Below are 54,334 nucleotides of genomic sequence, written 5' to 3' on the forward strand. Positions count from 1 at the left end.
ATCAAGCAGGGAGTGCGCTTGACGAAGAACTCGGCCATTTGCGCGCGCTTGAGTTGCTTCTTCAAGACGGTGTTGCCGCGTGCATCAACACCGTGGACTTGAAACACGTTCTTGGCCAAGTCCAGGCCGATCGTCGTAATCTCCATGTCGGACGCCCCTTCCGGTCAGTGGTTGAACATTGCCCTTCCACTCTGGCACATCGATGCCGTTCAAGGTGGGGGCGTCCATCCCATTAACCTACCGGGCTATCCAGGTAGAGTCCGCCCCACCGCTGCGATGCTGGAACCGATTCCACCCCGGCCGCAATGCGCCTTTCGCCATGAAATCAATGCATGCCTCCCTGGTGGCCACGGCCGTAGCGCTGGCCCTCTGCGCCGCCGCGCAGCCCCTGCTCGCCGCCGATGCCCAGCCCTGGACGGACAAGGCCAAGAGCGCCGCGCAGCGCACCGAGTTGCTGCTCAAGGCGATGACGCTGGATGAGAAGCTGCTGCTGGTGTTCGGCTACGCCTCGGGCGACCAGTTGGCGCAGGTGGACAGCGCCGTGATCTCCGGCGTCAACACCAAGGAGGTCATCGCCACGGTGATTCCGGGTTCGGCCGGCTACATCCCCGGCATCGAGCACTTGGGGCTACCGGCCCAGCACCAGGCCGACGCGTCCATCGGCGTGCGCAATCCCAACCTGGAGCGCACCTCACTGCCCTCGTCGCTGGCCACGGCCGCCAGTTGGGACCCGCGTGTGGCCGAGGCCGGCGGCAAGATGATCGGGCGGGAGGCCCGGCTGTCGGGCTTCAACGTCATGCTGGCGGGCGGCGTCAACCTCGCGCGCGAACCGCAGAACGGCCGCAACTTCGAATACACCGGCGAGGATCCGCTGCTCGCCGCCGACATGGCCGCCGGGCTGATCCGCGGCGTGCAGGCCAACCACATCATTTCGACGATCAAGCATTACCTGATCAACGCGCAGGAGACCGGCCGCAACATCGTCAGCGCGCAGATTGGCGAGTCCGCGCTGCGCATGAGCGACGCGCTGGCCTTCGAGCTCGCCATCGAGAAGTCCAGCCCCGGCTCCGTGATGTGCTCCTACAACCGCATCAACGATGTCTACGCCTGCCAGAACGCCTTCTGGCAGAACAAGGTGCTCAAGGGCGACTGGGGCTACCCGGGCTACGTGATGTCCGACTGGGGCGCCGTGCATTCGACCGTGCTCGCTGCCACCGCCGGGCTTGACCAGCAGTCCGGCTTCCCCTTCGACAAGGCCCCGTACTTTGCCAAGCCGCTGAAGGAGGCCGTCGAGGACGGCTCGGTGCCGCGGTCGCGCATCGACGACATGGCCCGGCGCATCCTCTGGGCGATGTTCGACAAGGGCGTGATGGACCACCCGCTCAAGCCAGGCCCCATCGACTTTGCCGCCCACGCGCAGGTCTCGCAGGCCGCTGCGGAGCAGTCGCTGGTGCTGCTGAAGAACGAGGCCGGCCTGCTGCCGCTGGGGGCGCCCAAGCGCGTGGCCCTCATCGGGTCATATGCCGACAAGGCCGTGCTCGCCGGTGGTGGCTCGGCGTCCGTCACGCCCATCGGCGGCACCGCCGTCACCGGCCTCGGCCCGGGCGGCTGGCTGACCCAGGTGTGGCAGCCCTCATCGCCGATGAAGGCGCTGCAGCGTCTGCGGCCGCAGACGGCATTCACCTTCGACGCGGGCACCAACGTCGAGTCCGCCGGCAAGGCCGCAGCCGCGGCGGACATGGCCATCGTCTTCGTCCACCAATGGACCGCCGAGTCGCTGGACGCGTCGCTGACGCTGGAAGGCAACCAGGACGCCATCGTCAGCGCGGTCGCCAAGGCGAACCCGAACACGGTAGTCGTCGTCGAGAGCGGCGGCGCCATCCTGATGCCCTGGGAGAAGGACGTGAAGGGCATCCTCGCGGCCTTCTACCCGGGCGCGGCCGGCGGCGAGGCCATCGCCCGCATCCTCACCGGCGAGGTGAACCCCTCCGGCCGCCTGCCCATCACCTTCCCTGCGAGCACGGATCAGCTGGTGCGCCGGCAGATCGGCGGCAAGTCGGACGGCCCGCTGTTCACGGTCCGCTACACCGAGGGCGCCGCCGTGGGCTACAAGTGGTTTGACCTGCACGGCCACAAGCCGCTGTACGCCTTCGGCCATGGCCTGTCTTACACGAGCTTCGAGCTGGGCGGCCTCAAGGCAGAACAAGCCCAGAAGGCCGGCGGGCAGGTGACCGTCAAGTTCACCGTCAAGAACGCCGGCAAGCGCGACGGTGCCTCGGTCGGCCAGGTCTACGTCCGTGCGCCGCAGAGCGCTCAATGGGAAGCGCCCCGCCGCCTCGTCGGCTTCGACAAGCTGGCGCTGAAGCCGGGTCAGACCGGCACGGGCGCGGTCACGGTCGACCCGCGGCTGCTGGCCACCTTTGACGAGTCGACCGGCAACTGGGTGATCGCCCCCGGAACCTATGAAGTGCAGCTCGGCGCGGGTTCGGACGACATCCGTGCCACCGCCCAGCTGGTGCTGGCGGGCCGCAGGTTCACGTCGGCGCAGCTTCGTCACAAGGCGCGATAGCGCATGGACTCCCGCTTGAAAGCTCCGCAGACCGCCGCCCAGTGTGCGGCCCAGGAAGCAGCACTCGTGCTCGAGCGCCTGACCGCGGCTGACGCCATGGGGATCGGGCAATCCATCCTTGCGCTGGCGCAGCAGTGGTTTGCGGCCCGGCCCGTGGCCATTCACCTGGAGACCGACGACCATCCCCTGTTCGTCTATTTCATGGATGGCACGGGCGCAGGCAACGCGGACTGGATCATCAGGAAGAAGAACGTCGTTCGCCGGTTTGGCCACAGTTCATGGCGGGTTCGGCTGGAGTTCCTCGAACGCCAGGCCAATTTCCATGCGGAAACCGGCCTCGACCCCACCCTCTTCCAGGCCGAAGGCGGCGCCCTGCCCCTGGCGGTGCACGGCAAGGGCCGAGTGGGGACCTTGATTGTTTCGGGCCTCGACGGGTGGGAAGACCATGCGCTTGCGGCAGGTGGACTGGCGCTTTGGAGCAGCCAGTAGGTAGTAACGACCTCGCAAGTTGCGGGTATGCGTTGGGATTCACTGCATTCGCCCTTTCCGACGGGCTCAAAGCCGAATAGCGCCGAATCGGGACATGACAATCCCCGTCCATGGAAATGCAGCGACCACCGGCTGAAATTCAGTGGCGACAGGCCATTGAGGCGGGTGAGCTTGGGGTGTGGGACCTCCGCCTTGAGCTTGAGACCGTTCACCATTCACCCCAGTGGAAACAGCAGCTCGGTTATCCCGAACCGTACAGCGCCGATAGCACCCACTTCTGGCGCTGCAGGGTCCATCCTGCCGACCTTGAAGGCATGCTTGCAGCCATGAGCGCACACGCCCGGGGCAGCCAGCCCAGCTACGAGGCCAGATTCCGCCTGCGCAGCAATGGCTCGGGGTATCGCGTCGTCCACTCGCGCGGCCGGGTCATCGAGCGCAACGCCGAGGGCCGGGCGGTGCGCATGGTCGGGACCATGATTGACCTGACCGAACGCCCATTCACGCCCCAGGGCGGGTTGGCAGACGGCCACCGCGGCTTGATGGAAGGTTTGCCGCTGGTGCTGCCGTTTCACCTGCTGCTGAGCGTCGACCGGTCGGGTATCGACAGCGCCGATGCTGAGCGCGCTGCGCTCGCGCTTGAGCGGGATCGGGTGCTCGGCATGGTTGAAGACCTGCTGCAGGCCTCCATGGCGCAACTTGAGAGCCTGCGCACCGTGTAAAGACGCGCCTGGCAAGGCCGCTCAGCGCAAGCGAGCATCCAGCCAGCTGAGCACGCGCAAGTCCTGGAAGTAGCTGCTGTGATGCGTCGTCGCGCTGTCGACGACGAGATCGTTGGGCTGGTCGAAGATCAGTTCGGCGCCGCAATCAGGCACCCATCGCCGTGGGTCACCCTCATCGCGACGACGAACGCACTCTTCGCGTTGGAAGGCGGACCGCGAAACCCCTCAGTTCTGAATCGACAACTGATCGCCCAGATAACCGATCACTCGCTCATCGCGGAAGTAGTTGGTGTGATGTGTGGTCGGGCCCACGCCGAGGGCTTCGAAAGTGATGTTGCCGCCCTCGCCCAGGCGAAACATCGAGTCCACGTCCACCACCAGGTCGTTGGGGCCGGGGAACACCATGTCGGCCGCACCGTACTTGACCTGGTCGCCGATGTGGCTGAAGCGCCGCCAGAACTTCCAGATCGGCTGAGCGCTCTCGTCGGGCTGGAAAGACGCGCCGATGCCGGACATCTGGGGGCTGCTGAGCCAGGGCGCGGCAAACAATTGCCGCACATCGTTGTTGTTCTTGACCAGCTGCTGCGTCGCGAGGCCCGGCACCAGGCCCACCGCCGCGTCGACGATGGGCGTGGTGCTGCCCAGATGCAGCACCTTGCCGAAGATCTTGGCCAGCAGCGAAACGCCCTCGGCAAAGGGCACGATGCCCGTCGCATGCTTGCTGAGCGTCGACACGGCATCGGCGTAGCTGGCGATCATGTCGAGGGCTGCACGCAGCTTGTCCGGCGCGGCCAGGCTGGTGCCCACCAGCGGCGACGCCACGAAGATCACCCGCTCCACCGGCACGGCGCGCAGCCGCATCAGCCAGCCCACGACCAGGCCGCCCCGGCTGTGGCAGACCACGTCGATGGGCGCGCTGACGTCCTGCAGGGCACTGTGCAGATCGAGGGCGTTGGACCACGCCGCCACGGACAGGGTGGCGTGGCCAAAGGCCAGGATGGCGCTGTACTTCTGCTGCCAGCCGGCGAGCAGCTTCTTGCCGGCGTCGGTGGCCTGCAGCTCGTCGAACCACATCTGCGACTTGCTGAAGGTGCCATGCACCAGCAGCAGCACACGGCCCTTGTCGATCTTGGGCTGGACGTCGTTCACCAGATGGCCGTCCTGCCAGCGCTGCATGCCCTTGTCGGGCGTCAGCCAGTCGTCGGCCGCGATCAGCTTGTCGGTGACCGCATTGGCCCCAAAGTCGTTGAAGCGAAAGCTCTGCACCACATCGTCGGGCGCCACGCGAATCGACCGGTAGGAGCGCCGCCCCGTGCCGCCGGGCGTGGTCGGCGGCGAATAGACCCAGCGCAGCAGGCCGTCCTCGTCACGCACCAGCTCGACCTTGGCGCGGCCATCGGCATCGCGCGCCGCGGCGCGCCGGCGGCGCTGGCCGATGGGCAGGGTGCTGACGGCGGTCGCCTCCTCTTCGAGCACCAGCCGGGCGCTCACGTCGGCCCAAAGCTTGTTACTGCTCATGGCCTCTCCTCCACGATGGGCAAGGGCGTGATGCCGTTCATGCGCGCCGTCACGACGTCCAGCACCGAATGGAAGTCTTCCGCTTCGGACAGCGCATCGATGCCCGCCTCCACCGCCTCCACGAAACCGCAGTGCTCGGTCAGCCTCACCGTCTCGATCGGCACCAGGCGCCGCGCGCGGATCAACTGCCTGACCTCGCGGTAGGGTGCATTGCCGATCGCCTGCCAGGCATAGCGCTGCAGGCTGGCGGAGGAGTTGCGATCCGCGGCGCCGGCCATGGCGCCATGCGCGCCATCGCCGCTGACCGCCAGATAGTCGGCCTGGAAGCTGTTGTGCCGCCAATAGCCGGGTAGCGCATGGCCGTTGAGCAGGAAGATGACCGGGTAGACGTCGATCAGCTCCAGGCAGGCGGCAAACAGCAGGGCCAGGTCGATGCAGGTGCCGGCCCGCGCACCGAGGATGGTGCTGGGCGTGCGCAGGCGCTGCGAATCGAGCTTGCCGCTGTACGACGGCGGCGGGTTGATATAGCCGAGCCGCCACTCATGCAGCAAGGCGGCCCAGATCGCCTGCACCTGCAGATCGACCTCGCGCAGCTGTTCTTCCTCGGTGCTGGGCGCGGCCTGATAGCCCTCGAAACCGGCGCTGGGGTTGTCGCGCAGGATGCGCACATAGCGCTGCGCCAGTTCCACCGCGCTGACGACGGCCGGATCGCGCGGCAGCACGAAGGAAGGCAGCCACTGGCCGTCCTTGTCGTTGTCGCGCCACTGGTCCACCGGCAGCAGGCGCAGGCGATGGCTGTCGCGCGTCAGCACCTTGTCGTTGTGGCTGAGCTGGACCATCAAGGTGCTGTTGACGGCTTCCTGCAGCGAACGCATCAGCGCCGCGGTCAGCGGCACATGCACCTCGTTGCTGAGGTCGAAGCGCGTCTCGCCGGCCACGAAGCGCTTGCGCCAGCGCGCCTGTTCGGGCCCGAGCTGCAGCTCCACGTCGACGCTCAAGCCGTCCTCGGGCCCGGCGTTGCCCCGCTCCACGACGATCTCGCTGAACAGGCGCCCGTTGTTGTGCAGTACCGCGTAGTTGAGTTCCTTCTCGGGCTTGGCCAGCAGGCGCGGCGGCGTGTCGGCGTCGCGCAGTTCAGCCGCGGCGGGTTCGCCCAGCGTGAATGCAGCCTCGTTCAGCGGCGCGCCCATCCACAGCGTGACGCCGGTGGCGCGCGTGGCTCTGGGCTCCTTGCGCGCGCGCAACCAGGCGCTCTCGAAGGCCAGCGGCAGGTTCCACACGGCCTGGTCGAGCTGGCCATAGACCAGCTCGAAGAAGAAGTCCGCCAGCTGGTCCTCTACCGCGTCCTGGAAGCCCACGGCCGACAGGGCCGCGCGCTCGGCCACGATGAGGGCCGCCGTGCGCGCCGCCGAGTTTTCGAGGCTGAGGGAGACGAAATAGGCGCAGTGCTCGCCCCCCGCCCCCAGCGCCTCGGCCAGCCGCTGCGCACCGACGACGGCCGCGCCGCCGCTCTCGCCGGCCAGCAGCATGCCGTCGGGCACGCTGGCCTCCTTGGCCAGCACGTCGTCCAGCTGCATCGGGCCGAATTCGGCCTCCACCACTTCGCCGTTCGGCACCAGGTCGCGCAAGGCCTTCAGGCCGGCCAGATTGTCGAAGCCACTCAGATGGATGAGGTCGGGCTGGTGCGCCTTCACGACGTCGTGCAGCTGTTGCCAGCTCGGGTCTTTCAACTCCATCAGCTGGATGTCGCCCAGCGCGCGTTTGAGCCGCTTGGTTTCCGCGCTGAAATCCCATGTCTGCCGCAAGCCGCCAGGTGCGCTCTGCACATAGAGCAGGCTGCGCTGCCCGGGTTTTTTCCACCGGGCCGGGGCCTTGGGCACCACTTCACGCATCACGGTGACGCGGTGGTTGTCCACATTGCGATAACGCCGCGTGGCCTTGGCCAGCAGATATTCCCAGGGAAAGATGCGGCCCTGCCAGCCCTCGCGTTCCGACGCGTAAGGCATGCGCACGACGACGCGCGGCGCGCGGGCAAGCGCCTCCAGGTCGGCGTCCTTCAGGCCAAAGCCCTTCAGCGTGCGGTTGGCCTGCTCCTCACGGCTGTTGCTGGCGTCACTCGAACTGAGCCAGCGTTCGCGTGCCCGCAGCACATAGGTCCAGCGCATGGCTTCGGTGTCGAGCCGGCACACGGGCACGCCCTCCTCGGGCTGGCCGCCCAAGGCGATCGTGCGGCCCGGAATGACCAAAGAGATCCGGGCCAGAACAGGATCAGTGCCTGCAGTCTTCGACATCACGCCTCCCAACATAGAGCCCCCAGACCTGTCACTACGCGACAGGCCCCCCAAGGGGGTCAAGCAAACTCGGGAGCGGCCCGTCGTTTGCTTGAGAGAGGCGTCATCCTATGTCGCCGGGCTGCGCCTCAGCGCCCTGATTTCTGGTTCAGACCAGCCCGAGGCTCTCTTCCAGACCCAGGTGGACGTTCATGCTCTGCACGGCCGCGCCGCTGGCGCCCTTGCCGAGGTTGTCCAGGCGGCTCATCAGCAGCACCTGGGTGTCGGAGGCGAATACGAAGAGGTCGACGCGATTGGTGTCGTTGCAGGCCTGCACGTCGAAGAAGCCGGCATCCAGCGCGGCCGCGTCGCGCAGCGGCTTCACGTTGATGAAACGCTCGCCCTGGTAGTGTGCGGCCAGCGCGGCATGGACCTGCTCAGGCGTCGTGCCGGCCTTGAGCTGGCTCAGGTGCAGCGGCACGCTGACGGCCAGGCCCTTGTAGAAGCTGCTGACGATGGGCTGGAAGACCGGCGGCGTCGCCAGCCCCGTGTGGGCAGCCATCTCCGGCAAATGCTTGTGCTTGAGACCCAGGCCATAGGGCCGCGGCGCCTGCAGATGGGCCGGCAAGGGCTGCTGCTCGTACTCGGCAATCATGCTCTTGCCGCCGCCCGAGTAGCCGGTGATGGACGTGGCGCTGATGGCGGCGTCCTTGGGCAACAGGCCGGCATCCACCAGCGGGCGCACCAACAGGATGAAGGCGCTGGAATGGCAGCCCGGGTTGGAGATGCGCTTGCTGGCCTGGATGGCGCCACGCTGGCCCCTGGCCAGCTCCGGCAGGCCGAAGGCCCAGCCGGGCGCCGTGCGGTGGGCAGTGCTGGCGTCGATGAGGCAGGTGTTGGGGTTGTTGACCATGAAGGCGGCCTCGCGCGAGGCTGCGTCGGGCAGGCACAAGAAGGCCACATCGGCGGCGTTCAGCAAACGCGAACGCTCGGCCGGGTCCTTGCGCTTGTCGGCGGCTATCTTCAGCACCTCGATGTCGCTGCGGGCCGCGAGGTACTCGTGAATCCGCAAACCCGTGGTGCCTTCCTGGCCATCCACAAACACCTTGAACGTCATCGCCGCTGCTCCAACCGCTGAAAATCGAACTGTGCAGGATAAGGGCAAACCATGAAATCTGAGCGTGTACTGCTTCTCCCGGGCTGGCAAAACTCGGGCCCGGACCACTGGCAAAGCCGCTGGGAGCGGCTGCATGGCGACGAGCGCGTCGAGCAGCACGACTGGGACTGGCCCCGCCGCGGCGACTGGATGGCGCGGCTGGACGAGGTGCTGCTGCAGGACGACGCGCCGGCCCTGCTGGTCGCCCATTCCCTGGGCTGCCAGCTCGTCACCGCCTGGGCCGAGCATTCCCAGCACGTCGGCCGCGTGAAAGGCGCGCTGCTCGTCGCCCCGCCGGACACCGAGCGCGCGGACATGCCGCCCCAGCTCCACAACTGGCGACCCATCCGCCGCCCGCGCCTGCCCTTCCCCAGCATCACCGTCATCAGCAGCGACGACCCCTTTGGCGCCGCCGAGCGCAGCACGCAGATGGCGGCCGACTGGGGCAGCAGTGTCGTCATCGCCGGGCCGCGGGGTCATCTGAACGCCGAATCGGGCCTGGGCGACTGGCCCGAGGGTCGCGAGCTGCTGGAAAGCCTCGGCAAGCGCTGGAGCGGCGACGGGCCGCTCCCGAGCCGCTCCGCACCCCCTCGGGGGGCCTGACGCAAAGCGGCAGGTTTGGGGGCGCCCATTCATCGACAATCCGCCCCCATGGTCACGAAGAAACCCAAAGGCCTCGGCCTCGGCCTGGAGGCCCTGCTCGGCCCCAAGGTCAGCGAAGCGCCCGCCACCGACTTGCCCTCCACGCTGAAGCTCGAACAGCTGCAGGCCGGCAAATACCAGCCGCGCACGCGCATGGACGAGGGCTCGCTGTACGAGCTGGCCGAATCGATCAAGGCGCAAGGGATCATGCAACCGATCCTCGTGCGCCCGATCTCACCGAACGGGAGCGCGACCTACGAGATCATTGCCGGCGAGCGGCGCTTCCGTGCGGCAAAACTTGCCGGCCTGCGCGAGGTGCCGGTGCTCGTCAAGGTGGTGCCCGACGAATCGGCCGCCGCGATGGCGCTGATCGAGAACATCCAGCGCGAAGACCTCAACCCGCTCGAGGAAGCGCAGGGCCTGAAACGACTCACCGACGAGTTCGGCCTGACACATGAGCAGGCGGCCCAGGCGGTCGGTCGTTCGCGGAGCGCGGCCAGCAATCTGCTGCGTCTGTTGAACCTTAGCGCGCCGGTGCAGAACATGCTGATGGCGGGCGACCTCGACATGGGCCACGCCCGCGCGCTGCTGCCGCTGGATGGCGCCACGCAGATCACCACGGCCAGCGAGATCGCGGCCAAGAAGCTCAGTGTGCGTGAGGCCGAAAAGCTGGTCGCCAGGCACCAGGGCGCCGGCCGCCAGGCGCCGCTGCTGCGCGTGAAGAGCGACAAGAGCCGCGACGTGCTGCGGCTGGAAGAAGAGCTGGCCGACGCTTTGGGCGCGACCGTCGAGGTGCGCGTGAAGAAGGCAACGAAGCGCGGCGGCCAGAGCGGCGAACTGGCCATCCATTTCGACTCGCTGGACGCCCTGTCCGGCATCCTCGACAAGCTGCGCGGCGCCTGAGCTCGCGTCGCCGCATTCGCGGTACCGGAGACATGTGCCTGCGGGCCGAGCGCCGGGCCGCTCCCTAGCCGGCCCGCTCCGGCGATGTGCTTGCCGGCCGAGCCGGCAAGCATCGCCGTCCCCTCGGGGGACCGACTAGGCAAGCCTGCGTTCAGCAAGGCGGGACTGGGCGAGGGGCTCCATCACTGCAATGCGGCGGCGTCTGACAAGACGCTGCCGGCAGGCGCTCAACACTAGGTGCGCAGTAACGATGCCCGCGTGGTCCAACAAGGATGGTGATGCATCCGTGACGCGCGCCACTCTCGCTACAGTTCTTCACCGACAGCTTTGTCTGCGGCCCGCCACAAGCCCCCCGGGTTCGTGTGGTTTGCCCGAAAAGTGCCAGGTCTTGCCCAAACTGCGGGCGTATGCTGGCCCGGCACCCTGTCAACGGAAAACTGCGTTGGTTTGTTGGTGGTCGTGTTGATGGGCAGATAGCGGCTTATTCTTGAGATTGACGAGCAGTCGGCGGCGCCAAGCTGCTGATCAAGCGAGTGGAGAGTTCTGATGACGCCTTGCAGTTGAGGCGCGATCAGAACCCCCCAGTCCCTCGGGCACGGATCGTGCCTGCGGCCCTGTGGAGTTCAAACCGCAGGAGGTCGGCATGGACGTCATCAGCCATTTCGCAGCGCGCTTCGAGCGCAGCAAGGTCGAGGAGCTCTCGCTGGAGGACTACCTCGCAGAGTGCAAGAAAAACCCACTGGCCTACGCCACGGCTGCCGAGCGCATGCTGCAGGCCATCGGCGAGCCGCAGATGCTCGACACGCGCAACGACCAGCGGCTGTCGCGCCTGTTCGCCAACAAGACCATCAAGATCTACCCGGCCTTCGCCGAGTTCTATGGCCTGGAAGAGGCCATCGAGCAGGTCGTCTCCTATTTCCGCCATGCCGCGCAAGGGCTGGAAGAGAAGAAGCAGATCCTCTACCTGCTCGGGCCCGTCGGCGGCGGCAAGAGTTCCATCGCCGAGCGGCTCAAGCAGTTGATGGAGCATGTGCCCTTCTACGCGCTGGCCGGCTCGCCGGTGAATGAGTCGCCCCTCGGCCTCTTCGACCTCATCGAGGACGGCCCGCTGCTGGAGCGCGACTACGGCATCCCGCGCCGCTACCTGAACCGTGTCCTCAGCCCCTGGGCCGTCAAGCGCCTGGACGAGTTCGGCGGCGACATCCGCAAGTTCAAGGTCGTCAAGCGTTTCCCCAGCGTGCTCAAGCAGCTCGGCGTGGCCAAGACAGAGCCGGGCGACGAGAACAACCAGGACATCAGCTCGCTGGTCGGCAAGGTCGACATCCGCAAGCTCGAAACCTATGCCCAGGATGACCCCGACGCCTACAGCTACAGCGGCGGCCTGTGCCTGGCCAACCAGGGCCTGCTCGAATTCGTCGAAATGTTCAAGGCGCCCATCAAGGTGCTGCACCCGCTGCTGACCGCCACGCAGGAAAGCAACTACAAGGGCACCGAGGGCTTCGGCGCCATCCCCTTCGACGGCATCGTGCTGGCGCACAGCAACGAGAGCGAGTGGAAGACCTTCCGCAACAACAAGAACAACGAGGCCTTCCTCGACCGCGTCTATATCGTCAAGGTGCCCTACTGCCTGCGCGTCAGCGAGGAGGTCAAGATCTACGAGAAGCTGATCCGCGGCTCGTCGCTGTCCGAGGCCAAGTGCGCACCGGGCACGCTGAAGATGATGAGCCAGTTCGCCGTGCTCACGCGCCTGAAGGAGCCCGAGAACTCGTCGCTGTATTCCAAGATGCAGATCTACGACGGCGAGAACCTCAAGGACACCGACCCGCGCGCCAAGAGCTACCAGGAGTACCGCGATTACGCCGGCGTTGACGAAGGCATGAGCGGCATCAGCACGCGCTTCGCCTACAAGATCCTGTCCAAGGTCTTCAACTTCGACTCGGCCGAGGTGGCGGCCAACCCGGTGCACCTGATGTATGTGCTGGAGCAGCAGATCGAGCGCGAGCAGTTCCCCAAGGAGCTGGAAGAGAAATACGTCAGCTACATCAAGGAACAGCTGTCGCCGCGCTATGCCGAGTTCATCGGCAAGGAAATCCAGACCGCCTATCTGGAGAGCTACAGCGAGTACGGCCAGAACATCTTCGACCGCTACGTGACCTACGCCGACTACTGGATCCAGGACCAGGAGTACCGCGACACCGACACCGGTGAGGTCTTCGACCGCGCGTCGCTGAACGCCGAGCTCGAGAAGATCGAGAAGCCGGCCGGCATCTCCAACCCCAAGGACTTCCGCAACGAGATCGTCAACTTCGTGCTGCGTGCGCGCGCCAACAACGCGGGCAAGAACCCGCTGTGGACGAGCTACGAGAAGCTGCGCACCGTCATCGAGAAGAAGATGTTCTCCAACACCGAGGAGTTGCTGCCTGTCATCAGCTTCAACGCCAAGGCCAGCGCCGAGGACGCCAAGAAGCACGAGAACTTCGTGCAGCGCATGGTGGACAAGGGCTACACGGCCAAGCAGGTCAGGCTGTTGTGCGAGTGGTACTTGCGGGTCCGCAAGAGTTCTTGATCTCGTACGCCCAAGGAACACAGCCACAGAGACACAGAGGCACAGAGGAATGCGTTTCCTGCCCCATGTGTTCTCTGTGTCTCTGTGCCTCTGTGGCGTTGTTTGGATTGATTGAATGTCGCTCCAGCAAATCATTGATCGCCGGCTGTCGGGCAAGAACAAGTCCATCGGCAACCGTGAGCGATTCCTGCGCCGCCACAAGGAGCAGATCCGCGAAGCGGTGAAGCGCGCCGTCGACGGCCGCGGCATCCGCGACATGGAGCGCGGCGAGGATGTGCACATCCCCAAGAAGGACCTGAGCGAGCCCGTCTTCGGCCATGGCGACGGCGGCGTGCGCGAGGTTGTGCGGCCGGGCAACCAGGAGTATGTGAAGGGCGACCGCATTGCCAAGCCCAAGGGTGGGCAGGGCGGTGGCGGCGGAGGCGGCGAGGCCAGCGACACTGGCGAGGGTGAGGACGACTTCGTCTTTCACCTCAGCAAGGAAGAGTTCATGCAGGTCTTCTTCGAGGACCTGGCCCTGCCCAATCTCGCCCGCACGACGCTGGCCGACACGCCCGAGTGGCGCAGCCAGCGCGCCGGCTTCGTGTCTGACGGCACGCCCACCAATCTGCACGTCGTGCGCTCGATGCGCGGCGCCCTGGGCCGGCGCATCGCGCTGGGCATGGACAAGCGCCGCGAGCTGCACGAGCTCGAAGCCCGCGAGCAGGAGCTGCTGAAGGAAGACCGCCCCGAAACGCCGCGACTGCTGCTCGAAACCCGTGAGCGCATCCAGCATCTGCGCGAGCGCCTCAAGGCCATCCCCTTCCTCGACCCCATCGACCTGCGCTTCCGTGCCCGCGTGCGCATCCCGGTGCCGACGACGCGCGCCGTCATGTTCTGCCTGATGGACGTGTCCGGCTCCATGGACGAAGGCCGCAAGGACCTGGCCAAGCGCTTCTTCATCCTGCTCTACCTCTTCCTGACGCGGCATTACGAAAAGATCGACGTCGTCTTCATCCGCCACCACACGCAGGCGCAGGAGGTCGACGAGCAGAACTTCTTTCACGCCACCGAGACCGGCGGCACCGTGGTCTCCAGCGCCCTGGTGCTGATGGAGCAGATCATCAAGGAGCGCTACTCGCCGACCGAGTGGAATATCTACGGCGCCCAGGCCAGCGACGGCGACAACTGGCATCACGACAGCGGCCGCTGCCGCGAGCTGCTGGCCGACAAGATCCTGCCGCTGTGCCGCTATTTCGCCTATGTGCAGGTCGCCGAGCCCGAGCAGAACCTCTGGGAGGAATACCAGAAGCTCAGCGAGGACGCCCGCCACTTCGCCATGCGCAAGGCCGTCGAGGCCTCGCAGATCTACCCCGTCTTCCGTGAGCTGTTCAAGAAGGAAGGGGCCTCCACATGAGGACCGAGCGCCGGGCCGCTCCCAAGCCGGGCCACATCCCCTCGGGGGCTGAGGCCGGACTCGGTGAGTCCTGTGGACTCGCCGTGCCTACCGAAGAACCGCAGCGCAAGCTGCGGCGCGGCCTGCAAGGCCGGCCGACGTACTCGTTGGACGAGGGGCTGACATGAGCAGTAAAGAGGACCGCCGTCACCACGAGCGCCCGGCCAACCCGCCGGCCGGCATGCCCGACCGCCGCCAGCACCTGCCGCTGCGGCGCATGAAGCCGGTCGCCCAGCGCCCCAGCCAGCCCCTGCCCTCGCCCAATGACTGGAGCTTCGATCTCATCGACGAGTACCACACCGTCATCAAGAACACCGCCGAGCGCTTCGGCCTGGACACCTATGCCAACCAGCTCGAGGTCATCACCGCCGAGCAGATGATGGACGCCTATGCCTCCGTCGGCATGCCGGTCAACTACCGGCACTGGAGCTACGGCAAGGAGTTCATCAGCACCGAGCGCAACTACAAGCGCGGCCAGATGGGCCTGGCCTACGAGATCGTCATCAACTCCGACCCCTGCATCGCCTACCTGATGGAGGAGAACACGCTGGCCATGCAGGCCCTGGTCATCGCCCACGCCTGCTACGGCCACAACAGCTTCTTCAAAGGGAACTACCTGTTCCGCATGTGGACGGACGCCTCGTCCATCATCGACTACCTCGTCTACGCCAAGAACTACGTCGCCGACTGCGAGGAGCGCTACGGCGTCGATGCCGTCGAAACCCTGCTCGACTCCTGCCACGCGCTGATGAACCATGGTGTGGACCGCTACCGCCGCCCGGCCAAGCTGTCGCTCGCCGAAGAGCGCGCGCGGCTGAAGGACCGCGAGCAGCACGCGCAGTCGCAGATCAACGACCTGTGGCGCACGCTGCCCAAGAAGGCCGACCGCCCCGACGAAGCCGCCGAGAGCCGCCGCTTCCCCGACGAGCCGCAGGAGAACCTGCTGTACTTCATCGAGAAGAACGCGCCGCTGCTGGACCCCTGGCAGCGCGAGGTCGTGCGCATCGTGCGCAAGATCGCGCAGTACTTCTACCCGCAGCGCCAGACGCAGGTCATGAACGAAGGCTGGGCCACCTTCTGGCACCACCGCCTGCTCAACCAGATGTACGACGACGGCTACTTGAGCGACGGCATGATGATCGAGTGGCTCAAGTCCCACACCAACGTCGTCTACCAGCATCCCAACGCCAACCTCAACCCGTATGCGTTGGGCTTCGCGATGTACACCGACATCAAGCGCATCTGCGAGAACCCGACGGATGAAGACCGCGACTGGTTCCCCGACATCGCCGGCAGTGACTGGCTGCCCACGCTCGACCACGCGATGCGCAACTTCAAGGACGAGAGCTTCATCGGCCAGTACCTGAGCCCGAAGATCATGCGCGACTTCCGCCTCTTCTCCATCATCGACGACGAGGCCAAGAGCGAGTACGAGATCTCCGCCATCCACGACGAAGGCGGCTACCGCCATGTGCGCCAGGCGCTGGCGCGCCAATACGACCTGTCCACGCGCGAGCCCAACATCCAGGTCTGGAACGTCAACCTGCGCGGCGACCGCTCACTGACGCTGCGCCACGTGCAGCACCTGAACCGCCCGCTGCACGACAGCGCCCAGGAAGTGCTCAAGCATGTCGGCCGCCTCTGGGGCTTTGGCGTGCAGCTGGAAAGCGTCAACACGCGCGGCGACGTGACCAAGCGCTGGAGCGTGCCGGCTCAGGTGGGCTGAGGGCTGAGGGCTGATACTCGCCGGCATGTTCCGGCTGCTCCTGTCTGCTGCTCTTGTCGCCACCGCGGCCTGGCCCGCCCATGCCGCTGGACTGAGCGAGCGCCAGGCCTGCCTCAAGCTGATCGGCACCGCCCGTGCCCTGCACCTGGCTGGCCCCAACAAGCGCGGCGACTACCGCTGCAAGCGCCACCCCACCGACGCCGACTTCGTCTTCACGCTGCGCTTCGACGGCCCCAAGGAGCCCAAGGACGCCAGCCATCTGCTGGGCCATTACGCCGTCGACAGGGCAACGCGCGAGGTCTATCAGTGGGATCTCACCACCGGCCAGCGCGGCGCGCCCCTCGTGCCGCCGAAAAGCAAGCGCTAACCTTCGTAGGTCCTGATCTCGATCAGGTGCTTGTTGGGGTCGTTGAAATAGAGCGTCGGCCCCGGCCCACGCGCACCCACCTCGCTGCCCGGCCCCGTGTTCGTACCCACGGAATCAAAGGTCGGCCCATAGCCCAGGCCCGCCGCCTTGATGCGCTCGAAGATGGTCTCGAACTCGGCGCGGGTCACTGCAAAGGCGTAATGCTCGAAGCCCGGCGTGCCCCAGGGGGCGAGCTGCAGCTGGCAGTCCGGCCCAGCCTTGATGACAGTGAAGGGACCGTCGCGGCCGGCATCGGTGAAGCCCATCACGTCGACGTAGAAGCGCACGCTGGCGTCCAGGTCGTTGACCTTGAGGATCAGGTGGTCGAGTGTGGGCATGCGGTCTCCCCGTATCAGCGAGCGCGCTCCAGGGCGACCTTGATGCCCAGCCCCACCAGCGCAGCGCCCGCGAGCTGCTGGAAGCGCTGGAAGATGCGCGGCTTGGCCAGCAGCCAATGCCTGGCCCTGCCGCCCAGCGCAGCGGTGCACAGGTTGACTGCCGTGCCCGAGACGATGGACACCATGCCCAGCAGGGCCGCCTGCCAGCCGGGATGGCCCAGGGCGGGGTCGATGAACTGCGGCAGGATGGCCAGGAAGAAGATGGCAACTTTGGGATTGAACAGGTTGGATAAAGCGCCCTGGGCAAACGGCGAAGACCAACGGCTGTTCACGGGGCCGGCAGCCACCTCGGTGGGGTGGCGCAGCATCTGCCAGCCCAGCCACACCAGGTAGGCCGCACCGACCGCCTTGACCACCAGAAATGCCGTGGGAACGGCGGCCAGGAAGGCGGTGAGTCCCAGGGTGGCGGCCGCGACGTGAACCAGCGCAGCGCAGGCAATGCCCAGGCACACCTTGGCTCCTGCGGCCGTGCCGCGCGAGACCGAGTTGGAGAGGATGCAGATGACGTCCGGCCCCGGAATGAGGGCAAAGCTCATGTTGAGCAGCGTGAAGGCCAGCAGGGTAGGGAGTTCGATCATTTCAGCCCTGACGTGTTTGAATGTTCACCAACGACAGCCGTCTCGCGAACAGCACGGCCGACACCAGCAACAGCATCAGCCCCGTCGTCGCCTCGGCCCAGATCGTCAGATTGGCCATCAGCGTGTGCTGCGAGCACAGCCCCAGACGATAGTGCAGCAGGCCATCCAGGCCCAGGGCGCCATAAACGCCAAGGGCCAGCAGGCCAAGCGTGGGCAGACCCAGGCGCGTCAGCACCCATGCCAACAGGCCAACGGCGCAAACCGCAAACCAGCACAACCAGACCGTCCCCGGGGTCAGCCATGCCGGCATGCCAGGATAGAAGGCGATGTACTGAGCGTTGTGACTGAAGTGGGCGAGGCTGGCTGCGAAGTAGGCCGCGACGAGCGGCGCGATGCGGGTGATGTGCATGGCATGCGTTGTACAACGCCATGCCGGGCCACGCGGAGAAGACGCGTCAGCGCAGGCCACCGATGTAGCGGGCCGCCGCCACTGCACGCGCACTTACGGGCGTTGGTGCCGCCGGCGGCGGTTTCGGGAAGAGCATGGCTTGCAGCCGCGCGCCCCAATCCGCCACCTCCGGATGCTCGGCCTGCTGGCAGGCCAGGCGGATGATCTCCCGCGCGTAGTCGGCGTTGCGCACCAGCCATTCGACGTCCGTCACGCGGCCCATCTTGCGGCGCATCAGCACATGCAGGTGGGCGGCCACGGCCAGCTTCTCGCTGTCGCTGGCCATCACGCCACCTGCTCGCCGTGCTGGCTGAGATCCAGCCCCTGCTGCTCGCGCGCCGCATCCACGCGCAGCCCGCCCAGCAGCAGATAGACCAGCAGCAGGATGCCCGCCGTCATGACCGCGCTGAAAGCCACCGTGGCCAGAACCGCCACGGCCTGCGTGCCCAGCGACCCGGCCACGCCACCCACCCGTGGATCGGCCAGCAGGCCGGTCAGCAGCGCACCGACGATGCCGCCCACGCCGTGCACGCCGAACACGTCCAGCGAGTCGTCGGCACGCAGCCAGCGTTTGAGCCCGGTGGCGCCCCAGTAACAGGCCGCGCCCGCCACCAGGCCGATGAGCACCGCCGAAGCCGGCGTGACGAAGCCGCAGGCGGGTGTGATGGCCACCAGCCCCGCCACGGCGCCGCTGCACAGGCCCAGCAGCGTCGGCGTGCGCCGCGTCGCCCACTCGGCCGCCATCCAGGACAGTGCGGCCGCCGCGGCGCCGAGCTGCGTGTTGAGCATTGCGATGCCGGCCCGCCCATCTGCTGCACCGGCCGAGCCGCCGTTGAAGCCCATCCAGCCGACCCACAGCAGGCCGGCGCCGGTCATCGTGTAGGCCAGGTTGGCCGGTGTCAGCGCGGCGCGGCCGAAGCCTTCCCGCGGGCCGAGCATCCAGGCAGCCACCAGGCCCGCCACGCCGGCATTGATGTGCACCACCGTGCCTCCGGCGAAATCCAGCGCACCCAACTGGGCCAACCAACCCTGCGGCGCCCAAACCCAGTGCGCCACCGGCACGTAGACGAACAGCGACCACAACCCGAGAAAGGCCAGCAGGCTGGCGAAGCGCATGCGCTCGGCCACCGCGCCGATGACCAGGCAGGGCGTGATGACGGCGAAGCTGAGCTGGAACAGCGCGAACACCGCCGCCGGCACGCTGGGCATCAGCGGATGCACGCTGACCAGGCCGGTCGCCTTGTCATGCAGCACATTGCCCAGCCCGGCGCCGCCCAGGCCGCCGATCCAGCGCTCCAGCCCGGCCGGCCCCGGCTCGAACGCCAGGCTGTAGCCACAGACGAACCACAGCAGCGTCACCAGCGCGGCGCAGGCCAGCGTCTGGGCCATGACGGCCAGGATGTTCTTCTTGCGCACCATGCCGGCATAGAACAGCGCCAGGCCCGGCAGCGTCATCAGCAGGACCAATGCGGTGGCGCTGAGCAGCCAGGCGGTGTCGCCGGCGTTGATCTGCGCGACTGGCACCTGCTCGGCGGCCAGTGCGGGCATCGCAAGCAAGCCCGTCAGTGACGCGGCCGATCGGCCCCAGGGGGTGAACCGCGCGGCGGGAAAGCGAGGATGAATGGGCATAGGGATGCGGCGGGTGGTAGCGCCGCATGAATAGCAAGCTCTACGCCAACGCGCCCGCGGCGCCGGCCACGTGGCTCAACCGGCCAACAGTCCGTCGACGAATTCGCGTTGGCCGGTGGGCGTCAAGACCAGTTCGCGCGACGTGTCGCGGCGGCGCAGCCAGCCGCGCGCCAGCAATGCCTCCAGCAAAGCCACGGCCTCGGCGCCCGCGAAATGCTCGCGTCGCTCGGACCAGTCCACGCACGGATAGAGCGCCCGGCCCGCAGCCACGGTCGCCAATTCCAGTCCTTGCGCCTGCAGCGCCGCGCGCGCCGTGTCCGTCAACCGTTCTGCACTGCCCGCCCGCTCCACCCAGCCGCGCGAGCAAAGGACGTCATGCAGCCGCACGCCCAGCTCGCCGGCCAGGTGGCCGTAGCAGCTGCGCGCGTGCCTCAATCCACGCATCTCGGGCCGCTGCCAGCGCCGTATGTCGGCCGCAGGCTCGGCATCGCGCCCATCCGCCACGCGCAGCAGCGCCTCCAGTGCATGCGCCACGTCGCCGTCAGCCAGGCCGAAATAGCGGTGCCGCCCTTGCGGCCGCACGCGGGCCAGGCCTTCGTCGACCAGCAGCTTCAGATGGGCCGACATCGTCGCCGCGCCCACGCCGGCATGCGTGGCCAACTCGCCCGCCGTGTGCAGGCGCCCGTCGAGCAGCCGTGCCAATGTGCGTGCGCGAGTCGGGTCGGCGATGGCCGCGGCAATGCGCGCAAGGCGGGGTTCGGCGTTCATCGAGGGACTTGTTCGCGCTCATTCAAGCCGTAGTCGCGCACGACATGGGCCACCCGCAGCCGGTAGTCCTTGAACAGCCCGCCGCGCCCGGCCGCCTGGGCCTCGCGATGCCGCTCCACCTCACGCCAGCCGCGCACCGCCTCCTCGTCGCGCCAGAAGGACAGAGACAAGAGCTTGTCCGGTTGCGTCAGGCTCTGGAAGCGCTCCACCGAGATGAAGCCGTCCATGCGCTCCAGCAGTGGCTTCAGCGCGGCGGCATGGTCGAGGTAGGCCTGGCGGCCCTCGTCGGTGGGCTGGACTTCAAAGATGACGGCGATCATGGCTGCACATCCTCACAGAAAGTGCGCTCCTCGCGCAGGATGAAGCGCTGCTTCTGCGCGAACTCGAAATTGGCCCGCGCCTCGGGGTCGGCCTTGAGGCGGGCGCGGTAAGCCTCGTAGTCGGCCAGCGAGTCGAAACCGACCAGGCCCCAGGCCTCGTAGTTCGTGCCCTCGTGCGGCAGCCAGTAGCCCAGCAGCCGGCCGCCCAGGCGCGGAATGATGCGGCCCCAGGCCTGCGCGTACTCGCGGAAGGCCTCGCGCTGGAAGGGGTCGAGCTCGTAGCGGATGAAGCAGGTGATGGGCATGGAGTGTGCTCACACAAAGTTGAAGGGATGAAGGCAGTGTGGGCGGCTTCACCCCCGCGACGCTTCGCCGTGCAACGAACTGTGTCCCGCCGCCGCGCCAGCGCGGCGGCCGCTATCCTCGCCCGGCATCCCAGCCCCATCCACCGTGCCCAAACTCTCGCCCCGCCCTGCACCTGCTCCCGCGAGCTGGGCGGATTGGCTGCTGGGCCCGAAAGGCCAGGGCCGCGGCGCGGTGAAGCTGACACTGCTGGCGCTGACGGTCTACGGCCTGTTCGCGCTGAACGTGGCCGTGCAGGTCCACCTCGGTCTGATGGAGGCCGGCCCCGGAGCCTGGATCAGCGGCGTCGGCCTCGCCGGCATCGCGGGCTTTTACGTGCTGGTTCGCACGGGCCTGAGCCGTCATCTGGCACGCGACCGGTCGCTGACGCTGCCGCAATCGGTCTTCGGCGCGCTGATCACAGCCTGGGGCTATGCCATCGACCCGCCGCTGCGCGGCGCCATCATCGCCATCATGCTGCTCAACCTCGTTTGGGGCATGTTCGTGCTGTCGCAGCGCCAGGCCTTCGGGCTCTATCTGTTCGGGCTGGCGTCGCTGGCCGTCGCGATGGGCTATGGCGCCACGACGGACCCGGCCAACTTTCCTGCGGCGGTCGAGTCCCTGCACTTCAGCTTCGCGGCCATCCTGATGACGGCGGTGTCGGTGCTGTCGGTCAACATGGCGCGGCTGCGCGCCAAGCTCAGCGCGCGCACCGCCGAGCTGCGCGCCGCATTGGGGCGCATCCAGTACCTCGCCCACCACGACGAGCTGACCCAGATCAGCAACCGCCGCCATTTGAGCGAGCGCCTCGCCGCCGAGCAGCTGAACCAGCGCCAGCATGGCCATGTGATGAGCCTGGTGCTGATCGACATCGACCACTTCAAGGCCGTCAACGACCGCCATGGCCACGGCGTGGGCGATGCGGTGCTGCGCCATTTCGCGGCCACCCTGCACGCCACGCTGCGCACCAGCGATTTCGCCGGGCGCTGGGGTGGCGAGGAGTTCCTCGTCGTCACGCCGCAGGCCAGCGCCGACACGGCCGCAGCCCTGGTCGAGCGCCTGCGCGACGCGCTGGAGGCGGCCTCCTTTGACAGCATCGTGCCGGGCCTGCACGTCACCTTCTCCGCCGGCGTGGCGGAATGCGCGCCCGGCGAGGACCTGCACCTGGCCATCGACCGCGCCGATCGCGCCCTCTACCAGGCCAAGCAGACCGGGCGCGCCCGCACGGTCAGCGAGTTCGCACAACTATGAAACCCCTCGCCCAGTCTCGCCGCGCTGAACGCCGGCGTGCCTGGTCGGTCCCCCGCGGGGACGGCGATGCTTGCGGCATCAAGCCGCAAGCACATCGCCCTAGGCGGGCCGGCTAGGGAGCGGCCCGGCGCTCGGCCCGCAAGAGCGTCCGACAAGAGCGGGTCATAGCGGCGCGACAGGGATGCACAGCTCGCAGTCGAACACACCGGTCTTGAAGTCGAATTTCGACTGCGGCCCGTAGTGCTCGAAGCAGGGCCGCGCATCCAGCTGCAGGCCGCTGCTCGGCAGCCACCGGCCCATCATGGCCGCCCAGGCGGCGCCGATCTCGGCGGCCGTGCCTTCGAAGTCCAGCGCCGCATAGCGGCCACCGGGCAACTCGGTGACGATGGCGCCGCCGTTGGGCGCCCAGTCATCCGGCACGGCCACGCCGGCGTCGTAGCGGCATTGCTCGGGCGGCACGAGGCTGGGGTCGTCGTGGCTGATGCCGAAGCGCGACACGGCACCGAGGTTCTGCGTGGCCAGCCAGGGGTTGAAGGTCTCGGCCCAGAAGCGGCCAAGGGCAGGGCCATAGGCGCCCTGGTAGCGCAGATAGCCCATGCGCACAGGCGGGCGGTCGATGAGGCGGACGTTCACGGGATCTCCTTCGTCACGGTTGCGGGAGAAGCCATGCTCGTCGTCCAGCCCGGCGCCGGCTTGATCCAGATTGCTATCGGCCTGATCGAGATTGCGCCATTGCGCCGGTGGCAGGCCGAAGCGCTGCTTGAAGGCCCGCGAGAAGGCCTCGGCCGAGCCATAGCCCACGCTGAGCGCGATGCTCAGCACGGTCGAATCCGGCTGGCCGCGCAGCCGCTGAGCGGCCTTCTCCAGGCGACGGCGCGCCAGGTAGTCGCCCAGGGTCTGGCCCGTCCAGGCCAGGAAGAGGCGGTGGAAGTGATAGGGCGAGAAGTGAGCGACGGCGGCCAGCGCCTCCAGGTCCAGCGGCGCGTCCAGATGCCGGTCGATGTGGGCCTGCACGCGGTGCATGCGGGCCTCGTACTGGCGCCGACTCGCGTTGTTCAAGCCCAGGCCCTCACCAGCCCGCGCATCGCGTCCGCATGCACCGCGTTGAGCTCGTCGGCCGCGGCCTTGGAGTCGGACTGGAAGGCGGCGATGACCCAGGGCGAACGGCTGCCCGGCGGAAACACCAGGGCCACGTCGTTGACCGCGCCACGGCCGCCGCTGCCGGTCTTGTCGATGACGCGCCAGCTCGCATCCGGCACGCCGGCCCGCAACCGCTTCAGGCCGGTGCGCGAGGCTTGCAGGTCGGTCCACAAGCGCGCCTGGTTGGCCCGCTTCAGGCCCGGGCCGAGCAGCAGATGCTGCAGCGTCTTCGCGAAGGCGCGCGGCGTGCTGGTGTCGCGCGGATCGCCCGGCGCGTTCTCGTTGAGTTCGGTCTCGAAACGGTCCAGGCGCGTGACCGCGTCGCCCTGCTGGCGCAGCCAGGCCGTCAGGCCGGCCGGGCTATCGCAGCAATGGCGCAGCAGCACATTGGCGCAGGGGTTGTCGCTCTCGACGACGATGCCCTGCACCAGCTCGGCCAGCGTCGCCTGGCCGCGCGGCAGCAAGCGGTCAAAGGCCGGCGAATGCGGCACGCGCTCGCTCTCACGCAGGGGCACCGCGTCGTTCCAGCCCCAGCGCCCGGCCTCCACGCCCTGGGCCACGCGCGCGGCGAGCAGGATCTTGAAGGTCGACGCCGTAGCGAATCGCTCGTCAGCGCGGTGGGCCATCACGCGGCCGCTGCCGGTGTCGATGGCGAAGAAGCCGATTCGGCCCTGCACGCGGCGTTCCAGCGCGGCGAAGTCAGCGGCATTGGTGGCAAGGCTGCGGGTGGCTACAGGCGCCAGAGCCAGGCCAGCAAGGAGGGGACGACGTTTCATGCGCCGCATTCTCGTGCGCCCCCGCACGGCCCCGGTGCGGGGGGCACCTGCACGGCCCGTCCGCAAACTGACTACTCCGTCAGACTTGCGCAACAACGCTGTCATGACGGCCGCCAGCCCCTGCGGCGGTCCGCACAATCGCCGCCGGCCCTGCAGTTGGGGCCGCTTCCTTTTTTGGAGTCGTTGTTTGATGAACGCACCGCGCATGAGCCTCCTGGCCCTCGCCTTGAGCACCGCCATTCCCGCCCTGGCTCAAGAAGCCCCGGCCAAAGACCGCAGCCAGCTCGAAACCGTCGTCATCACGGCCGAGCGGCGTGCCGAAAACATCAAGGACGTGCCCAACGCCGTCTCCAAGATCAGCGGCGACAAGCTCGACGTGCTGGCCTCCGGCGGCCAGGACCTGCGCTTCCTGTCGGGCCGCGTGCCCAGCCTGAACATCGAGTCCAGCTTCGGCCGCGCCTTCCCGCGCTTTTACCTGCGCGGCTACGGCAACACCGACTTCCGCCTCAACGCCTCGCAGCCGGTCAGCGTCATCGTCGACGACGTGATCCAGGAGAACCCCATCCTGAAGGGCTTCCCCATCTTCGACACCGCCGCGGTGGAAGTCGTCGCCGGCCCGCAAGGCACGCTGTTCGGCCGCAACACGCCGGCCGGCGTCGTCAAGTTCGACTCCGTCAAGCCCAGCCACAAGCAGGACGGCTACGCCAGCGTCACGGTGGGCAACTACGGCACGCTGAACCTCGAAGGCGCGGCCAACCTGCCCCTGAGCGGCGACTGGGCTGCCCGCATCTCCGCGCAGAGCCAGCGTCGCGGCGACTGGGCCGAGAACACCGCCCCCGGCGCCGTCACGCCCAAGACCGAGGGCTACCGCGACAGCGCCGTGCGCGCCCAGGTGCTGTACGAGCCGCACAAGCAGTTCAGCGCGCTCGCCAACCTGCACGTGCGTGACCTGGACGGCAGCCCGCGCCTGTTCCGTGCCAACGCCATCAAGCGCGGCACGAACGACCTGGCCGACGGCTTCGACGCCGAGAAGGCCGCCTTCAATGGCGTCAACGACCAGACCTTGAAGCAGACCGGTGGCAGCCTGCGCCTGAAGTGGTCCGTGCCCGGGCTGAACATCTACGCCATCAGCGGCTATGAGCATGTGAAGCCGCTGTCCCGCGGCGACATCGACGGCGGCGTGCCCGGCGCACCCGGCATCCCCTTCCAGTCCGAAACCGGCAGCGGCATGAACGGCCACCGCCAGCTGACGCAGGAAGTGCGCCTCGAGTCCAACACCGCCGGTCCCTTGAGCTGGCAGGCGGGCGTGTACCTCTTCGACGAGAAGTACACGATCGACAACATCACCTACAACACGACGACGCACGCCGACGTCGACCACATCTACAGCGCCCAGACCAACAAGGCTGGCGCGGTGTTCGGTTCGGTCAACTACGCCGTCAGCGACGAGCTCAAGCTGCGCGCCGGCCTGCGCTACACCAAGGACAAGAAGGACCTGTCCACCACCCACGCCGGCACGGGCCTGTTCAACACCTCCACCGGCACCAGCGCCAGCACCGACGACGGCAAGTGGAGCGGCGACCTGTCGGCCACCTACAAGCTCGACGCCGACACCAACCTCTACGCCCGCTACGCCAACGGCTTCCGCGCGTCGTCCATGCAGAACGCGTCGGCCTTCGCCGGCCAATCGCAGGCCAGCCCGGAAACCGTCAACTCCTATGAAGTCGGCTTCAAGAGCGAACTGCTCAAGCGCACGCTGCGCCTGTCGGGCTCGCTGTTCAGCTACACCGTCAAGGACCTGCAGCTGACGGCCGTGGGCGGCAGCGTCAACGCCACGCGCCTGCTCAATGCCAAGAAGGCCACCGGCACCGGCGCCGAGATCAACCTCGAAGCGCTGATCACGCCCGACCTGATGGTCACCTTCGGCGGCTCGCTGAACAACACCAAGCTCAAGGACGCCGGCCTGGGCGTGCCTCCGGGCGGCTCGCTGAAGGTCAATGGCGCCTTCCCAACGGTGCAGGACCCCATCGTCGGTAACAACGCGATGGTCGACGGCAACGCCCTGCCCAACGCGCCCAAGTGGACCTACAACCTCACCGCCCGCTGGAGCATCCCGCTGGCCAGCGGCGACGAGGTCTATGTCTACACCGACTGGGCCTACCGCTCCAAGGTCAACTTCTTCCTGTACGAGGCCACCGAGTTCACGGGCAAGAGCCTGACCGAAGGCGGCGTGCGCGTGGGCTATCTGTGGGGCAACGGCAAGTACGAGGCCGCCGGCTTCGTGCGCAACGTGACCAACCAGATCCGCGTGACGGGTGCCATCGACTTCAACAACTTGACCGGCTTCATCAATGAGCCGCGCACCTACGGCGTGCAGTTCAAGGCGATGTTCTGAACAGCGTCAGCCGATGACAGGAACGCCGCCCTCGGGCGGCGTTTTTCATGGGGCTCGGTCGTCGGCTCAAACCGTCTTGATGCGGTGGAGAGCGCAGAGCTTGTTGCCGTCCGGGTCGCGCACATAGGCCAGGTGCATCGCGCCGAGCGCCCCCTCGCGCAGACCCGGCGGCTGCTCGATGGACTCCCCGCCATGGGCCACCGCCACGTCATGGAAAGCCTGCACCTGCTCGGGCGACGCGCACCCGAAGCCGATGGTGCCGCCATTGGCATGCGAGGCCGGCTCGCCGTTGATCGGCTGGCTCATGCAAAAGGTGCCGCCCCCATGGCGGTAGAACACCCGCTGATGGCCCGAGGGCCCCTGGTTGCAAAAGCCCTCGGGCACGCCGAGCGTGCCGAGCACCGCGTCATAAAAGCGCTTGCTGCGCTCGATGTCGTTGGTACCGACCATCACGTGGCTGAACATGGGTATCTCCTCAAGAAAACGGCGAAAGCGCAGGATTGTGGTGAATCCCGCCTGGCCGCGCCGGGGATGTTTGTGGACGGCCCGATGCGAGGCGTCCTGATCACTCGGGACTAGGACGGCATGCGCGTGACATGGCTGACCACGATGGCCCAGCGGCCGTTGACCCGAATCAGCGTGTCGGTGAAGCGCACATCGACCGCGAAGGGCTTGCCGCCAGACCGGCCCTTCAGTGAGGTGATGCCCTGCACCACCGCCGCGTCGCCATACATGCGCGCCGTCATGCTGTGGTTCTCGAAGCGCTCGTATTGCGGGTCGCCATCGCGGACTTCCTGGAGCGCCTGCGCCCGGCTCTGAACCTCGGCGCTGGTGCTGACGAGGTTGAACTCAGGTGCGAGCAGGCGTTCAAGCGCCGCCAGGTCGCGCAGGCGGAAGGCGTCGCACGCAGCCTGGGTCACTGCCATGGCTTCCTTCTCCGCGACCGAGGCGCCTGCTGCGGGGTTGATGAGCAGCGCGGCAGATGCCACGGCAACAAGGCACGGGATGCGGAAGGTGATCATGGCGAAGGTCTGGCGGCGGCGGCCCTCTACTTTGCCGCGCCGGCCTTCAGAAAGCCATTCACGTCGAGCCAGCGGACGAAGACCGGGAACCAGCCCTCGGCGGTCTTGCCCGGGTAGCCGAGCCCGAAACCATGGCCGCCGTTCTGGTAGAGATGGAATTCGACCGGCCGGCCGGCATCGAACCAGGACTTGACGACGCCCATCTGGCCGCGGAACAGGAAGTCGTCGCTGGCGATGACGTTGAACATCGGCGGCGCGTCCTTGGGCACGTCGACCGGCCCCATGCCGCCGTAGATCGGCGCGATGAAGGCGAGCTTCATGGTCTTGGAGTTGAGCGTGCTGTGCATCGTCAGGCCCGCGCCGGCCGAGAAGCCCACCATGCCCAGCCGCCTGGTGTCGACGCCCCATTCCTTGGCGCGCGAGAGGATGAGGGCATGCGCCGCTTCGGCGTCGGCAAGCTGGTTGGCGAGGTCGGGCACCAGCGAGCGTGGGTTGCCGTCGCTCGATCCGGCCGCGGTGAACATGCGGTTCATCGAGTCCTTGAAGCCGTCGAGCGAGTCCGGCGTCGGGTGCAGCCGGTACTTGAGGACGAAGGCGGCAATGCCCTGGTCGGCCAGCGCCTGCGCCACCTTCCAGCCCTCGTTGTTGATCGACAGCCAGCGGAATCCCCCGCCCGGTGCCACCAGCACGGCCGCGCCATTGCCCTTGCCCGGCGCGGGCAGGTAGGGCGTCAGCGTGGCGGTGGTGACGTTGCGCACCATCGGCTCGCCCCACTGACGGAACCAGCTCTCGGCGGCCGGCTGCTTGTCGACGCCGCCGGTGCCGAGCGGGATGGCACGCGGCTCGGCGGGCGCCTGCAGCGGGTGGATGGTGCCGTCCTGCGCGAGGGCGCAAGTGGCAGCGGAGGCCAGCAGCAGGGCCAGCAGGGTGGAGAAAAGTGAGGGCATGGTCGTTTGTCCAGCGAGTTGATGGGGTCAGCGCGGCAGCAACAGCGGCCGCGTCAGCGAGAAGTTGGCGCTCTCCACGGGCGCACCGGTGTCGGGCTGGCCGCCGCCGACGCTGAGCCGATAGGCGCCAGGCATGACCTGGCGCACGCCGTCGCGGTCGACGAAGCTCAGGTCGCGGGCATCGAGCCGGTAGCTCAGCTCGCGCCGTTCGCCCGCCTTCAGATGCAGGCGCTGAAAGCCCCGCAGCGCCAGGCGCGGCCCGCCCTCGAAGCGCGGCGGCGCCAGGTAGAGCTGGGCCACCTCGTCGCCATCGCGCGTGCTGGTGTTGGTGACGGCCGTGCGCACCACCAGGCCCACGTCCTTGCCGTCGTCCTGCACCTCGACCTTGGGCGCCTCGTAGCGGAAGCTGGAATAGCTCAGGCCATGGCCGAACGGGTAGACCACCGGCTTGTCAAAGAAGCGGTAGGTGCGCCCGGCCATGCGGTAGTCGTCAAACGGCGGCAGGTCGCCCGCGCTGCGGTAGAAGGTCACCGGCAGCCGCCCGGCCGGGTTGGCCACACCGGTGAGCACCTGCGCGATGGCCTGGCCGCCGCCCTCGCCCGGGTACCAGGCCTGCAGCACCGCCGCCGCGTTCGCCTGCGCCCAGGACAGGTCGATGGCGCTGCCGCTCAGGTTCAGCACCACCAGTGGCTTGCCCCCCTGCGCCGCGGCCTGCAGATAGGCGCGCTGGTCCGCCGGCAAGTCCAGTGTCGTGCGGTCGCCTCCCTGGAAGCCTTCGATCTTGACGGGCATCTCCTCGCCTTCCAGGTCCGACGTCAGGCCGACGACGGCCACCACCACGTCAGCGCCCTGCACGGCGGCGCGCAGGTCAGCCAGCGGCTGGCGGGACACGCGCTTCCAGACCATGCCGGGCGGCGCCCCGGTGCCGGACTCGGCCTCGAACTGCAGCGCATAGCGCTCGCCCTGCTTGAGGTCCAGCTGCGTCAAGGCGACCGGCTCGGCCCATTGCGTCGGGCGCCTGGCCAGCGTCAGGTCACGACCAGCAACGCGCACCTGGCCTTTGACACCCGCAACGCCGAGCCGGTAGCTGCCGGTCTCGGGGGCGACGAAGAAGCCCGTCAAGACCACCCGCGTCACTTCGCCGGACTCGGGAAAGTCGCGCACGCGTGAGTCGAGCTGCGCCACGCCGTGGCTGGCGAAGGCCTTCTCCTGAAAACGGCGCTTGCCCGGCGCCACTGGGGAGCCGGGCTGGAGCTTGAAATAGCTGGCACGCAGGCCCGGGCTGCCGTCGGGCGCCACGAAGGCGCTGGCGGGCACCGGGTCGCCGTCGGTGATCGACGGGCCGAAGGGCACCAAGCTGACCTGCGCCGCCGGGAACTGCTGGCGCAGGCCCTCGAAGACGGTCTGCGTCGGCCCGGTCTGGCCCGACGAGTAGTTGCCCCGCATCACACGGCGCGCATCGGCCAGGGGCCCGACGACGGCGATGCGGGCCGAGGCGCGCAGCGGCAGCACGCCGTCATTTTTCAGCAGCACCAGGCTTTCGAGCGCGGCGCGAAGCGCAAGCGCGCGCTGATCGGGCGAGTTGATCGCCTCGGCCTTCGGGAAGCTGCGCTCGCCCAGCCCCGGCAGATCGCCATTGCGCAGCCGCGCGGCAAACAGGCGCACCAGCGCGTTGTCGATGTCGGCCGCGCGGATGTAGCCGCGCGCCAGCGCCTGCTTGTAGCGCTCGCCCAGGCCCGGCGTGTGCGACAGCGTGGCGCCATTGCACTCGTTGTCCACGCCGGCCTTGAGGGCGGCGGCGGCTCCGGCCGGAGCGTCGGGCGCGTACTTGTGATTGGCATGGATGTCGACGACGGCGTCGCAATCCGACACCACGTAGCCGTTGAACTTCCAGTCCTGGCGCAGCGTCTTCACCAGCAGGCTGTGGCTGGCGCAGGCCGGCTCGCCGTTGACGCGGTTGTAGGCGCACATGATGGAGCCGGCCTGTGCGTCGACTATTGCCGCGCGGAAGGCGGGCAGGTAGGTGTCCTCCAGGTCCTGCGCCGAGACCCACACGTCCACCGAATGCCGCGTGGATTCGGGGCCGCTGTGCACGGCGAAATGCTTGGGGCTGGCGATGACGTGCGGCAGGGCCGCATCCGGCCCCTGCATGCCGTGCACGAAGGCCTTGCCGAGCGTTGCGGTCAGGAAGGGGTCCTCGCCATAGGTTTCCTGGCCCCGCCCCCAGCGCGGATCGCGAAAGATGTTGATGTTGGGCGACCAGGTGTCCAGCGCGCCGCCGATCTTGTTCGGGTTGGGCTTGCCGCGCCCCAGCGCGTAGACGGCCCGCACCTCGGTGCTGATGCTGGCCGCCACGTCCTGCATCAGCCGGTCGTTGAAGCTGGCGGCCAGGCCGATGGGTTGTGGGAAGTTCGTCGTCGCCCCGGGGCCGAAGGCGCCGTGCAGCGACTCCGTCCACCAGTTGTAGGCCGGGATGTTCAAGCGCGGGATGGCCGGCGCTCCGTTGAGCAACTGCTCCGTCTTCTCGTCGAGCGTCAGCCGGGCCACGATCTGGCGGGCCTGGGCCTCGGCGTCCGTCTGCGGGCTGGCGACGCCCAGGCCGCTGAGGGCCAGGCCCCAGGCGAGGCAGGCGATGGAAAGGGTCTTCAACGGCGTCTCCGTTTTTGTCGTTGCGCCGGATTGTGTGGTAGCGCAATCAATGCGACACCTGTTTTTCCCTTATTGACGCCGCAGACACCCCTAGAAAACCAAGTCGCGCCGTCTATGAAAACTCGCTCACGTCCGCGGCGATGAATTCGACGATGTGATCGATACCAGAATCGTTATCTGGTGGATGTGGGTGTCACGCTGCGGCCGAGCGCCGCGCCAGTCGCATCGACAAGCCCACCGGGCCCATCGCCAGTTGCAGCAGCTCGCGTGGCGCCTGGCCGTCAGGCGTTTCGACCGTGGCGATGTCGAAGTGCCGCAGCAGCACGGCCATGGCCAGCTTGATCTCCATCAGAGCGAGGTAGCGCCCCGGGCAGATGCGCGGCCCGGCGCCGAAGGGCATGGACAGCCGCTTGGCCGCGCCGGCCTGCTTGGCGTCGCCCAACCAGCGCGCCGGTTCGAAGGCGGCGGCGTTGGGCAGATGGCTTTCGCTGGTGGCATCGCGCCGCATCACGGCCATGACGATCATGCCTTGGCGGACCTCCACGTCCCCCACGCGCGTGTCGTGCATAGCCTGCATGACGTTGATGGGCGCCACCGGCCGCAGCCGCATCGTCTCGTGCGCGCAGGCCTCGACGAAGTCCAGCGCGCCGAGCTGCTCCAGCGTCGGCAGCGCGGCCTCACCACAAATGCGGTCCACCTCGGCCCGCGCCTGGGCCAGCACGTCGGGGTGCTGCCACAGCAGCCAGATCATCCAGGCCAGCGTGTTGGCCGTCGTGTCCTCGCCGGCCAGCAGCATGGTCAGCACATTGCCAGCCACCTGCTCGTCGTCGATGCCGCTGCCCGGTTCGTCGGCCGCCACGAGCATGCCTTCGAGCAGATTGCCGGGCTCCTCGCGCAGCGCCGGGTTGGCCGCCATGCGTGCCCGCGCCTTGGCGACGAAGCCCTGCACGGCCAGGTTGACCTCGGCCACGCTGTGCGTGAGGGCCTTGTCCTCGGCCGACGGCCACCAGCGCCACAGCGGCAGCGGCGCAAAGATGCGCTTGAACAGCATCGGGAAGATGCGGTTCAGGTGCTGCTGGATGACATCCTCGTCGGACTGCAGCGTGTTGACGTCCTCGCCAAAGGCCAGGCCTGCCACGGCGTCCACCGTGAAGCGCATCAGGTCGGCCTGTAGCTCGATGCGCCGGCCCTCCCGCGCGGCGATCTGCCAGCGGCCAACCAGGCGCTCGGCCACGCGCAGCAGGAAGGGGTAGTAGCGCTTCACATGCACCGGGTCCAGCCCGGCCATGACCATGCGGCGCTGGCGCTTCCAGGCCTCGCCGTTGGAGCCGAACAGGCCCGCGTTCAGCCCCATCTCGCGGCCGATGTCCTCCAGCCGCTGCGTGCGCCGAAAGCCATCAGGCCGGTCGCGCAGTGCCGTGCTGATCAGCTCGTGGTCACCGACGATGACGAGGCGGCGCTTGCCCAGCCTGAGCCTGAAGATCGGCCCGAACTCCTCGCACCAGGCCTCCACCTGCTGATGCACCCGCGTCGAGTCGATCTGCAGCAGGTTGCCGAATACCGGCACACCGCGCGGGCCGGGCAGGTCATCGAACTGGCGCAGCGCGCCAACGGGAGGGGCGGCAGTGGTGTCCATCGGCTAAACCTTCTCCGGCTTCCAGCGTGGATGCAAGGCATGGATAAGCTCATCTACACGGCTCGTATAACGCTCTCGTGCGAGTAAGTGATCCTGTTCGTCCTTCTCTTTTCGTAGGGTGTAGTACGCGAACTCGTAGCAAGCAATGATCCATGGAAGCACTCTCGCTTCACCTATGCCTCTATGGAAGTAGAAAAGGTAGATCGTTGCGGCGGCAAGGAGAGCCACCCGTAGATACATGAAATAGCGGCCACGCTCGACCTGCTCTCGCGTGGGGCGACTGCACCAGATGCCGCCGGCTTCAGGCGGCAACCTCTTGAAATTCTCGTCCGTCGACTCTCCATAGAGGAGCAACTGGCGAAGCTCAGTTGGTGTCATTTGCTGGCCTCAGCATGGGTTCGAATGACTACCTAGTGTGGCCCGATTTGCTCAAGGCACGACACACAGGAAACGGCTCAACCCGCAAAGATCTTCCCCGGATTGAAGATGCCCAACGGATCCAGTGCCTGCTTCACCGCGCGCATCAACCCCACCGCTTCCTCGCCGGTCTCGTCCAGCAGGAAGCCCTGCTTGTGCAACCCAATCCCATGCTCGCCCGTACACGTGCCTTCGAGAGCAATCGCCCGCGCCACCATCTGCGCACTGAGCCGCTCGGCCGTCGCCAGCTCTTCGGGGTCGACCGGGTCCAGCAGATAGGCCATGTGGAAGTTGCCATCGCCGACATGGCCGACGATGAAGTAAGGCAGGCCGGCGGCCTCGACCTCGGCAATCGACGCGTTGATGTTCTCGGCCAGGCGCGAGATGGGCACGCAGGTGTCTGTCGTCACCGCGCGGCAGCCGGGGCGCATCTGCAGGCCTGACAGATAGGCGTGGTGGCGCGCGGTCCAGAGCCGCGTGCGCGCCTCGGGCGTCGTCGCCCATTCGAAGGCCTCGCCCCCAAAGTCCGCTGCCACGTCCTGCACGGTGGCCGCCTGTTCAGCCACGCCCGCCTCGCTGCCGTGGAATTCCATCAGCAGCATGGGCGCTTCCTTCAGGCCGAGCTTGTCGTGCGCATTGACGGCCTTGATGGCGTTGGCGTCCAGCAGCTCGCAGCGCGCGATGGGCACGCCGATCTGGATGATCTGCATGGCGGTGCGCACGGCCGCGTCGATGCTGGGGAAGAAGCAGACCGCGGCCGACACGGCTTCGGGCAGCGGGTGGACCTTGACGGTCAGCTCGGTGATGACGCCCAGCGTCCCTTCGCTGCCGATGACGAGGCGCGTCAGGTCGTAGCCGGCGCTGCTCTTCCTGGCGCGCGAGCCGCAGCGCACCACCTCGCCGCTGGCCGACACGAAGCGCAGCGCCAGCACGTTCTCGCGCATCGTGCCGTAGCGCACCGCGTTCGTGCCACTGGCGCGCGTGGCGGCCATGCCGCCCAGGCTCGCGTCGGCGCCGGGGTCGATGGGGAAGAACAGGCCCTCATGCTTGAGCGCCTCGTTCAGCGCCTTGCGTGTGACGCCGGGCTGCACCGTCACCGTCAGGTCCTCGGCATCGACGCGCAGGATCTTGTTCATGCGCGACACGTCCAGGCTGATGCCGCCCTGCACGGCCAGCAGATGGCCTTCCAGCGACGAGCCCGCACCGTAGGGAATGACGGGCACGCGGTGCAGGGCGCACAGTGCCACCACGCGCGCGACCTCGGCCTCGTTTTCGGCAAAGACGACGGCCTGCGGCGGTGGTACGTCGAAGACGGATTCGTCGCGGCCATGCTGCTCACGCACGGCCAGGGCGGTCGAGCAGCGCTCGGCGAAGTCGGCACGCAGGCTGTCCAGCAGCGCGGCCGGGAGTGGGGCGGGCGAGAAGGATTCGGGCGCGTTCATGGCCAACTCCAGGGGGTCAGACAAGGATTGTGTTGCAGTGCCCCTCGCATGGTGACAGCATGGGGCACACAGCGAACCCCGGGAGACCTGCATGGACCCGACCCTGACCTGGCTGCTGCTCGTCGCGGCCGTTGCCCTCATCGCTTTCGGCGCGGTGCGCTTCGATCTGCTGGCCGCGCGCTGGCGCGAGGTCTTCGGTCACCCGCCACCGCCCCACGACGCCCCGCCCGCGCCGCGCTGGACGTCGGCCCAGGGATTCAAGCCGCATGACGCGCCGGTGCACAAACCGGCCTTCCACCGCAGCGGCCGCCGACACTGAATCGGCGCCGCAGCAGGGCCTTGCCAACGAGGAGAACGCCATGAGCCCGACGACCACTCTGACGATCAGCCGCAAGCTGATGCTGCTGACCCTGCTGGTGCTGGTGGCCATCAGCATCCCTTCGGCCTTCCAGGTGCGCCAGGCGCGTCAATTGGCTCAGGCGGCGCAGGGCGAGCTCGAAGGCCTGGCGCCCGCCCGGCTGCTCGTGCGGCTGGCCCAGCTGACCCAGCAGCACCGCGGCCTGTCGGCTGCCGTGTTGGGCGGCAACGACTCGGTGCAGACGGCACGCTCGGCCAAGAACGCCGAGGTGGTCAAGCAGGTTGCCGCCGTCGACACCATGCTGAAGGGCGATGGCGCGAACGACGCAATGCGCCAGACCTGGCAGGAAGCGCGCACGCGCTGGGACAGCCTGTCCAGCCAGGTGGGCGCCAAGGGACTGAAGGCGGCCGAGAGCAGCACCCTGCACGCCCAGCTCATCGCCGTCTATTTCAAACTGCTGGACCAGCTCGTCGACCAGTCCGGCCTCATCCTCGACCCCGAGGCCGACACCTATTTCCTGATCAGCGCGACGCTGACGCGGCTGCCCATCGCCACCGAGGCCCTGGGCCAGGCGCGAGCGCGTGGCGCCGGCTTTCTGGCGGAAGGCAAGATCGGCCCCGAAGGCCGCACGTTGCTGGCCGGCCTCGTGCAGCAGGCCGCCGACCAGCATGCCGGCATGGGCACGGCCTTCGACAAGAGTTTCGCCGTCAATGCCGACCTCAAGAGCCGGCTGGGCAGCAAGATCGCCGCACTGGACGAACAGGTGCGCGGCTCGCTGAAGCTGACCCGCGACGAGCTGATCGCCAAGGAGGAGCTGGCCTACGCGGCGCCCGACTACATCGCCAGCTACACCCGCACCATCGACGCGATGTATGTCGTCGCCGAGGAGGCGATGGATGCGCTGGACGGCATGCTTGGCGCGCGCGTGTCCAGCCTGCGCACCAGCAGCTGGGTCGTCTTCGGCCTGCTGGCCTTCATGCTGGGCGCCGTCTTCCTGCTCGCGCGCGGCATCTCGCGCAGCATCACCGTGCCGCTGCAGCATGCCGCCGGCCTGGCCCAGCAGATCGCCGAACGCGACCTCAGCGGCGACGTCGTCATCAGCGCGCGCGACGAGATCGGCCAGCTGACGATGGCGCTGCTGGCCATGCGCGACAGCCTGTGTGGCGTCATCGGTGAGGTGCGCAGCAATGCCGGCGAGGTGGCGCAAGCCTCGCAGGAGCTGGCCTCGGGCAACCGCGACCTGTCGCAGCGCACCGAGCAGCAGGCTTCGGCGCTCGAGGAAACCGCCAGCTCCATGGAGCAGCTGACCGCCACCGTGCGCAGCAATGCCGATCAGGCCGGCGACGCCAGCAGCCTGGCCCAGCGCGCCTGCACGGTCGCCATCTCGGGTGGCGCGGCCGTCGACCAGGTCGTCAGCACCATGGGCGCCATCGAGGCCAGCAGCCGGCGCATCGAGGAAATCATCGCTGTCATCGACGGCATTGCCTTCCAGACCAACATCCTCGCGTTAAACGCCGCCGTGGAGGCCGCGCGGGCCGGCGAGCAGGGCCGCGGCTTTGCCGTCGTCGCGTCGGAAGTGCGCGCGCTGGCTGGCCGCTCGGCCGAGGCTGCCAAGCAGATCAAGGTCCTCATCTCCACCAGCGTCGGCCAGGTCGAGGACGGCGCCCGCCTCGTGAAGGGCGCCGGCGCAACGATGCGCGAAACCGTCGACGCCATCCGCTCTCTGGCCGAGCTCGTCACCAGCATCAGCCGCGCGTCCAGCGAGCAGAGCACCGGCATCGGCCAGATCAGCGAGGCCGTCTCGCACATGGACCAGCTGACGCAGCAGAACGCCGCCCTCGTGGAGGAAACCGCCGCGGCCGGCATGAGCCTGCAGCAGCAGGCCGAGAAGCTGTCGGGCCTGGTCAACACCTTCCGCATGCCGGTCGCCCAGCGCTGAGGGGCGGGCTCAGTCTGGGTTGACCCGCCAGGCCGCCGCGCCCAGCAGCACCACCTGCAGCTGCTGCACGAAGTTGTCCATCATTTCGGCCTCCAGCAGCGGCTGCTGGGGCGGCAGGTCGAGCATCTCCGGCGCTGCCGCCAGCATGGTGTTGACGATCAGCCCGCACACCATCTGCAGCGTGGCCGTGGGCATGTCGGGATAGGCGCCGATGGCGCGGAAGTCCTGCGCCATCTCGTTGGTGAAGTGGCGCACCTCGTTGCGGATGGCCAGCCGCAGGATGCGGCTGCCGCCACCGCGCTCGCTGCTGATGAAAAGGAACAGCAGCCGGTGCTGCTGCACATAGCTGCAATAGACCTCGACCGACACGCGCACGCGGTCGGCCGGCGCCGCGCCGCCCTGGCGCGCCTCGCGCAGCAGTCGGCGCAGGCTGATGCCGACCTCCTCCACCAGCGCCAGGCCCAGCTCGTCGGTGTTGCGAAAGTGCCGGTAGAAGCCGTTGGGCACCATGCCCGCCTCGCGGGCGATCTCGCGGATGCCCAGGCTGGTGAAGCTGCGCCCCTCGCCCATCAGCGCGAGCGCGGCCTGGGTGAGGCTGGCACGGGTGAGGTCCTTGCGCTCGGCGCGAGAGAGTTTGTCGGCGGCGGTGTCGGACATGGCGACTGGTCTGTGAACACTCGTATCGTAGCTTCACCCCGTCCGTCTGCCTATTTGTGCACGAGCGTGGCGTACCTCCCGGGTTGAGTGTCTTGTTTGTTTGTGTACGAACGTACACAATGCAGGCATGCAAACGCTCCGCCCCACCCGCCTCGAAACCCTGACTCGCCCGCTGCGCGCGGCACTGCAACACCCCTGGGTGGCGGCCATCGTGCGTGAAAGCGCGGTCGAGGACAGCCTGCAGGCCCTGCACCCGCTGCTGTCGCTGCATCAGGTGAAGGCCCGGGTGGTGAAGTGCATCGCCGAGACGGCCGACACCCGCACGCTGGTGCTGCGCCCCAACGCGATGTGGCGTGGTGCCCGCGCCGGGCAGTTCGTGTCGCTGACGGTGGAGATCAACGGCCGCCGCCACGAGCGCATGTACTCGCTGACGTCGCGCCCGGGCTCGCGCCTGCTGGCGATCACGGTCAAGCGACAGGGGCGGGTGTCCACGCATCTGCATGAGAGCGTGCGCGTGGGTGATGTGCTCACGCTCGGCCCCGCGATGGGCGATTTCGTGCTGCCGGCCGTGCTGCCGGACAAGATCCTGCTGCTCAGCGCCGGCAGCGGCATCACGCCGGTGATGGCCCTGCTGCGCGAGCTGCAGGCGCGCGGCGCGGCCGACCGTGTGGTCTTTGTGCACAGCTGCCGCAGCCCGGTCGAACAGATCTTTGCCGCCGAGCTGGCAGCCATGCCGGGGCTGCGCCTGATTCAACACTTCACCACCAGCGTCGGCCATCTCACGCCAGCCGATTTGCAGGCGCAGGTGCCCGACCTGGCCGAGCGCGCCACCTGGGTGTGCGGCCCCGCCGGGCTGATGGATGCGATACACGCGCACTGGCAGGCGCACGGCATCACCGCGCCGCTGCACAGCGAGCGTTTCGCCGCCGCCCCGCTGGCCGCCGAGCCCCTCAGCGCCCCGGTGCGCGTGCAGCTGCTGCGCAGCGCCACCGGCTTCGCGTCGCTGGGCGCCGCGCCGCTGCTGAACCAGGCCGAGGCCGCCGGCTTCGCGCCCAAGCATGGCTGCCGCATCGGCATCTGCCGCTCCTGCCAATGCGTCAAGCGCAGCGGCACGGTGCAGCACCTGCACACGGGCGAGCTGTCCAGCGCGCCCAACGAATTGATCCGGCTGTGCGTCAGCGCCGCCCGCTCCGACCTCGAACTCGACCTGTGATGCATACCCTCACCCGCCCCCAAGTTGACGCGTTCCAGGTCGAACTCGACGCCATCCGCGCCCGCGTCATGGACTCGCTCGGCCAGGCCGACGTCGACCACATCCGCAAGATGATCGCCATCTGCCGCGCCAGCGAGGTGGGTGGCCGTGCGCTGCTGCATTTCGGCGTCGGGCCCTTGAGCTGGATCGCCGGCGTGCTGGCGCTGGCCCACGCCAAGATCCTCGACAACATGGAGATCGGCCACAACGTCATGCACGGCCAGTACGACTGGACCGGCGACCCGGCACTGAACTCCCAGACCTTCGAGTGGGACATCGCCTGTGACGGCGAGGCCTGGCGCCATTCGCACAACGTCACCCACCACACCTACACCAACATCCTCGGCAAGGACCGTGACCTGGGCTACTCGCTGCTGCGCATGACGCCCGAGCAGAAGTGGAAGCCGCGCCACTGGCTGCAGCCGCTGGCCAACCTGATGCTGGCCCTGGGCTTCCAGTACGGCGTCGGCTCGCATGACCTGGAGCTGGGCCGCTACAAGCACGGCGCCATCCCCAAGCCCGTGTTCAAGGAGCGCCTGAACCGCTTCCTCGGCAAGGTGGGCAAGCAGTGGTTCAAGGACTATCTGCTCTTCCCGGCGCTGGCGCTGTGGAGCGCGCCGCGCGTGCTGGCTGGCAACTTCGCGGCCAACCTGATCCGCAACCTGTGGACCTATGTGGTGATCTTCTGCGGCCACTTCACCGAGCATGTGGCCATCTACCGGCAAGAGGACTGCCTCAACGAGACCCGCGGCGACTGGTATCTGCGCCAGTTGGCCGGCTCCAGCAACCTCACCGGCGGGCGCTGGTTCCACATCCTGACTGGGCACCTGAGCCACCAGATCGAGCACCACCTCTTCCCCGACATGCCGGCGCACCGCTACGTCGAGATCGCGCCGCAGGTGCAGGCGCTGTGCCGCCAATACGGCCTGCGCTACAACACCGGCAGCCTGTTCAAGCAGTACCTCACCGTGATGAAGCGCATCCTGGTCAACACCTTGCCACCCAAAGCGGCCGTGGCCTGAAGATTCAGGCAGGATGCAGGTCCGATCACCGACCTGCACCGCCATCATGGGCAACCGACTTTCACAGATCGCCACCCGCACCGGCGACGACGGCACCACCGGCCTGTCCGACGGCAGCCGCGTGTCCAAGACCCATCTGCGCGTGCAGGCCATGGGTGATGTCGACGAGCTGAACTCCAACCTCGGCCTGCTGCTGGCCGAACCCCTGCCCGACGACATCCGCGACCTCATCGTCACCATCCAGCATGAGCTCTTCAACCTGGGTGGGGAGCTGTCCTGGCCCGGCGGCGAACTGCTGAAGGACGCCGCCGTGCTGCGCCTGGACGAGGCGCTGGAGCATTACAACGAGCATCTGCCGCGGCTCAAGGAATTCATCCTGCCGGCCGGCACGCGCAGCGCCGCGATTGCCCATGTTTGCCGCACGATTACCCGCCGTGCCGAGCGCGCCGTCATTCAGGTAGCCACCGCCGAGCCCGTGCGCGCCGCGCCGCGCCAGTACCTGAACCGCCTGTCCGACCTGCTCTTCGTGCTGTCCCGCGTGCTGAATCGCGCCAATCTCGACGGGCTGGGGGGCGACGATGTCTACTGGCAGAGCGAGCGCATGAAGCGACTGGACGCGGCCGACAACTGAAGCCCAGGGGCCCATATGCAAATCACCGGTCAATGCCACTGCGGCGCCATCCGTTTCTCGGCGACTGCCGATCCCGCCAAGGTCTTTGCCTGCCACTGCGCGGACTGCCAGATCATCTCCGGCGGCCCGTTCCGCGCGGTGATCGCCGTTCCGGCGGATCAGGTCGAACTGGTGGGCACACCCAAGCAGTATGTGAAGGTCGCAGCCAGCGGCAACCGCCGTGCACAGGCCTTCTGCGGGGATTGCGGCACCCAGCTCTTCGCCACGGAAGCCGACGTACCCAAGACGCTGAACATCCGCCTGGGCTGCGTGAACGAACGTGCCCAGCTGAAGCCCGTGGTGCAGGTCTGGAAAGACTCGGCCATGCCCTGGCTGCCTGAGCTGGACAGCACCCCGGCTCACATGCGCGGCCGCGACAGCCCGCTAGCCTAGCGCTTGCGCCGGCCCCAGACCTTGTAGGCCAGCCAGGCCCAGCGCAGCCCGCGCCAGAGTTTGCCGCGTCGGTCTGCCCCCGCGCCGGCAAACAAGGCCGCTCCGCCGCCGGCCGCGGCGAGCACGATGGGGTTGGACAGCAGATCGCGCCAGGCCAGGATGCGCAGCACCCAGCCGTCAGCGCGCTGGCCGATATCGTCCACCGACAGTGCAGCCTGGCCGCGCATCAACTCGGATGCCAGCAGCAGATTGGCCTTGCGCTCGCTGCGCAGAGCCGGGTCGGCCGGGATCCTGGGGATCATGGCCCTGGCCGGCGCAGCGCTTCGGCGTCAGCGCGCAACTCACCGATGCTGGACTGGAACAGGCTAGCCGGCTGATCGATCAGCTTCTTGACCTTGAGCACGGCGACGACGGCCGCAGCGATCAGAACGACCGTGCCGCCGCCCAGAGCCAGCAGCCGGTGATCGTCCCAGAAGGCGACCGTGATCAACACCAGCCCCATCAGCAGGCCAAAGCCCGCCAGCAGCGCGGCCAGCACCGCCCAAAGCAGCAGGCTGGCGATACGCTCCTTCTCCTCCTGGGCCTCGATAGCAAACAGCTCAAGCCGAATGCGGCTGAGCGTCAGCAACGACACCCCGAGCCGCCGCAGCGGCGCGGAGACGGGTTCCTTGGCGTCGCTCAAGCGGGGCTCAGCGGCGGCCGATCAACACGCCAATCGCAAGGCCCACGGCTGCCGCGGCACCGATGGCCTGCCAGGGGTTGGCATGCACATAGTCGTCGGTGGCGACGGCGGCATCCTTGGCGCGCTGGAGGGCTTCGTGCTGGGCGTCCAGCAGCTTGTCCTTGGCACCGGACAGCCGGTCCTGGATGCGGGCGCGCAAGGCCTTCACCTCGCCGTCCGCCTTGTTGGTCGTGGCCGTCATCAGCGCGTCGATGTCTTCCATCACCGCACGGAAGTCCGAGGCCAATTTTTCCTTCGCCTGGCTGGTATCACTCATCGCTGGCTCCTTGATCGGGGGATCAAACACGCTTGCAGCCTAACGCGATTGGACATGGCCTGACATGCCCCACCACGATTGAAGCGGGCTTGTCCTACAAGGCCGCGGCCGCTTGCCGCAAGCGCTGCGCATAGGCCTCGCGCAAGGCGGCCGGCGCCAGCACCTCCACCTGGCCGGCATGGCGCAGCAGGTCCATCAGCAACTCGGTGTCATCGACATAGGGCAGGCGCAGCCGCCAGCGGCCGTCGGGCAGGAATTCGCTCTGCTGGGCCGGGTGCCATTCCTCGCGCGACACCCAGGCCGCCGTGCCGGCGCTGAAGACCAGCTCGGCCTCGCGCGGCGTGCCACCGGCGAAGATGCCATAGCCCTGGTCGAGTTCGGCTTCCAGCTCAGCCAGGGGCACAGGCCGGGCGTCGGCGTCTAGCAGCGTCGCCGCCTCGATGCCGTCCAGGGCAAAGCGGCGATAGGCGTCGCTGGCATGGCACCAGGCATCCAGATACCAGGCGTGACGATGATGCACGAGACGCTGCGGCGAGACCTCGCGTTCGCTGCCCGCCCCATCGCGTTTCTTGCGGTAGCGGATGGCCAGGCGCTTGCGCTTGACGACGGCGCTGCCCACGGTCTCGAAGCTGTCGCTGGCCATGCGCCGGCGTGCCGTGCCGATCAGCCTGACGCGCCGCCGCAGCTCATCGGCCTCGGCCGCATCCACGCCCAGCATGCCGGTGATCTTGTCGAACATGGGCTGCAGGTGGCGGCCCACGACCCCCTGCTCATCCAGGCCGGCCAGCATCTGCTGCATGGTCAGGAGGGCGTGCAGTTCGGCCTCGTTGAACCAGACCCCCGGCAGCTCATGCTTGCCGCCACGCCACTGCTGGCCGAAACGGTAGCCGTTCTCGCCGGCGTCGTACTCGATGGGCGCGTCCAGCCGCTCCCGCAGGTAGGCCAGGTCGCGCTTGAGCGTGGCCGGCGACACCTCCAGCGCCTCGATCAACTCGGCGAATGACACGCAGCCGCGGGAGCGGATCAGCTGCTCGATCTTGTAAAAGCGTTCGGTGCGGTCCATTCGGGTTTTCTCAGTGCCCCGACCGCTGGCATCTCTGCACACTCGGCGGGCTTGAATCGGCCAACAAATCAATAGCCTGCTTCACGGATGCCAAACATCCGGGAGCAGGCAGGGAGAGTGACATGAATCCGTCGACATCATTCTTGCGTCAAATCTGCGCGGGACTTTTCTGGGCAGCCCTTGGCGCCGAGTGCATGGCTGCAGCGCCGACCTATTCGGTCACACCGCTGGCCGTGCAATCGCTATATCCCACCAGCTATGCCAAGGACCTCAACAACGCCGGCCAGGTGACTGGGCTGGCCTATCTGCCCAATGCCAATGGCGCGACGTATAGCTTCCTGTACGGCAGCGGCAACACGGTAAACATCGGCGGCCTGGGCGGGACCAATCCGCTGGGCAACGGGTACAGCCCCACCGACGCCCAAGCCATCAACGACGTCGGCCAGGTGGTGGGCGGGTCTTATTCCAGCAGCTATCCCGACATCCGTGCCTTCCTCTACAGCAACGGGCAGATGACCGACCTGGGCACGCTGGGCGGAAGCTTCAGCCAAGCCTACGGCGTCAACAACGCGGGTGAGGTCGTAGGAATGTCGGTCACCGCCGGCAACAAGAACTCCGCGACCTTCCTCTACAGCGGCGGGCAGATGATCAATCTGGCCACCCTGGGCGCCAGCTTCACCGACGTCACGGCCATCAACAACCACAGCCAGATCCTCGGCACTGCCGGCGGCCATGCGGCCATCTTCAGCCAGGGCGCAATGACGGACCTCGGCACCTTGGGGTCGGCCCTCAGCATTCCGGCGGCCATCAACGATGGGGGTCAGGCCACCGGATATTCCTACACCGCGGACAGCTTCACTCGCGCCTTCCGGTACAGCGGCGGGCAGATGATCGATCTGGGCACCCTGGGCGGCTCCTACAGCCAGGGCAAAGACATCAACGCCGCGGGCGACGTCGTTGGCATTTCCAACAACGGCATCGACGGCTTCGGTCATGGCTTCCTCTACACGGGCGGCACCATGTACGACCTGAACAACCTGGTTGGCTCGTCCGACTGGCTGATCGGCGAGGCCCAGCGGATCAACGACAACGGAACCATTCTTGCGTCCGGCTGCCATCAGCAGCAGGGCTGCATGTCCGTGCTCCTCAGCGTGACCAGCGTGCCCGAACCGGGCTCAATGGCCCTGACCCTTGCGGGGGTCGCCGTGGTGGGCGCCAGGCTGCGCCGGCGCCGCGGCTGAGTTTCCGTCGGCCTTCCGAAGGGCACCTTACGGTGCCTTTTTTATGCGCATCTGATTTTTTTCACAGGGTAGATCACCTATTGAGCTACCTGGCTCACAAACTGATATCCAAGGCCCGCGACTCTCAGGCGTGCCTCTCAATCAGGAGTCAGTCATGCAAGCCGTCATCAACGCCCAGATCACCCCCCGCCTCCAGAGCAGCCCGCTGGTCCAGTTCGACCTGGACATGGACGACACCTCTGCTCTGGTCAGCGCCCACGAGCGCACCGGCCTGGCCCTGGGCCGCGACTACGCCCTGCATGGCATCACGCCACCCATCGCCCATCTCTACCCGCAGTCGCCACTGCAGCGCGGCTGGCTGGCCTCACGTGGCCGCCCGGTGCGCACGCCTGCCAGCCCGCAGGTCGAGCGCTGGCTGGCCCTGCGCACCCACGCGTGGGCACGCGGCCGCAGCTTCGAGGACATCCAGCTCACGCCGCACCATCTCGCCCAGCTGGAAACCCAGCACTGCCCCATCAGCCGGGAGTTGCTGGACGGCGAGAGCACCAGCATCGACCGCGTCCGCGACGATGCCGGTTACGCGGCCGGCAACCTGGCCGTCATGAGCCGCCGCGCCAACCGGGCCAAGGGCCACCGTGGCTACGCTGCGCTGGCCGACATGGCCGCCAGCTGCGCCGCCGGGCCCATCACGCGCATTGGCGGCCTGGCCGAGGCCGAGTGGCAGCGCCTGGCTGTGCTGGCCAGCTTTGTCACACCGCTGAGCCACGAGCAAGCCGCGCTGATTCCGCTGCACGTGCTGCCGCCCAATCGCCTGCGTCTGTTCAATCCCATCCAGGCCCTGCAGGCCCTGGTCACACGCCAGCTCGCCACGCCCGGCTGGAGCGCCCGCCTGAGCCGCCTCGAGGCACTGCTTCCCACCGACACGCTGCGCACCGACTTCAACCGCTTCCTGCTCGCCCTGGCCCCTCGCGTGCTGGCCGCCACCGAGCTGCAGGAGCCGCATCAGATCCGCTGGGCGCTGGAAGACGCCTGGGGCCTGCCGCTGGTGCAAAAGCGCTGGGCCCGCTTCGCCCTGCAACTGACCGCCGAGCAGGCAGAAAACCTCGTCGAACGTGCGGCCGCCAAGAAGCTCAGCCCCGTGCACATCCAGCGCCACGACGACGCCACCGATGGCTGGGCCCTGGCCACTGGCGGTTACGCGGCTTGAAATAGGACCCCTCGTCCAGTCTCGCCCTGCTGAACGCGGGCGCGCCTGACCGGTCCCCCGAGGGGACGGCGACGCTTGCGGCGTTGAGCCGCAAGCACTTCGCCAGCGCGGGCCGGCTAGGGAGCGGCCCGGCGCTCGGCCCGGAACACCCAGATACCTTGACGACAGCACCAAGGAAAAGACAAAGCGCCCCGCAGGGCGCTTTGCTCACGGTGCGATGGCCTCAGACGAGGGAGCGATGCAGTCGGATCTCTTCGACACGCGCACCGCCGACTTCGGAGGTGCGGGCGCTGCCGAGTTCACGCTTGAAACCGGCCAGCTCAAAGAAGCGCAGGGCGCGTTCGTTGCGCAGATAGCACCACAGCGTGGCCTTGGTGCAGCCTTCTTCCTGCAGGCCGTCGCGCGTGGCATCCCACAGCGCCAGGCCGACGCCCTTGTCCCAGTGCACCGGGTCGGCAAACATGGCCCAGACCTCGCCGGTCGTGGCGGGCGTGCCCTTGTCGCGGGAGCGATCGAAGCCGGCGAAACCCATGATCTTGTTGTCCAGATGGGCAACGATGACCTGCGGCTCGCAGAGGTCGATGGCCTCACGCCAGAAGGCTTGGCGCTTTTGCACCGACATCGCATCCAGCGCGGCGGCGGGCAGGAGGGCCTTGTAGGCGTCCTGGCTGGCAGCGACATGGATCTCGGCGATGGCCTTGGCATCGCGCAGGGTGGCGGGGCGAACCTGGATCACGGACATGGAACTCTTGGCAATAGCACGGGACGAAAGGGCGCGATTGTCCTAGCCCGATGATGAGCTGCAGGGTCTTGACAGAATTTTTTATCCGCTCAAGCAGCCAAGGAATTGGCGCGACAGGCCTTCACATGGTCGACCAGGCCGCGCCTGAGCCAGCGCAACGGCGTGCGCTGCAACTCCAGCATCAGTGCGTGATCCACAGCGGCGTCGCCCAGGTCCAACGCAAAGCGTCGCGCGACCTCGTTCTGAACCTTCAGTAACAACTCCGCCGTCACGCGAGCATCGGCCATCGCCCGGTGGGCACGGCCGTCGAAGCGGATGCCGTGGAACTGCGTGATCGCACCCAGGCCGTGGCTCTTGGCCTCGGGCCAGAGCCGGCGCGACAACAGCACGGTGCAGGCGAACTCGTGGGCCGGGTCGCGCGCCACGCCGGCGCGCTCCATCTCGGCATGCCAGAAGCCCCGGTCGAAAGAAGCGTTATGCGCGACGAGCGGGCAGCCCTGGGTGAAACGGGCCAGCTCGCGCATGACCGTGGGCGAGTCCGGCGCGTTGGCCAGCATCTCGTTGCTGATGCCGGTGAGGGACTGAATAAAGGGCGGCACCCAGGCGCCGCTGTTCATCAGGCTGCTCCAGGCGTCGACGACCATGCCGCCACGCACGAGCACGGCAGCGATCTCGGTGGCACGGCCGCCGCTGGTGGGCCCGAGACCGGTCGTTTCGAAGTCGACGACGGCGATGGTTTGCGTCATCTTCGTCAAGACTTCTTCGGTGGATGCCTGGGCGGGTGTTTCAGGGCATTCATTGCCAGCTTGCGCTCGACGGCGGCATCCAGGTCCACGCCGCCATGGTCGGCAATCTGCACGAGGTACAGCAGCACGTCCGACAGCTCTTCGCCGAGATGGCGGCGCTGGTCGTCGCTCAGGCTCAGGGATTGCTCGGGAGTCAGCCACTGGAATATTTCCAGCAGCTCGGCGGCCTCCACCGTCATGGCCATCGCGAGGTTCTTTGGCGTCTGGTAGGGCTGCCAGTCGCGGTCGCTGGCGAACTGGCGCAGACGCTGCTGCAGGGTCGTAATGTCCATCAGGGGAGCGCGTGTGAGGGTCGTTGCATCGCCGAAAGTGTCCCGTGTATTCCTAAACAGTATTCAAGATTTCAAAGGTAGTGGTCGTAGTAGTGCACCGCCTGCGCTGTGGACAAGGGCAAAAAGTCCTTGGGGCACAAGCGCTTGGCAGCAGCACAAGCCTGTGCGCCGCAGCCTGATGGATTGACCCTCGATTGGGAACAACTTTGCGAAAGGCCGTCGGCCTGTGGATATCTGCCCAGTTGTGCCAGAACCATCCACAGACTTGCCCAAGGCGGTACAGGCCCTTTGGATCGCGGCGCTTGCGCAGGCCTTCCCCAAGCCGTCGGCGTTGTTTCTTTACGCGGAATGAGGGGAAAAACGAACGACCGTTCTAAAAAGCTGCGGCTAGAGTTGCGCTCCCGAATTGAATGCACTGCGATGTTGCGGTGTCGCCTAGGAGACAACAATGAAACCCTTCCTCACCCGGATCGCCGCCGCCTCGGTGGCGCTGTTGGGCAGCTTGCTGGTGGCGGGCTGCGGTGGTGGTGGTGCGACGGCGGATACGACGCCCAAGTTCGCCCCCAGCAGCGTGGTGTCCTTCGGGGATAGCTTGAGCGACCAGGGCACCTACAAGGTCGGTACTGTTGCCGCCCTGGGCGGTGGCCAGTACACCGTCAATGGCGTTGGCCCGCATTGGGTGGAACGCATTGCCACGCTTTACGGCCTGCCCAAGCCCTGCCCGGCCCAGCAAGGCCTGGATGGCCTGGCTTCCCAGGGGTTCAGCGTGCCCGTCAAGAACAACGCGGGTTGTTTCGCCTACGGTCAGGGTGGCGCGCGAGTGACCAACCCGGTCGGCCCGGGCAACAAGCTGCTGGGTGGTTCCAACGCCGTGCTGGGCCAGCTCACGGTGCCCGTCGTCACGCAGATGCAGAACCACCTGACGGCAGTCGGTGGCAGCTTCAAGGGCACCGAGCTCGTCTTCGTCTATGCCGGTGGCAATGACGTGTTCATCAACCTGGCCACCGTGCAGGCCACCATCGCCGCTGGCGGTGACCCGACGGCCGCTGCCACCAAGGGCGTGACCGAGATGGGCAAGGCCGGTGCGGAACTGGCCGGCTACGTCAAGGCCCTGGTGGTGGGCAAGGGTGCCAAGAACGTCGTGGTCATCAACCTGCCCGACGTGAGCCTGACGCCTTTCGCCAAGAGCCTGCCCGCAGCCACGCAGGGCCTGATCCTGCAGATGGTCAATACCTTCAACGACCAACTCAAGACCGGCCTGGCCGGCGCTGACGTGGGTTGGGTTGATGCCGCCCAAGGGGTGCGTGACCAGATTGCCGATCCTGCGAAGTTCAGCCTGAGCAATGTCACCACGCCGGCCTGTGATCTGAGCGCGGCCAAGAACCCCTTGGGTTCGTCGCTGGTCTGCAGCGCCAACAACGTCATCAGCGGCGACGTCAGTCACTACCTGTTCGCTGACTCCGTCCACCCCACCCCGTTTGGGAATCAATTGCTGTCGCAGGTGGTGTCCCTGGAACTGGCTCGCAAAGGCTGGCTCTGAGTCCGCGTGACCCTTCAGGAGAACTTCATGAACATCAAATCCCTGCTCGCAGTCACCCTGCTCTCCGCCACCGGCCTCGTTCACGCGCAATCGGCCGGCAGCATCGTCGTCTATGGCGGTGCCGCACAGATCAACCCGCATGTCGACAGCGGTGATCTGACCGCGCCCAGCCTGGCGGGCACCAAGGTCGACGTGAAGAAGGCCAGCTCCTTCGTCGGCGGCGTGACTTACTACTGGACCGACAACATCAGCATCGATCTGCCGATCGCGCTGCCGTTCAAGCACGACGTCGTTGGTGCTGGCGCCATCGAAGGTTCGGGCAAGCTCGGCACGGTCAAGTCCCTGCCGATGACGCTGCTGGCCCAGTACCGCTTCGGCGACGCCAACAGCAGCTTCCGTCCCTTTGTCGGCGCGGGCGTCACCTATGGCTACTTCTTCAAGCCACGCGYCACGGCCGCACTGTCCGGCCTCACCGGTGGCTCGCCCGCCAGCCCGACGACGCTGTCCATGAAGAGCCGCTTCGGCACGACCATGGAACTCGGTGGTGCCTTCAACATCACCAAGGACTGGTCCGCCAGTCTGGCAGTCACCAAGACCTTTATCAAGACGACCGGCAGCCTGTCTACTGGCCAGACCATCGAGACGACGCTGGACCCGGTGTCCGTCAAGTTCGGGATTGGTTATCGCTTCTGATCCGGCTTCCAGGCCGATCACCAAGAGGGAGCCTGCGGGCTCCCTTTTCTTTGGGCCTCTCGTGAAGCCGTCACGGCCGCCGAGGGCAATGAGCGAAGTTCAAGTCACAACTGGTGACATTCATCGGCATAGTGCCCCCGCTGATCGCAAGCCGCGAAGAGCACCAAATCCAAACAACTTTCGGGAGGGAAATCATCATGAGGATCCACACACTGCTGATCATTGCCGCTGCTGCATCCTTGGGCGGCTGTGCCATCCATCAGACCGTGCAGCCGGTCGAGCGGCTGGAGGCCAAGCAGATCTGCATCGTCCATAACGGCGACGTCAGGGAAGGGGTTTTCGAGAGCTACAGGAAGGCGCTCGAGGCCAAGGGCTATGCGGTCCGCAAGCTGCCGGCTGGCGCCTCGCTGATCGAATGCCCGATCACGTCGACCTACACGGCCAACTGGCGCTGGGACCTTGCCCTGTACATGGCCTACGCGGAGATCAAGGTCTACAACAACGGTAAGCCGGTCGGTGAAGCCAAGTACGACTCGACGCGCGGCGGTGGCAACATGGGCAAGTTCATCGACGCCGACAAGAAGATTACCGAACTGGTCAATCAACTGTTCCCGGGTGGCGCCGGCGCCTGAGCAGGCGGCCGGACTCATAGCGCAGAAGGGAGCCTGCGGGCTCCCTTTGTCGTTCTGGCATGTCAGGTTTGTCGATCATGGTCGACTCATGCCCCATGAAGCTGACTGCCCTGCTCCTCGCCATGGCCACGCCTCTCGCCGGCGCCCAAAGCTGTCCTGCTACAACCGTGCAAAGCGGCGCGACGGTGCCGCGCATCGTCGAGCTCTACACATCCGAAGGCTGCTCCTCCTGCCCGCCGGCGGACCGCTGGCTGAGCGGCCTCAAGGGCCAGCCCGGCGTCATCGCGGCAGCCTTTCATGTTGACTACTGGAACGGCCTGGGCTGGCCGGATCGGTTTTCCAGCCCGGCCTTCACCGAGCGCCAGAAACAAGGCGTGGGCGTTAATGGCTCACGCTATGCGTACACACCGCAAATCGTCATCAATGGGCGGGATTGGCGCAGCGCTTCATTGCCCGCGGCGAGTGCCGAGCCGGCTCGTGTACGGTTGGGCTGGAGCCGCAGCGCGAGCGGCGAACTGAAGCTCAGTGCGGAGAGGCCTTGCCTGGCGCGCCCGCGCACGTCCAGCTCTGGTGGGCTCGCGTCGAGGACGGCCACCAAAGCCGCGTGCGCGCCGGCGAGAACCGTGGCGAGACGCTCAACCACGACAGTGTCGTGCGCGAGTACGCGCGGCTGCCGGTCTGGGACGGCCAGGGCCGAGGGGATTGGGCCGTGCCGGTGCATGCCACCGAGCCCGGCCACACGAGCCGCTGGATTGCGGTGGCGGTCGATGCACGCGATGGTGGCGTGCTGCAGGCGGTGGAAATCGGGTGCTGAGCAGATTGAATCGATGACCGCTTGGTGGCCGGCCGCTACTTGACGGGCGTCAAGCAAGAGATTGCTTCCAGGCTAGCGCTAAGACATTGAATCGTTCGGCGATCTCTTTCTTGTCAGTTTGGCAAGGAGCGACGTAGCCTAGTGGTGCTCGTGAACCCGGCGTTCCACGGAGGGCAAGATGTTGTTGACGAAGTCGATTCAAAATTTGCTTGAACACGCCGACCTCGAAACATTCGAGCTGAATGACGTTGCTATGAGCACCATGTACGCACTCGAAGCTCGGGAGCTTGTTTCATCCGACTGGCGTCGAGGACTTGGTCCGGTGTCGCAAACGACGGCTGGAGGCAGCTTTCCTCGATACAGCCGCGTCAAACTGACTGAGGTAGGTGTTCGTGCGGCAAGGTCGTTGCAGGGGCTGAGATGCGACCTGTGAGACCGTACAAATGAGTCAGGCGATGCCGACGACCTTGTGCATCTGCACCGACAGCCGCCACTGCGGATGGGCCATGCAGTAGGCCACGGCCGCCTTGGTGTGCTCGCGCTGCAGCACCGAGTCCATCGGCTGCAGGAAGAAGTTCTGGAAGTCCAGGTTGGCGAACCGCTCCGGCTGCGCCAGCGGCTGTGGGTAGACCAGCTTCAACTCGTGGCCCGAGGTCAGCACCAGCGGCGCATCGGCCTTGGGGCTGACGCAGATCCAGTCCAGCCCCGGCGGCGCGGGTTGCGTGCCATTGGTCTCGACAGCGACCTCGAAGCCGCGGGCGTGCAGGGCGTCGATCAGCGGCGTGTCCAACTGCAGCAGCGGCTCGCCGCCGGTACAGACGACGTAGGGACGACCACCGCCGGGCCATGCTTTGGCAATCGCATCGGCCAGCGCATCGGCGGTTGCGAACTTGCCGCCACCCTCGCCATCCGTGCCGACAAAGTCCGTGTCGCAAAACGTGCAGACCGCCGTCGCGCGATCCTGCTCGCGGCCGGTCCAGAGGTTGCAGCCGGCAAAGCGGCAGAACACGGCTGCGCGGCCGGCCTGGGCGCCTTCGCCCTGCAGCGTGAAGAACAGCTCTTTGACCGAATACGTCATACGGGGATCAATTCTTCGGAGTCAGCCCGGCTGACGATGGCACCCGAGCCGCGCGTCTCGTACAGGTCCACGCGGTCGATCTGCGGCAGTACCGCGCCGCCTTCGCGCAGCACCCAGGCTGCAATCGAGGCCACGTCACCGTCGGGCAGATTGGCAATCTCAAACAGCGGGTGATGGTCCAACCGTTTGAAGATGGGGTTGAACAGCGACTTCACGTCACCGAAGTCCACCGTCCAGCCCATCACCTGGTCCAGCGGCGCAGCCAGGTGCAGCCGCAGCGTGAAGGTGTGGCCATGGATGCCGGCCAGCGGATGGCCAACGGGCGCGTGCTTCATGCGAACGGCGCTGTCCAGCGTCATCTCCTTCCAGATGCGGTAGCTGTTGCCGTTGAAGTTGGCGCCGCTGGAGCCGGTCTCGTAGACGGTCACCCAGCTCAGCTCCGGCAGTTCGGGCTTCAGCCTGTCCCACAGCCAGGCCGAGATGTTCTCGCTGGTCGGGTTCTGCAGCCCCGCGATGTCGTTCAGGCAGCGGTAGTTCAGCGCGAAATGCAGCGGCGCCCAGACCTCGTCGAGGTGGTCGTAGTCGATGGACAGGTCGCGCTCGCCGAGGTCCGCATTGGCATGCAGGATGACCTCGAAGCCATGGCCATGCATGCGGCCGCACTGGTGGCCAGCCGGTACATTCGGCAGCTGGTGGGCGGCCTGGAAGCGGTAGCGCCGCCAGACATGCGCATGGCCGGCGCCGTCCAGGTCCACGCCGCTGTGTTGGGTGCTTTGCACGCCCACCTGCACGATGCCGGGCACGTCCAGCCGCTGGCGCACCCAGCGCGCGAGGTTCTCGTCGGTGGGCTCGGCCAGGTGGTCGTTCAGCAAGGCATGATCCAGCGGTGCCACGGTCTCAGTCATGCGCGCACGCAGCGCCTCGACCTCACCCCCCGGAAAAGCAGGCCAGCCCGCGGGCAGGGCCGTGCGGACGGTGGCGAAATAGCTGTGGCCATGCAGGCCATGGCTGCGATGGGAGGCGGGCAGGGCGGGAATGCGGCAGGCCGACTCGAAGCCGGCCGAGGCACAGTGCAACACGGAAACTGACATGCCGCGATTGTCGCGCCCACCCCCAAAACCCTGCTTGACTTGAAGTGGGCTTGAGCTTTTAGTCTTCCCCGCCATGAATCTTGCTGACCCCATCGACGCGCCGGCCGGCGCGTCCGAAAAACTCTTTGCCCCTGGCCGCAGCGCCGCCTGCATCGGCGCCATCGCGCTGATCTCCATGCTGGCCTTCGAGTCCATCGCCGTCGCCACCGCGATGCCGGCCGTGGCCGAGGCGCTGCAGGGCCTGCCCTATTACGCACTGGCCTTCGGCGCGACGCTGGCCACCTCGGTGCTGGGCATGACGGCGGCCGGCCAACTCTGCGACAAGCGCGGCCCCTATCGCGCCGCGCTGGCAGGCCTCGCCGCCTTCCTGGTTGGCCTGCTGCTGGCGGGTTTTGCGCCATCCATGCCCGTGCTGGTGCTCGGCCGCGCGCTGCAGGGCCTGGGCAGCGGCGTGCTGGGCGTCACGCTGTATGTCGGCGTCGGCCAGGTCGTGCCGCAGCAACTCCATCCCAAGATGTTCGCGATGTTCGCGGGCGCCTGGGTCGTGCCCGGCCTGGTCGGGCCGGCGCTGGCGTCCTTCCTCGTGCAGTTCATCGGCTGGCGCTCCGTCTTCCTGGTCGTCGCGGCGGCCGTGCCCGTGGCGGCGTTGATGATCCTGCCGGCCCTCAAGCGTGTGGGCTCGGGCACCGGTGACGAGCTGCGCTGGGGCGCGATGCGCTGGGCCCTGCTGGCCAGTGCGGGCGCGCTGACGCTGCACAGCGCCAGCCAGCAGAGCGGCACCAGCTCGGCCCTGCTGTTCGCGGCCGGCCTGGTGACCGCCGGCATCGCCGCCCGGCTGCTGCTGCCCGCTGGCACGCTGAGGGCGGCGCGTGGCCTGCCGACGGTCATCCTGCTGCGCGGCCTCATCGCCGCGACCTTTGCCAGCGCCGAGGCCTTCCTGCCGTTGATGCTGACCCAGCACTTCGGCTGGAGCCTGACCCAGGCCGGCATTGCGTTGAGCGCCGGCGCGGTGACCTGGAGCATCGGCAGCGCCTTGCAGGCGCGCGTGCAGCGGCCCAAATCGCGGCGGCTGTTGCTGCCGGGCGGTTTCACATTGACGGCGCTGGCGCTGACCCTCGTCATCGCGCCGCTTCTGTTCGCCCTGCCCTCCTCGCTGGTCTTTGTGGGCTGGACCCTGGTCGGCCTGGGCATCGGCCTGTCCTTTCCCATCCTGTCGGTGCTGCTGCTCAAGCTGTCGCCGCCGGAGCAGCAAGGCAGCAACACCTCGTCGCTGCAACTCTGTGATGCGCTGACCAGCAGTGCCGCGCTG

Annotated in this window: 56 protein-coding genes and 2 pseudogenes (1 of these 58 cut by a window edge); 26 read left to right on the forward strand and 32 right to left on the reverse strand. The window is 67.4% G+C overall.

Annotation, left to right across the window (positions count from 1 at the left end; translation table 11 throughout):
• Window positions 1-146 (reverse strand): annotated as a pseudogene (locus tag ACXJKM_RS14760) (IS110 family transposase); the annotation flags it as partial.
• A gap of 173 nt (window positions 147-319) precedes the next feature.
• Between ACXJKM_RS14760 and ACXJKM_RS14765 the strand changes: the two are divergent.
• The 3 genes from ACXJKM_RS14765 (at window position 320) to ACXJKM_RS14775 (ending at window position 3,777) form a co-directional block, all read left to right on the forward strand.
• Window positions 320-2,569: a beta-glucosidase gene (locus ACXJKM_RS14765; protein ID WP_457353269.1), complete on the forward strand. Its 2,250-nt coding sequence runs from the start codon at window positions 320-322 to the stop codon at window positions 2,567-2,569.
• A gap of 3 nt (window positions 2,570-2,572) precedes the next feature.
• Window positions 2,573-3,058 carry a heme-binding protein gene (locus ACXJKM_RS14770; RefSeq protein ID WP_457353271.1) on the forward strand — a complete coding sequence of 162 codons (486 nt, stop codon included), beginning with the start codon at window positions 2,573-2,575 and terminating at the stop codon, window positions 3,056-3,058.
• A gap of 110 nt (window positions 3,059-3,168) precedes the next feature.
• Window positions 3,169-3,777 carry a PAS domain-containing protein gene (locus tag ACXJKM_RS14775; RefSeq protein WP_457353273.1) on the forward strand — a complete coding sequence of 203 codons (609 nt, stop codon included), beginning with the start codon at window positions 3,169-3,171 and terminating at the stop codon, window positions 3,775-3,777.
• 21 nt (window positions 3,778-3,798) lie between these two features.
• Here ACXJKM_RS14775 and ACXJKM_RS14780 read toward each other — a convergent pair whose 3' ends face one another.
• From ACXJKM_RS14780 to argC, 4 genes are all read right to left on the reverse strand, one after another.
• Window positions 3,799-3,930 carry a hypothetical protein gene (locus ACXJKM_RS14780; protein WP_457353275.1) on the reverse strand — a complete coding sequence of 44 codons (132 nt, stop codon included), beginning with the start codon at window positions 3,928-3,930 and terminating at the stop codon, window positions 3,799-3,801.
• Window positions 3,931-4,002: 72 nt separating this feature from the next.
• Entirely contained in the window at window positions 4,003-5,295 is a 1,293-nt protein-coding gene (locus tag ACXJKM_RS14785) for an esterase/lipase family protein (RefSeq protein ID WP_457353277.1), read from the reverse strand.
• Window positions 5,292-7,586, reverse strand: coding sequence for a hypothetical protein (locus ACXJKM_RS14790; RefSeq protein ID WP_457353279.1), 2,295 nt, complete (start codon window positions 7,584-7,586; stop codon window positions 5,292-5,294). Before ACXJKM_RS14790 ends, ACXJKM_RS14785 begins: the two co-directional genes overlap by 4 nt.
• Before the next feature lie 148 nt (window positions 7,587-7,734).
• Complete coding sequence (gene argC / locus ACXJKM_RS14795) at window positions 7,735-8,682, reverse strand: N-acetyl-gamma-glutamyl-phosphate reductase (protein WP_457353281.1); 948 nt, start codon at window positions 8,680-8,682, stop codon at window positions 7,735-7,737.
• Between the two features lie 51 nt (window positions 8,683-8,733).
• Between argC and ACXJKM_RS14800 the strand changes: the two genes are divergently transcribed.
• The 6 genes from ACXJKM_RS14800 to ACXJKM_RS14825 all read left to right on the forward strand — a co-directional run bounded on the left by ACXJKM_RS14800 (window position 8,734) and on the right by ACXJKM_RS14825 (window position 16,360).
• On the forward strand, window positions 8,734-9,324 hold the full coding sequence (locus tag ACXJKM_RS14800; RefSeq protein ID WP_457321548.1) for an RBBP9/YdeN family alpha/beta hydrolase: 591 nt from the start codon (window positions 8,734-8,736) through the stop codon (window positions 9,322-9,324).
• A 48-nt stretch (window positions 9,325-9,372) separates the two neighbouring features.
• On the forward strand, window positions 9,373-10,266 hold the full coding sequence (locus ACXJKM_RS14805) for a ParB/RepB/Spo0J family partition protein (RefSeq protein WP_457353283.1): 894 nt from the start codon (window positions 9,373-9,375) through the stop codon (window positions 10,264-10,266).
• Window positions 10,267-10,909: 643 nt separating this feature from the next.
• Window positions 10,910-12,832 (forward strand): PrkA family serine protein kinase, encoded by a 1,923-nt coding sequence (locus ACXJKM_RS14810; RefSeq protein WP_056192487.1) that lies wholly within the window; start codon window positions 10,910-10,912, stop codon window positions 12,830-12,832.
• 115 nt (window positions 12,833-12,947) lie between these two features.
• On the forward strand, window positions 12,948-14,228 hold the full coding sequence (locus ACXJKM_RS14815; RefSeq protein ID WP_056190957.1) for a YeaH/YhbH family protein: 1,281 nt from the start codon (window positions 12,948-12,950) through the stop codon (window positions 14,226-14,228).
• 163 nt (window positions 14,229-14,391) lie between these two features.
• The gene (locus tag ACXJKM_RS14820; protein WP_457353285.1) at window positions 14,392-15,993 is read left to right on the forward strand and encodes a SpoVR family protein; all 1,602 of its coding nucleotides are present in this window, start codon (window positions 14,392-14,394) and stop codon (window positions 15,991-15,993) included.
• Window positions 15,994-16,018: 25 nt separating this feature from the next.
• Entirely contained in the window at window positions 16,019-16,360 is a 342-nt protein-coding gene (locus ACXJKM_RS14825) for a hypothetical protein (protein WP_457353287.1), read from the forward strand.
• Here ACXJKM_RS14825 and ACXJKM_RS14830 read toward each other — a convergent pair.
• The 8 genes from ACXJKM_RS14830 to ACXJKM_RS14865 form a co-directional block, all read right to left on the reverse strand.
• Window positions 16,357-16,737, reverse strand: coding sequence for a VOC family protein (locus tag ACXJKM_RS14830; RefSeq protein ID WP_056190962.1), 381 nt, complete (start codon window positions 16,735-16,737; stop codon window positions 16,357-16,359). The genes ACXJKM_RS14825 and ACXJKM_RS14830 overlap by 4 nt on opposite strands.
• 14 nt (window positions 16,738-16,751) lie before the next feature.
• Window positions 16,752-17,375, reverse strand: a complete 624-nt coding sequence (locus ACXJKM_RS14835; RefSeq protein ID WP_457353290.1) for a LysE family translocator — start codon at window positions 17,373-17,375, stop codon at window positions 16,752-16,754.
• A gap of 1 nt (window position 17,376) precedes the next feature.
• Window positions 17,377-17,784 carry a hypothetical protein gene (locus ACXJKM_RS14840; RefSeq protein ID WP_457353292.1) on the reverse strand — a complete coding sequence of 136 codons (408 nt, stop codon included), beginning with the start codon at window positions 17,782-17,784 and terminating at the stop codon, window positions 17,377-17,379.
• A gap of 46 nt (window positions 17,785-17,830) precedes the next feature.
• Window positions 17,831-18,109: a hypothetical protein gene (locus ACXJKM_RS14845; protein ID WP_056190967.1), complete on the reverse strand. Its 279-nt coding sequence runs from the start codon at window positions 18,107-18,109 to the stop codon at window positions 17,831-17,833.
• A complete protein-coding gene (locus tag ACXJKM_RS14850) occupies window positions 18,109-19,371 on the reverse strand; it encodes an ammonium transporter (protein WP_457353294.1) in 1,263 nt (420 codons plus the stop codon). The genes ACXJKM_RS14845 and ACXJKM_RS14850 overlap by 1 nt, the downstream gene beginning before the upstream one ends.
• 156 nt (window positions 19,372-19,527) lie before the next feature.
• Window positions 19,528-20,220 (reverse strand): ArsR/SmtB family transcription factor, encoded by a 693-nt coding sequence (locus tag ACXJKM_RS14855; protein ID WP_056190970.1) that lies wholly within the window; start codon window positions 20,218-20,220, stop codon window positions 19,528-19,530.
• Window positions 20,217-20,540 carry an antibiotic biosynthesis monooxygenase family protein gene (locus tag ACXJKM_RS14860; RefSeq protein ID WP_056190972.1) on the reverse strand — a complete coding sequence of 108 codons (324 nt, stop codon included), beginning with the start codon at window positions 20,538-20,540 and terminating at the stop codon, window positions 20,217-20,219. The genes ACXJKM_RS14855 and ACXJKM_RS14860 overlap by 4 nt, the downstream gene beginning before the upstream one ends.
• Window positions 20,537-20,845 carry an NIPSNAP family protein gene (locus ACXJKM_RS14865; RefSeq protein WP_457353297.1) on the reverse strand — a complete coding sequence of 103 codons (309 nt, stop codon included), beginning with the start codon at window positions 20,843-20,845 and terminating at the stop codon, window positions 20,537-20,539. The genes ACXJKM_RS14860 and ACXJKM_RS14865 overlap by 4 nt, the downstream gene beginning before the upstream one ends.
• A gap of 145 nt (window positions 20,846-20,990) precedes the next feature.
• Here ACXJKM_RS14865 and ACXJKM_RS14870 point away from each other — a divergent pair, with 145 nt between their 5' ends.
• Window positions 20,991-22,133 (forward strand): GGDEF domain-containing protein, encoded by a 1,143-nt coding sequence (locus ACXJKM_RS14870; RefSeq protein ID WP_457353299.1) that lies wholly within the window; start codon window positions 20,991-20,993, stop codon window positions 22,131-22,133.
• A 162-nt stretch (window positions 22,134-22,295) separates the two neighbouring features.
• Here the strand turns inward: ACXJKM_RS14870 and ACXJKM_RS14875 are convergent, their stop codons facing one another.
• On the reverse strand, window positions 22,296-23,192 hold the full coding sequence (locus ACXJKM_RS14875; protein WP_457353301.1) for an AraC family transcriptional regulator: 897 nt from the start codon (window positions 23,190-23,192) through the stop codon (window positions 22,296-22,298).
• Window positions 23,189-24,049, reverse strand: a complete 861-nt coding sequence (gene bla, locus ACXJKM_RS14880; protein ID WP_457353303.1) for a class A beta-lactamase — start codon at window positions 24,047-24,049, stop codon at window positions 23,189-23,191. The genes ACXJKM_RS14875 and bla overlap by 4 nt, the downstream gene beginning before the upstream one ends.
• A 205-nt stretch (window positions 24,050-24,254) precedes the next feature.
• Here bla and ACXJKM_RS14885 point away from each other — a divergent pair, with 205 nt between their 5' ends.
• The gene (locus ACXJKM_RS14885) at window positions 24,255-26,444 is read left to right on the forward strand and encodes a TonB-dependent receptor (RefSeq protein WP_457353305.1); all 2,190 of its coding nucleotides are present in this window, start codon (window positions 24,255-24,257) and stop codon (window positions 26,442-26,444) included.
• Between the two features lie 66 nt (window positions 26,445-26,510).
• Here ACXJKM_RS14885 and ACXJKM_RS14890 read toward each other — a convergent pair whose 3' ends face one another.
• The 7 genes from ACXJKM_RS14890 to ACXJKM_RS14920 form a co-directional block, all read right to left on the reverse strand.
• A complete protein-coding gene (locus ACXJKM_RS14890; RefSeq protein ID WP_457353307.1) occupies window positions 26,511-26,909 on the reverse strand; it encodes a VOC family protein in 399 nt (132 codons plus the stop codon).
• Window positions 26,910-27,019: 110 nt separating this feature from the next.
• Window positions 27,020-27,466, reverse strand: coding sequence for a nuclear transport factor 2 family protein (locus tag ACXJKM_RS14895; protein ID WP_457353309.1), 447 nt, complete (start codon window positions 27,464-27,466; stop codon window positions 27,020-27,022).
• A 26-nt stretch (window positions 27,467-27,492) separates the two neighbouring features.
• A complete protein-coding gene (locus tag ACXJKM_RS14900) occupies window positions 27,493-28,413 on the reverse strand; it encodes an alpha/beta hydrolase (protein ID WP_457353311.1) in 921 nt (306 codons plus the stop codon).
• Window positions 28,414-28,440: 27 nt separating this feature from the next.
• Entirely contained in the window at window positions 28,441-31,062 is a 2,622-nt protein-coding gene (locus tag ACXJKM_RS14905; RefSeq protein WP_457353313.1) for a glycoside hydrolase family 3 C-terminal domain-containing protein, read from the reverse strand.
• 193 nt (window positions 31,063-31,255) lie between these two features.
• Window positions 31,256-32,698, reverse strand: coding sequence for a cytochrome P450 (locus ACXJKM_RS14910; RefSeq protein WP_457353315.1), 1,443 nt, complete (start codon window positions 32,696-32,698; stop codon window positions 31,256-31,258).
• 3 nt (window positions 32,699-32,701) lie between these two features.
• Complete coding sequence (locus tag ACXJKM_RS14915) at window positions 32,702-33,076, reverse strand: hypothetical protein (RefSeq protein ID WP_457325851.1); 375 nt, start codon at window positions 33,074-33,076, stop codon at window positions 32,702-32,704.
• Between the two features lie 77 nt (window positions 33,077-33,153).
• On the reverse strand, window positions 33,154-34,557 hold the full coding sequence (locus ACXJKM_RS14920; RefSeq protein WP_457353317.1) for an FAD-binding oxidoreductase: 1,404 nt from the start codon (window positions 34,555-34,557) through the stop codon (window positions 33,154-33,156).
• A gap of 91 nt (window positions 34,558-34,648) precedes the next feature.
• On the opposite strand from ACXJKM_RS14920, the gene ACXJKM_RS14925 reads away from it, so the two are divergent.
• Complete coding sequence (locus ACXJKM_RS14925; protein ID WP_457323790.1) at window positions 34,649-34,876, forward strand: hypothetical protein; 228 nt, start codon at window positions 34,649-34,651, stop codon at window positions 34,874-34,876.
• A 40-nt stretch (window positions 34,877-34,916) separates the two neighbouring features.
• On the forward strand, window positions 34,917-36,854 hold the full coding sequence (locus ACXJKM_RS14930; protein ID WP_457353319.1) for a methyl-accepting chemotaxis protein: 1,938 nt from the start codon (window positions 34,917-34,919) through the stop codon (window positions 36,852-36,854).
• Between the two features lie 9 nt (window positions 36,855-36,863).
• On the opposite strand, the gene ACXJKM_RS14935 is transcribed toward ACXJKM_RS14930, so the two are convergent.
• The gene (locus ACXJKM_RS14935) at window positions 36,864-37,511 is read right to left on the reverse strand and encodes a TetR family transcriptional regulator (RefSeq protein WP_056191000.1); all 648 of its coding nucleotides are present in this window, start codon (window positions 37,509-37,511) and stop codon (window positions 36,864-36,866) included.
• 127 nt (window positions 37,512-37,638) lie between these two features.
• On the opposite strand from ACXJKM_RS14935, the gene ACXJKM_RS14940 reads away from it, so the two are divergent.
• Genes ACXJKM_RS14940 through ACXJKM_RS14955 form a run of 4 tightly spaced genes read left to right on the forward strand, consistent with a single transcriptional unit; the run spans window position 37,639 to window position 40,848 of the window.
• A complete protein-coding gene (locus tag ACXJKM_RS14940; protein WP_457353321.1) occupies window positions 37,639-38,724 on the forward strand; it encodes a ferredoxin reductase in 1,086 nt (361 codons plus the stop codon).
• Complete coding sequence (locus tag ACXJKM_RS14945) at window positions 38,724-39,785, forward strand: fatty acid desaturase family protein (RefSeq protein ID WP_457353323.1); 1,062 nt, start codon at window positions 38,724-38,726, stop codon at window positions 39,783-39,785. Before ACXJKM_RS14940 ends, ACXJKM_RS14945 begins: the two co-directional genes overlap by 1 nt.
• Window positions 39,786-39,831: 46 nt before the next feature.
• On the forward strand, window positions 39,832-40,416 hold the full coding sequence (locus ACXJKM_RS14950) for a cob(I)yrinic acid a,c-diamide adenosyltransferase (RefSeq protein ID WP_457353325.1): 585 nt from the start codon (window positions 39,832-39,834) through the stop codon (window positions 40,414-40,416).
• 15 nt (window positions 40,417-40,431) lie between these two features.
• Window positions 40,432-40,848, forward strand: a complete 417-nt coding sequence (locus ACXJKM_RS14955) for a GFA family protein (RefSeq protein ID WP_457353327.1) — start codon at window positions 40,432-40,434, stop codon at window positions 40,846-40,848.
• Here the strand turns inward: ACXJKM_RS14955 and ACXJKM_RS14960 are convergent.
• The 4 genes from ACXJKM_RS14960 to ACXJKM_RS14975 all read right to left on the reverse strand — a co-directional run bounded on the left by ACXJKM_RS14960 (window position 40,845) and on the right by ACXJKM_RS14975 (window position 42,909).
• Window positions 40,845-41,150 (reverse strand): hypothetical protein, encoded by a 306-nt coding sequence (locus ACXJKM_RS14960; protein WP_056191011.1) that lies wholly within the window; start codon window positions 41,148-41,150, stop codon window positions 40,845-40,847. The two genes, ACXJKM_RS14955 and ACXJKM_RS14960, sit on opposite strands and share 4 nt — an antisense overlap.
• Window positions 41,147-41,530: a phage holin family protein gene (locus ACXJKM_RS14965; RefSeq protein WP_457323798.1), complete on the reverse strand. Its 384-nt coding sequence runs from the start codon at window positions 41,528-41,530 to the stop codon at window positions 41,147-41,149. The genes ACXJKM_RS14960 and ACXJKM_RS14965 overlap by 4 nt, the downstream gene beginning before the upstream one ends.
• A 7-nt stretch (window positions 41,531-41,537) precedes the next feature.
• Complete coding sequence (locus tag ACXJKM_RS14970) at window positions 41,538-41,846, reverse strand: DUF883 family protein (protein WP_056191014.1); 309 nt, start codon at window positions 41,844-41,846, stop codon at window positions 41,538-41,540.
• A gap of 94 nt (window positions 41,847-41,940) precedes the next feature.
• A complete protein-coding gene (locus ACXJKM_RS14975) occupies window positions 41,941-42,909 on the reverse strand; it encodes a helix-turn-helix transcriptional regulator (RefSeq protein WP_056191016.1) in 969 nt (322 codons plus the stop codon).
• 194 nt (window positions 42,910-43,103) lie between these two features.
• Here ACXJKM_RS14975 and ACXJKM_RS14980 point away from each other — a divergent pair, with 194 nt between their 5' ends.
• Window positions 43,104-44,150 carry a PEP-CTERM sorting domain-containing protein gene (locus tag ACXJKM_RS14980; RefSeq protein ID WP_457353330.1) on the forward strand — a complete coding sequence of 349 codons (1,047 nt, stop codon included), beginning with the start codon at window positions 43,104-43,106 and terminating at the stop codon, window positions 44,148-44,150.
• 154 nt (window positions 44,151-44,304) lie between these two features.
• Window positions 44,305-45,357 carry a hypothetical protein gene (locus ACXJKM_RS14985; RefSeq protein WP_457353332.1) on the forward strand — a complete coding sequence of 351 codons (1,053 nt, stop codon included), beginning with the start codon at window positions 44,305-44,307 and terminating at the stop codon, window positions 45,355-45,357.
• Window positions 45,358-45,580: 223 nt separating this feature from the next.
• On the opposite strand, the gene ACXJKM_RS14990 is transcribed toward ACXJKM_RS14985, so the two are convergent.
• The 3 genes from ACXJKM_RS14990 to ACXJKM_RS15000 form a co-directional block, all read right to left on the reverse strand.
• Window positions 45,581-46,099, reverse strand: coding sequence for a GNAT family N-acetyltransferase (locus tag ACXJKM_RS14990; RefSeq protein WP_056191021.1), 519 nt, complete (start codon window positions 46,097-46,099; stop codon window positions 45,581-45,583).
• A gap of 89 nt (window positions 46,100-46,188) precedes the next feature.
• The gene (locus ACXJKM_RS14995) at window positions 46,189-46,845 is read right to left on the reverse strand and encodes a 3'-5' exonuclease (protein WP_056191023.1); all 657 of its coding nucleotides are present in this window, start codon (window positions 46,843-46,845) and stop codon (window positions 46,189-46,191) included.
• Window positions 46,846-46,850: 5 nt separating this feature from the next.
• On the reverse strand, window positions 46,851-47,177 hold the full coding sequence (locus ACXJKM_RS15000; protein WP_457353334.1) for a nucleotide pyrophosphohydrolase: 327 nt from the start codon (window positions 47,175-47,177) through the stop codon (window positions 46,851-46,853).
• A gap of 448 nt (window positions 47,178-47,625) precedes the next feature.
• Here ACXJKM_RS15000 and ACXJKM_RS15005 point away from each other — a divergent pair, with 448 nt between their 5' ends.
• From ACXJKM_RS15005 to ACXJKM_RS15030, 6 genes and pseudogenes are all read left to right on the forward strand, one after another.
• A complete protein-coding gene (locus tag ACXJKM_RS15005) occupies window positions 47,626-48,717 on the forward strand; it encodes an SGNH/GDSL hydrolase family protein (RefSeq protein ID WP_457353336.1) in 1,092 nt (363 codons plus the stop codon).
• A gap of 27 nt (window positions 48,718-48,744) precedes the next feature.
• Window positions 48,745-49,410, forward strand: a complete 666-nt coding sequence (locus tag ACXJKM_RS15010) for an OmpW/AlkL family protein (RefSeq protein WP_457353338.1) — start codon at window positions 48,745-48,747, stop codon at window positions 49,408-49,410.
• Window positions 49,411-49,607: 197 nt separating this feature from the next.
• Window positions 49,608-50,042, forward strand: coding sequence for an Sbal_3080 family lipoprotein (locus tag ACXJKM_RS15015; RefSeq protein ID WP_056191031.1), 435 nt, complete (start codon window positions 49,608-49,610; stop codon window positions 50,040-50,042).
• Window positions 50,043-50,164: 122 nt separating this feature from the next.
• Window positions 50,165-50,497: pseudogene (locus ACXJKM_RS15020) on the forward strand (DUF1223 domain-containing protein); the annotation flags it as partial.
• The gene (locus ACXJKM_RS15025; protein ID WP_457353340.1) at window positions 50,476-50,856 is read left to right on the forward strand and encodes a DUF1223 domain-containing protein; all 381 of its coding nucleotides are present in this window, start codon (window positions 50,476-50,478) and stop codon (window positions 50,854-50,856) included. The pseudogene ACXJKM_RS15020 and the gene ACXJKM_RS15025, both read left to right, overlap by 22 nt.
• A 178-nt stretch (window positions 50,857-51,034) precedes the next feature.
• Window positions 51,035-51,289, forward strand: a complete 255-nt coding sequence (locus ACXJKM_RS15030; RefSeq protein ID WP_457353342.1) for a hypothetical protein — start codon at window positions 51,035-51,037, stop codon at window positions 51,287-51,289.
• Window positions 51,290-51,304: 15 nt separating this feature from the next.
• On the opposite strand, the gene queE is transcribed toward ACXJKM_RS15030, so the two are convergent.
• Window positions 51,305-51,934 carry a 7-carboxy-7-deazaguanine synthase gene (gene queE / locus ACXJKM_RS15035; RefSeq protein WP_457353344.1) on the reverse strand — a complete coding sequence of 210 codons (630 nt, stop codon included), beginning with the start codon at window positions 51,932-51,934 and terminating at the stop codon, window positions 51,305-51,307.
• The gene (locus ACXJKM_RS15040; RefSeq protein WP_056191037.1) at window positions 51,931-53,025 is read right to left on the reverse strand and encodes a 6-carboxytetrahydropterin synthase; all 1,095 of its coding nucleotides are present in this window, start codon (window positions 53,023-53,025) and stop codon (window positions 51,931-51,933) included. The genes queE and ACXJKM_RS15040 overlap by 4 nt, the downstream gene beginning before the upstream one ends.
• Before the next feature lie 73 nt (window positions 53,026-53,098).
• Here ACXJKM_RS15040 and ACXJKM_RS15045 point away from each other — a divergent pair, with 73 nt between their 5' ends.
• On the forward strand, window positions 53,099-54,334 hold the 5' portion of the coding sequence (locus tag ACXJKM_RS15045) for an MFS transporter (protein ID WP_457353346.1). The gene runs 123 nt beyond the window's last position; only the first 1,236 of its 1,359 coding nucleotides appear in the window; the start codon lies at window positions 53,099-53,101; its stop codon lies beyond the right edge, outside the window.

This window comes from Roseateles sp. P5_D6 (assembly GCF_054049415.1).

Coding starts and splice junctions, on each gene's coding strand:
- ACXJKM_RS14765 (WP_457353269.1), top strand. CDS start 320: ATGAAATCAATGCATGCCTCCCTGGTGGCCACGGCCGTAGCGCTGGCC.
- ACXJKM_RS14770 (WP_457353271.1), top strand. CDS start 2,573: ATGGACTCCCGCTTGAAAGCTCCGCAGACCGCCGCCCAGTGTGCGGCC.
- ACXJKM_RS14775 (WP_457353273.1), top strand. CDS start 3,169: ATGGAAATGCAGCGACCACCGGCTGAAATTCAGTGGCGACAGGCCATT.
- ACXJKM_RS14785 (WP_457353277.1), bottom strand. CDS start 5,295: ATGAGCAGTAACAAGCTTTGGGCCGACGTGAGCGCCCGGCTGGTGCTC.
- ACXJKM_RS14790 (WP_457353279.1), bottom strand. CDS start 7,586: ATGTCGAAGACTGCAGGCACTGATCCTGTTCTGGCCCGGATCTCTTTG.
- argC (WP_457353281.1), bottom strand. CDS start 8,682: ATGACGTTCAAGGTGTTTGTGGATGGCCAGGAAGGCACCACGGGTTTG.
- ACXJKM_RS14800 (WP_457321548.1), top strand. CDS start 8,734: ATGAAATCTGAGCGTGTACTGCTTCTCCCGGGCTGGCAAAACTCGGGC.
- ACXJKM_RS14805 (WP_457353283.1), top strand. CDS start 9,373: ATGGTCACGAAGAAACCCAAAGGCCTCGGCCTCGGCCTGGAGGCCCTG.
- ACXJKM_RS14810 (WP_056192487.1), top strand. CDS start 10,910: ATGGACGTCATCAGCCATTTCGCAGCGCGCTTCGAGCGCAGCAAGGTC.
- ACXJKM_RS14815 (WP_056190957.1), top strand. CDS start 12,948: ATGTCGCTCCAGCAAATCATTGATCGCCGGCTGTCGGGCAAGAACAAG.
- ACXJKM_RS14820 (WP_457353285.1), top strand. CDS start 14,392: ATGAGCAGTAAAGAGGACCGCCGTCACCACGAGCGCCCGGCCAACCCG.
- ACXJKM_RS14825 (WP_457353287.1), top strand. CDS start 16,019: ATGTTCCGGCTGCTCCTGTCTGCTGCTCTTGTCGCCACCGCGGCCTGG.
- ACXJKM_RS14830 (WP_056190962.1), bottom strand. CDS start 16,737: ATGCCCACACTCGACCACCTGATCCTCAAGGTCAACGACCTGGACGCC.
- ACXJKM_RS14835 (WP_457353290.1), bottom strand. CDS start 17,375: ATGATCGAACTCCCTACCCTGCTGGCCTTCACGCTGCTCAACATGAGC.
- ACXJKM_RS14840 (WP_457353292.1), bottom strand. CDS start 17,784: ATGCACATCACCCGCATCGCGCCGCTCGTCGCGGCCTACTTCGCAGCC.
- ACXJKM_RS14845 (WP_056190967.1), bottom strand. CDS start 18,109: ATGGCCAGCGACAGCGAGAAGCTGGCCGTGGCCGCCCACCTGCATGTG.
- ACXJKM_RS14850 (WP_457353294.1), bottom strand. CDS start 19,371: ATGCCCGCACTGGCCGCCGAGCAGGTGCCAGTCGCGCAGATCAACGCC.
- ACXJKM_RS14855 (WP_056190970.1), bottom strand. CDS start 20,220: ATGAACGCCGAACCCCGCCTTGCGCGCATTGCCGCGGCCATCGCCGAC.
- ACXJKM_RS14860 (WP_056190972.1), bottom strand. CDS start 20,540: ATGATCGCCGTCATCTTTGAAGTCCAGCCCACCGACGAGGGCCGCCAG.
- ACXJKM_RS14865 (WP_457353297.1), bottom strand. CDS start 20,845: ATGCCCATCACCTGCTTCATCCGCTACGAGCTCGACCCCTTCCAGCGC.
- bla (WP_457353303.1), bottom strand. CDS start 24,049: ATGAAACGTCGTCCCCTCCTTGCTGGCCTGGCTCTGGCGCCTGTAGCC.
- ACXJKM_RS14885 (WP_457353305.1), top strand. CDS start 24,255: ATGAGCCTCCTGGCCCTCGCCTTGAGCACCGCCATTCCCGCCCTGGCT.
- ACXJKM_RS14890 (WP_457353307.1), bottom strand. CDS start 26,909: ATGTTCAGCCACGTGATGGTCGGTACCAACGACATCGAGCGCAGCAAG.
- ACXJKM_RS14895 (WP_457353309.1), bottom strand. CDS start 27,466: ATGATCACCTTCCGCATCCCGTGCCTTGTTGCCGTGGCATCTGCCGCG.
- ACXJKM_RS14900 (WP_457353311.1), bottom strand. CDS start 28,413: ATGCCCTCACTTTTCTCCACCCTGCTGGCCCTGCTGCTGGCCTCCGCT.
- ACXJKM_RS14910 (WP_457353315.1), bottom strand. CDS start 32,698: ATGGACACCACTGCCGCCCCTCCCGTTGGCGCGCTGCGCCAGTTCGAT.
- ACXJKM_RS14915 (WP_457325851.1), bottom strand. CDS start 33,076: ATGACACCAACTGAGCTTCGCCAGTTGCTCCTCTATGGAGAGTCGACG.
- ACXJKM_RS14920 (WP_457353317.1), bottom strand. CDS start 34,557: ATGAACGCGCCCGAATCCTTCTCGCCCGCCCCACTCCCGGCCGCGCTG.
- ACXJKM_RS14925 (WP_457323790.1), top strand. CDS start 34,649: ATGGACCCGACCCTGACCTGGCTGCTGCTCGTCGCGGCCGTTGCCCTC.
- ACXJKM_RS14930 (WP_457353319.1), top strand. CDS start 34,917: ATGAGCCCGACGACCACTCTGACGATCAGCCGCAAGCTGATGCTGCTG.
- ACXJKM_RS14935 (WP_056191000.1), bottom strand. CDS start 37,511: ATGTCCGACACCGCCGCCGACAAACTCTCTCGCGCCGAGCGCAAGGAC.
- ACXJKM_RS14940 (WP_457353321.1), top strand. CDS start 37,639: ATGCAAACGCTCCGCCCCACCCGCCTCGAAACCCTGACTCGCCCGCTG.
- ACXJKM_RS14945 (WP_457353323.1), top strand. CDS start 38,724: ATGCATACCCTCACCCGCCCCCAAGTTGACGCGTTCCAGGTCGAACTC.
- ACXJKM_RS14950 (WP_457353325.1), top strand. CDS start 39,832: ATGGGCAACCGACTTTCACAGATCGCCACCCGCACCGGCGACGACGGC.
- ACXJKM_RS14955 (WP_457353327.1), top strand. CDS start 40,432: ATGCAAATCACCGGTCAATGCCACTGCGGCGCCATCCGTTTCTCGGCG.
- ACXJKM_RS14960 (WP_056191011.1), bottom strand. CDS start 41,150: ATGATCCCCAGGATCCCGGCCGACCCGGCTCTGCGCAGCGAGCGCAAG.
- ACXJKM_RS14970 (WP_056191014.1), bottom strand. CDS start 41,846: ATGAGTGATACCAGCCAGGCGAAGGAAAAATTGGCCTCGGACTTCCGT.
- ACXJKM_RS14975 (WP_056191016.1), bottom strand. CDS start 42,909: ATGGACCGCACCGAACGCTTTTACAAGATCGAGCAGCTGATCCGCTCC.
- ACXJKM_RS14980 (WP_457353330.1), top strand. CDS start 43,104: ATGGCTGCAGCGCCGACCTATTCGGTCACACCGCTGGCCGTGCAATCG.
- ACXJKM_RS14985 (WP_457353332.1), top strand. CDS start 44,305: ATGCAAGCCGTCATCAACGCCCAGATCACCCCCCGCCTCCAGAGCAGC.
- ACXJKM_RS14990 (WP_056191021.1), bottom strand. CDS start 46,099: ATGTCCGTGATCCAGGTTCGCCCCGCCACCCTGCGCGATGCCAAGGCC.
- ACXJKM_RS14995 (WP_056191023.1), bottom strand. CDS start 46,845: ATGACGCAAACCATCGCCGTCGTCGACTTCGAAACGACCGGTCTCGGG.
- ACXJKM_RS15000 (WP_457353334.1), bottom strand. CDS start 47,177: ATGGACATTACGACCCTGCAGCAGCGTCTGCGCCAGTTCGCCAGCGAC.
- ACXJKM_RS15005 (WP_457353336.1), top strand. CDS start 47,626: ATGAAACCCTTCCTCACCCGGATCGCCGCCGCCTCGGTGGCGCTGTTG.
- ACXJKM_RS15015 (WP_056191031.1), top strand. CDS start 49,608: ATGAGGATCCACACACTGCTGATCATTGCCGCTGCTGCATCCTTGGGC.
- ACXJKM_RS15030 (WP_457353342.1), top strand. CDS start 51,035: ATGTTGTTGACGAAGTCGATTCAAAATTTGCTTGAACACGCCGACCTC.
- queE (WP_457353344.1), bottom strand. CDS start 51,934: ATGACGTATTCGGTCAAAGAGCTGTTCTTCACGCTGCAGGGCGAAGGC.
- ACXJKM_RS15040 (WP_056191037.1), bottom strand. CDS start 53,025: ATGTCAGTTTCCGTGTTGCACTGTGCCTCGGCCGGCTTCGAGTCGGCC.